This is a genomic window from Streptomyces sp. NPDC055189, assembly GCF_053606765.1.
Genome location: NZ_JBSGSG010000007.1, coordinates 57,672 through 114,201 on the forward strand (window position 1 = coordinate 57,672; position 56,530 = coordinate 114,201).

Genomic DNA, 56,530 nt, shown 5'->3' on the forward strand with positions numbered 1-56,530 from the left:
CTGAACAACCTGGTGGGCCACGCGCTCCTGTCCGGCGAGGTATTGGTGCTCTCCGACGGCACGCCCTGGCGTCCGCTGGTGCACGCCGCCGACATCGCACGGGCCTTCACGGCGGCGCTCGACGCGCCGCGCGAGGCGGTGCACGACCGGGCCTTCAACATCGGCAGCGAGACCAACAACGTCACGGTCGCCGAGATCGCCGAGCAGGTCGCCGACGCGGTGTCCGGCGCGAAGGTGCGGATCACCGGGGAGAACGGCGCCGACCCGCGCTCCTACCGGGTGGACTTCTCCCGGTTCCGCGCCGCGATTCCCGGCTTCGACTGCGAGTGGACGGTAAAGCAGGGCGCGCTCGAACTGGCCGACGCCTACCGCAAGTTCGGGCTGACCCGGGAGGACTTCGAGCAGCGCTTCACCCGTCTCGCCGTGCTGCGCGCGGCGTCCGAGGCCGGCACCGTCGACGACACCCTGCGGCGGCGCGGATGACCATACAGATCGACGCAAGCGCCGGTGAACAGATGCATGCGCTGGTGGAGCGGCTCTATCCGCTCTGCCGGAGCATCACCGGCGACGGCGTACGCGCCACCCTGGACATCGTCGGCGAGTACATCCCGCTGCAGGTGCACGAGGTGCCGACCGGGACGCAGGTGCTCGACTGGACGGTGCCGCAGGAGTGGAACATCCGGGACGCCTACGTCGCCGACAGCGCGGGCAACCGGGTCGTCGACTTCGCCGCGTCCAGCCTGCACGTGCTCGGCTACAGCGTGCCGGTGGCGCGGACCATGCCGCTTGCCGAACTCCGCGAGCATCTGCACACCCTGCCGGACGACCCGACCCGGGTGCCGTACCGCACCAGCTACTACAAACCGGAGTGGGGATTCTGCCTGGCCCAGGAGACCCTGGACGCGCTGCCGGACGGCGAGTACGAGGTGTGCGTCGACTCCACCCTTGAAGACGGCCACCTCACCTACGCCGAGCACGTGGTCCCCGGCCAGGTGCCCGACGAAGTGATCGTCTCCTGCCACGTCTGCCACCCGTCGCTGGCCAACGACAACCTGGCCGGGATCGCCGTGGCGACGTTCCTGGCCATGGCCCTCGCGGAGACGAACCCGTACTACACCTATCGGTTCGTCTACGCGCCCGGCACCGTCGGGGCGATCACCTGGCTGGCCCGCAACAAGGAGCGGATCGAACAGGTCAAGCACGGCCTCGTGCTCGCCTGCGCCGGTGACTCGGGCCAACTGACGTACAAGCAGAGCAGACGCGGCGACGCGGAGATCGACCACGTGCTGCGGCATGTGCTCAAGGTCTCCGAACGCCCGCACGGAGTAAGGGAGTTCACTCCGTACGGATACGACGAGCGGCAGTACTGCTCACCCGGGTTCAACCTCGGCGTGGGCTCGCTCAGCAGGACCCCGTACTCGGAGTACCCGGAGTATCACACCTCGGGCGACAACCCGGACTTCGTGTTCCCGGCGGCGATGGCGGACACGCTCGCGGTCTGCCGCGAGGCGTTCGCCGTCCTCGACCGCAACCGGCGCTATCTGAATCTCAGCCCCTACGGCGAACCGCAGTTGGGACGGCGCGGGTTGTACGACGCGCTCGGCGGCCGCAGTGACACCAAGGAGGCCCAGATGGCCATGCTCTGGGTGCTCAACCTCTCCGACGGCGAGCACAGTCTGCTCGACGTCGCCGAGCGGTCCGGGCTGCCGTTCGACACCGTCGCCGGCGCGGCCGACGCCCTGCACGCCGCCGGACTGATCAAAGCGTGACGCCGAAGACCACCGGGGAGGAGCCGATGACCACCGGGGAGGAGCAGACGGCCCGGCCCACCGCCAGACGGGCCATCCTCGGACGGCTGTCCTGGGGCCTCGCCGACCAGGCGGCCTCCAGTCTGTCCAACTTCGCGGTGGGGATCTACGTCGCGCGCTCCCTCGGGCTGACCGCGTTCGGCGTGTTCAGCCTGGCCTGGGTGACCTACGGAGTAGTTCTCAGCGTCTCCCGCGGCCTGGCCACCGACCCGCTCGTGGTGCGCTTCAGCGGCGTGTCCGACGCGTCGTGGCGCGGGGCGGTGGCCCGGTCGTCGGGTACCGCCCTCGGCGTCGGTGCCGTCATCGGCGCGGGGTGTCTGGTGGTCGGCCTCGCGCTCGGCGGCCAGGTGGGGCCAGCGTTCGCCGGGCTCGGCCTGATGCTGCCGGGGCTGCTGTTGCAGGACGCCTGGCGGTACTCGTTCTTCGCCGCGGGCAACGGCAAGAAGGCGTTCGTGAACGACGTCGTGTGGGGCGTCGCGCTCGTGCCGGCGATGGTGGTGGCGGCCCGCGTGGGCAGCGTGACCGCCTTCGTGCTCGCCTGGGGCGCGTCCGCCACGGTGGCCGCGGTGTACGGCTGTTTCCAGTCCGGCATCCGGCCCCGGCTCACCGGAGGCCGCGAGTGGCTGCACGACCACCGTGACCTCAGCTACCGGTACCTGATCGAGAACGTCGGCGTCAGCGGCGCGAGCCAGCTTCGGGCCTACGGGCTCGGCGCGATCGTCGGGGTCAGCGCGGTGGGCGTGATCCGGGGCGCCGAGCTGCTGCTCGGCCCGTTCCTCGCCGTACTGATGGGGCTGACGCTGGTCACCGTCGCGGAAGCGGCCCGGATGCTGCGCCAGGCCCCGGAACGGCTCGGCCGGTTCTGCCTCTTCCTCGGCGCCGGGCAGGCCGTCGGGGCGCTCTCGTGGGGCGCGGTCCTGCTGCTGATGCCGGACCGGCTCGGCGAGCTCATCCTCGGCGACGTCTGGAGCTCCTCCTCGGCGATCATCGTGCCGGTCACGCTCGGCGTAGCGGGCGCCGGTATCGGCACCGGCGCGGCGGCCGGTCTTCGCGCGCTCGCCGCGGCCCGGCGCAGCCTGCGCTGCCAGCTGTTCGCCTCCACCTGCTACGTCGGCGGCGGACTCGGCGGGGCGCTCGTGGCCGGCACGGCCGGCTCGGCCTGGGGCGTCGCCGCCGCGTCCCTCTGCAGCTCCGCCGTGTGGTGGCTGCAACTGCGGTCCGCTCTGCGCGAGCGCCGCCAGAACCCCATTCCCGAAGTGAGGACGCAATGACCGCCCATCCCCGGTTGAGCATCGGCCTGCCCGTCTACAACGGCGAGGAGTACCTTGCCGAGTCGCTCGACGCGCTGCTCGGCCAGACCTACGAGGATTTCGAGCTGGTCATCACCGACAACGCCTCGACCGACAAGACCCAGGACATCTGCCGCCAGTACGCCGCGCGGGACTCGCGCATCCGCTACATCCGGCTGCTCCGCAACATCGGCGCCGCGCCGAACCACAACTATGTGTTCACCCAGTGCCACGGCGAGCTGTTCAAGTGGGCGTCGCACGACGACCTGTACGCACGGGATCTGCTGCGGCGCTGCGTGGAGGCGCTCGACGAGCACCCCGAGGTGATCCTCGCCCACGCCGACCAGGCGGTCATCGACGGCGACGGCAAGGTGACGGTCCCCTACGAGTACACGCTGGCCACCGACTCGCCGCGCGCGCCGGAGCGCTTCCGCAGCATGCTCTTCGAGCCGGGCGGCGACGACTTCTACGGGGTGATGCGGGCCGACGTGCTGCGCCGGGTGAAGCCGCACGACAGCTACCACCACGCGGACCGCACGTTCGTCGCCGAAATCGCCCTGCACGGGCCCTTCCACCAGGTGCCGGAGCTGCTGTACTTCCGCCGCGACCACCCCACCCGCGCGGAGCGGGCGAACCCCTCCAAGCGCTCCCGGTGCGTCAACCTGGACCCGCGCCGGGCAGGCCCGCTGCACCCGACGCCCCGGCTGCTGGCCGAGTACGTCTGGGGTTTCGTCGCGGCGGTCCGGCGGGCCCCGCTGTCCGCGGCCGACCGGCGTGCCTGCTACGGCCACCTGGCGGCCTGGATGACCAGCCGGACCCGGCCGGGGGCGGGCGAGCGGGTCGAGGACCGTGCCCCGGTCGACCCGGCCCTGTTCACCGTCTCCGTCGACGACCTCGTCGCGGGCCGTGAAGGGAGGCAGGCATGACGTCCGGCAACGAAACCCCGGTGCGTGTCGGGGTGTTCGGTCTGCTCGGCTCCGGCAACGTCGGCAACAACGGATCGCTGGAGGCCGTGCTCGGGTACCTCCGCGCCGAGCACCCGAAGGCGGTCGTGGACGCGCTGTGCGGCGGACCCGAGGACGTCACGACCCGCTACCGGATTCCCGCGACGCGGCTGAACTGGAACCGCGGGGAGTACCGCACCGCGTCACGTGCGAGCGCGATCGCGACCAAGGGTGTGGGCAAACTCGTCGACGTCGTCCGCACCGCCGCCTGGGTACGCCGCCACGACGTGGTGATCGTGCCGGGCACGGGTGTCCTGGAGACCACGCTGCCGCTGCGGCCGTGGGGCTTCCCCTATTCACTGTTCCTGCTCTGCGCGACCGGCCGCCTTTTCGGCAGCCGGGTCGCGCTGGTCAGCGTCGGCGCCGGAAAGATCGGCAACCGGCCGACCCGGACCCTGGTGCGCTGGTCGGCGCGGCTTGCCGCCTACCGCTCGTACCGCGACGACCAGTCCCGCGACGCGATGCGGGCGATGAAGGTGGACACCAAGCGCGACAAGGTCTACGAAGACCTGGTGTTCGCCCTGCCGACGCCGTCGGCGCACACGCCCTCGGGGCCGCCGGGCCCGGTCTGCGTCGGCGTCATGGACTTCCACGGCAGCAACGACGAGCGCGCCCGGGCCGTCGAGATCAACCGGCGCTACCTCGACGGGACGGCCGCGTTCGTGCGCGCGCTGGTCGAGGACGGCAGGCCGGTCCGCCTCGTCACCGGCGACGAACTCGACCTGCCGGTGGCGGAGGCGATCCTCGACGCGGTGGACTCGCCGCTGGTCACGGTGGCCGAGACGGCCTCGCTGGACGACCTCATGAAGGAGATGGCGGCCGCCGACACCGTGGTGGCGACCCGCTACCACAACCTGATCTGCTCGCTGAAGGTCGGCACACCCACGCTCGCCGTCAGTTACTCGGCGAAGAGCGACGTGCTCATGGACCGCATGGGTCTCGGCGAGTACTGCCACCCGGCCCGCGAACTGGACGCCGGGCGGCTGCTCGAACAGTTCCGGGCACTGGAGCAGAGCTCGGCCGAGGTGCGCGAGACCCTCACCGAGCAGAACCTGCGCGCCGCCCGGCGTATCGAGGACCAGTTCACCGCCCTGACCGTGGCCCTGTTCCCGGCGACCGACCACACCCTGCGGGAGGCCAAGTGAAGGTGACCGAAGTCCCGGCGATCGCCGGGGCGTACCTGTTCGAGCCGACGCCGCACGCCGACGAACGCGGCTTCTTCTGCCGCACCTTCGACACCGACGTGATCCGCTCGGTCGGCCTCGACCCGCACGCCTTCATCCAGGACAGCGTGTCCCGCTCGGTCCAGGGGGTGGTGCGCGCGATGCACCTGCGCTCCGGGGCCGGCGAGGCCAAGCTCGTGCGGTGCTCGTACGGGAAGATCTTCGACGTCGTCGTGGACCTGCGCCCGGACTCGCCGACCTATCTGGGCCGGGCCTTCTTCGAGCTGTCCGGCGACACCCAGGTGACCCTGTACATCCCCGCGGGGTGCGCGCACGGGTTCCAGGCGCTGACCGAGACCGCCGACACCTCGTACAAGATCGACTGTCCGCACGATCCGGCCGAGGACGTGACGATCGCCCACGACGACCCGGAGCTCGCCATTCCGTGGCCGCTGCCGGTCACCTTGATGTCCGAGCGGGACCGGGAGGCGCCGAGCCTTGCCGAGGCCCTGAAGCAGGCCGAGGCTCTGAAGCAGAAGGAAGGGTGAAGTGGCCGTGGACACCGAAGAGTTCCAGCTCCCCAAGTCGCGACTGGCGAACGAGCGGCTGCACGCGCTGATTCCCGGCGGCGCGCACACCTACGCCAAGGGCGACGACCAGTACCCCGAGGACCTGGCCCCGGTCATCAGCCACGGCCGGGGCGCCCACGTATGGGACGTCGACGGCAACCGCTACATCGAGTACGGCTCAGGACTGCGGTCGGTCAGCCTCGGCCACGCTCACCCGCGCGTGCTTGAGGCGGTGCGGCGGGAACTGGACCGCGGCAGCAACTTCGTCCGGCCGTCCGTCGTGGAGGTCGAGGCCGCCGAACGCTTCCTGGCCACCGTGCCGACCGCCGAGATGGTGAAGTTCGCGAAGAACGGTTCCGACGCCACCACCGGCGCGGTACGCCTCGCCCGCGCCGTCACCGGGCGCCCGCGGGTGGCCATCTGCGGGGACCATCCGTTCTTCTCCGTCGACGACTGGTTCATCGGCACCACGCCGATGCCGGCCGGTATCCCGGCGGCGACCACCGACCTCACCGTCACATTTCCGTACGGGGACCTGGCCGCCACGGAGGAACTCCTCACCCGGTACCGGGACGAGGTCGCCTGCCTGATCCTCGAACCGGCCACCACCCACACCGAGCCGCCGCCCGGCTACCTCGCGGGGCTGCGCGAACTTGCCGACCGGCACGGCTGCGTACTGATCTTCGACGAGATGATCACCGGCTTCCGCTGGTCCGAGGCGGGCGCCCAGGGCCTGTACGGCGTCACCCCCGACCTCTCCACGTTCGGCAAGGCACTGGGCAACGGCTTCGCCGTCTCCGCACTCGCCGGGCGCCGCGACCTGATGGAGCGGGGCGGGCTTCGCCACCCCGGCGAGCGGGTGTTCCTGCTGTCCACCACGCACGGTGCGGAAACGCACTCCCTGGCAGCGGCGATGGCCGTGCTCACCACCTACGCCGAGGAGGGCGTCACCGCGCGCCTGCACGCCCTCGGCGAGCGGTTGGCCGCCGGTGTGCGCGAGGTCGCGGCCAGCATGGGCGTCGGGGAGCACGTCGTGGTCCGGGGCCGGGCCAGCAACCTGGTCTTCGCCACCCTCGACGAGTACGGGCAGCCGTCGCAGCAGTACCGCACGCTGTTCCTGCGCCAGCTGCTCGCGGGCGGGGTGCTCGCCCCGTCGTTCGTGGTGAGCAGCGCGCTCGACGACGCCGACATCGAGCGCACCGTGGACGTGGTGGGCCAGGCATGTGCGGTGTACCGCAAGGCACTTGACGCCGGTGACCCCACTCCCTGGCTGGCGGGCCGACCGGTGAAGCCGGTCTTCCGGCCCTTCGCGTGACGTGAGGTTTCGCGTGAGGTGAGGTCGGGCCGTGAGGTGAGGTGACGTCAGAGGCGCTTCCAGGGGCCGCTGACGGCCACCCGGTCGATCAGCCAGGCGGTCACCGGCACCACGGCCAGCGCCGTGCACCAGCCGCCGAGGATGTCGGTGGGGTAGTGCGCGCCCAGAGCGACCTGCGCCCAGCCCATGGCGGCGCCGGCAATCAGCACGGCGGCGAGCACGAGCAGCATGCCGGCCGTCCTGCCGAGGCCCAGCAGGCTGGTGGCGAGCAGCGCCGCGATGAGGGCGAGCGCCGTGAGGAAGGCGGTGTGCCCGCTCGGGTAGGACAGGTTGTCGGGGCCGTGGATGGTGCGTCCCACCAGGGACTTGAGCAGGGTCGCCGTCACCACCGTCAGACCGGCGCCGACAACGACGAGCACTGCCGTACGAGGTCGCCGGAGCAGCAGGCAGCCCGCCACCGCGGCCACGACAAGGATCGCCGCTCCGGCGGGCTCCGCGAGGAAGTCCGTGGCCAGGGCGACGTACCGCCACGGCCGCCCCACGCTGTCGTCCGTGGGCTGGATGAACCACCTGTCGACTGTGCCGGACTGGGTGTGGCCCGCGTACATCACCCCGAGCACGACGACCGCCGACGCGGCGAGGAGGGCGATCAGCCCGAGCCACACGCGCAGCGGCGCAGGCAGTACCGCGGCGGGCGACCGGCCGGTGGCACGCTCACCGTCTCCGGGCGACCGGCGGGATCCGGCCGTGACCGGTAAATGGTGTTCCGGATCTTGATCCCCTGCGGCAGGGCCAGGGCGCGGACCTTCGTCCGACCGGTGAGCAACCATGAATCAGCGGCCTCCTGCTTCCCCTGCCCAAGACCCGAACACCCAGTCGGACCTTCACCCTAACCAACAACCGGTCCCGGCACATTGGAGTCGGACAGGCAGCGCCGAAGCCTGCCGCATTTCGTCATCGACGGGCCGTGAGCCCGATCAGCGCGGCGAGGCCCGCGAGTACGGCCACGCTGGTGAGGGCGATGGGCAGGGTGAACCAGTCGGCCATGAAGCCGATGGCGGGCGGCCCCAGGAGCATGCCGCCGTAGCCGAGGGTGGAGGCGGTGGCGACACCGTTGGGCCCGGCCATCGCTCCCGCTCGCTCGACGGCCACGGGGAAGATGTTGGCGAGCCCGAGCCCGGTGACGGCGAAGCCGACGAGGGCGAGCCAGACGGTGGGGGCGAGTGCGCCGAGGAGCATGCCTGCGGCGGCCGTGGTGCCGCCGGCGACGAGTATCGGGGTCTGGCCGAGGCGTTCGAGGAGGGTGGTGCCGCTGAGCCGCCCGATGGTCATGGCGAGGGCGAAGCAGGAGTAGCCGGCGGCGGCGATGCCGGGGTGGGCGGCGAGGTCCTGTTCGAGGTGGAGGGCGCCCCAGTCGGCGAGTGCGCCTTCGCCGAAGGCGGTGCAGAGGGCGATGAGGCCGAAGACGATGACCATGCGGCGGGTGCGGCCGTCGAGCCGCTCGGGGGTGCCGTCCGTGTCGGGGCGGTCGGCCGGGGGCGCGGGCGCTTCGAGGCGCAGGAGTGCGCGTCCGGCGACGGCGGTGACGAGCAGGCCGATCACGGTGAGGCCGAGGAGGTGGCGGGTGGGGGAGAGGGACCCGGCGATCAGTCCGCCGAGCCCGGCGCCTGCCATGCCGCCCAGGCTGAAGGCGGCGTGGAAACTGGGCATGATCGGACGCCGCAGGGCGGCCACGAGGTCGACGGCGGCGCTGTTCATCGCGACATTGATGCCCCCGTAACCGGCCCCGAAGATCAGGAGCACTGCGCCAAGGGCTGTCGCCGAGTGGGTCAGCGGAGGCAGCGCCACGCTCAGCGAGAGCAGCACACCGCACACGACCGTCACCGGATGGCTGCCGAAGCGGCGGCAGAGGCGTCCGGTGAGCGTCATCGTGATCACGGCACCGGCGGACACCCCGAGCAGCGCGAGCCCGAGGTCGCTCGCCGACGCACCGGTCTGTTCCTTGATGGCGGGGATACGGACGACCCATCCGGCGAAGATGAAGCCGTCGAGCGCGAAGAAGACGGTGAGTGCGACACGGAGCCGGACAAGGCCCGGGGGAGTGGCCCGCGACGCTGCGGACGTGGTTTTGTTTAGTAGCGGCACAAAGTCAGGGTAGAGGTGCGCACCCGTGGCGTACAAGACAGTTCGTGTGAGGCGGCGGTCACCGGTGGTCGGAGGGTTCTCGTGAGGCGACAGCGGCAGGTTCCCGTGGGGTGTCGGGGGAAGGGAAACGGAAGAGCGGTGCACGAGCAGATGACGACTGAACGGCGAGACGGCGTACGGATCATGGGAGACTCGCCCTCATGAACGGCAAGGCTGCCTCCCGTACCGAGGGGGATCTGTCCACGCGTACGCGCCTGGAGCGCGGGCGCGGCGTGCTCGGACCCGCCCTTGAGCTCGTGCACACCGGGCGCGCCCCGACCCGTGCCGTACTCACCGCCGAACTCGGCGTCACCCGTGCCACGGCGGGCGCCGTCGCCGCCGAGCTAGAGGCGCTCGGCCTGATCAGGATCGACGCGAAGCCGAGCGCGCCCGCGGGGTCCCAGGGCCGCCCCTCGCACGGTCTTTCCATCGCGGACGACGGTCCTGTCGCCCTCGCCGCCCAGGTGCACTCCGACGGATTCCGGGCCGCGCTCGTCGGGCTCGGCGGCCGGATCGTCGCCACCGCCCCCGGCTGCGAGACCATCGACGCCGACCCGGCGCAGGTGCTCGGCTCGGTGATCGACGCCGGTGCGCGGTTGCTGGAGGAGACCGGCAGGCGGTGTGTGGGCGCGGGGCTCGCGGTGCCGTCCGCCGTCGCCGAACCGGAGGGCACCGCCCTCAATCCGCTGCACCTGGCCTGGCCCGCGGGCTCGCAGGTACGCCAGATCTTCGCCGACTGCGTACGGGACGCAGGCATCGATGGACCGGCGTTCGCCGCCAATGACGTCAACCTCGCCGCTCTGGCCGAGCACCGGCACGGAGCCGGGCGCGGCGCCCGCGATCTGCTGTGCGTGGCGACCGGGCACCGGGGGGTCGGCGGTGCGCTCGTCCTCGACGGGCGGCTGCACACGGGCAGTTCGGGCCTCGCGCTCGAGGTCGGCCACCTCACCGTCAATCCTGAGGGCCGTCCCTGCTACTGCGGAAGCCGCGGCTGTCTGGACGTCGAGACGGACCCGCTGGCCTTCCTCACGGCGGCGGGCCGCGAGCCCGGCCCGGAGGGGCTGCTGCAGCAGGCCCGCGAACTGCTCCGGGACGCGGGCGGCGACCCCGCGGTCCGTTCGGCCGCCGAGGAGCTGATCGACCGCCTCGGTCTCGGGCTCGCGGGGCTGGTGAACATCCTCAACCCCGACCGCATCATCCTGGGCGGCCTGCACCGCGCGCTTCTGGAGGCCGACCCCGAGCGGCTGCGGGCCGTCGTCGCCGACCGGAGCCTGTGGGGGCGCAGCGGGGGCGTACCGATCCTGGCCTGCACGCTGGACCACAACAGCCTGGTGGGGGCCGCCGAGCTGGCCTGGCAGCCGGTGCTCGACGACCCCCTCGGGGCGCTGGGCTAGACGCGGGCGGTCTCCTTCACGGCCGGACTCGGTGCCTCAACTGCCCCTGTATCGCGGGTTGCTCGCTCGTTGCGCAGCCGCTTCAGGTCGGGCAGCAGTGTGAGCAGGCCGAGTCCGGCGAGCGCGGCGCCGATCCAGAGCGGCGCCCGCAGGCCGAAGGCGTCGATGGCCGGTCCGCCGACGGACGTCGCGATGATGATGCCGAGGGTGATGAACGAGGAGTGGACGGTGTTCACCAGCGGCCGGGCGTTGCCCGTGCGCTGGACGCGGGTCACGAGGGCCGGGTTCATGGTGACGCCGACCAGGCCGATGCCCATCATCAACGCCACTGCGGGGAAGGGGAGTTGGGCGAACACGGCGAAGCCCGCGAGGAACGCCAGATTGAGCAGCAGGCCGATGAGCAGCACCGGCACGGTGTGCTTGTCGGCGAGCCGGCCGACGATCGTGTTGCCGATGACGGTGGCCGCTCCGTACGCGATGAGCAGCAGGGGCACGGTGCCCGTGGAGAAGCCGGTCACCTCGGTGAGGATCGGGTTGAGGTAGCTGAAGGCGGAGAACGTCGCGCCGATGATGAACGTGCTGGTGGTGAGGGTCAGCCAGAGCCGTGGGCTCCGGAAGGCGCCGAGCTCCTGGCGGAGGTTGCCGCCGTCGTCGTCGGCGCTCTCGATGCGCGGCACGCCGATGAGGGTGGCGAGCGCGGCCATGACGGTCAGACCGGTGATGGCCCAGAACGCGGCGCGCCAGCCCAGGTGTTCACCGATGACGGTGGAGAGCGGCAGACCGAGGAGCGTACCCAGCATCAGCCCGTTGAGCGCCACCGCGATGGCCCTGCCCCGCACTTCGGGGCGGGTCAGCCGTGCGCACAGGGAGATGGAGACGCCGAAGAAGGCCTGCGACGCGATGCCCGTGATGACGCGGGCCACCAGCATGGTGCGGTAGTCCGGAGCGAGCGCGGCGAGGACATTGCCCGCAAGGAAGATGCCGAACAGGACGAGCAGGGCTGTCTTCTGACGCATTTTCAGGAGTGCGATGGTGAGAAAGGGGCCGCCGAAGGCCATCGCCGCGGCGAAGGCGGTGATCAGGTAGCCGATCTCCGGAATCGTGGCGTCGAGTCCGTCGGCCATCTGCGGCATCAGACCGGCGACCACGAACTCGCTGGTCACCATGGCGAAGATGCCGAGGGCCAGGAGGTAGACGGCGCGGGGCATGGGGGCTCCTGTCGGGGTTGGGTTGACGGTCAGGTGGCTGCGCACGGCGCACGCGTACGTTATAGACCGATCGGTACAATACGAGGGCGCGCGGAAGTGGAGCGGGGGCCAAGGGGCGGTCGGGGAGGCCGGGTTGAGAGTCCCGGCCGGCGAAGTGGCCGAGTCGGGAGGTCGGGCCGGTGGAGTAGCCGAGTCGGGAGGCCGGGCTGGCGAAGTGGCCGAGTCGGCGGCGGTTCAGTGGTCCAGTGAGTCCATGGCGGTCTCGGCGATGACTGTCAGGGTGGCGCGATCGGCACCGCCCTGTGCCGAGATCCGCATGCCGCCGATGACGGCGTTCAGGAAGCGGGCCAGGTCGCCCGCGTCCCGCTTGGTGCCGATCTCGCCACTGCTCTGACCTGCGCGGATGACGGCGCCGATGGCGTCGAGCCGCACCGAGAGGTCCCGTGCGAGCAGTTCGGCGGAATCGGGGTCGCGCCCGGCGAGCTCCACGGTCGTGTTGACGGTCAGACAGCCGATGCTGTGCCCGTCCTCGCGGCACTCGAACTCGGTGTCGACGATGCGCGCGAAGAGGGACCGAAGCCGCTCCATCGGGGAGCGCCCGGCATCCTCCAGAATCTCGACCTGTACGGCTGTCATGGAGTCGATGTAGCGGGCCAGGGCTCGCTGGAACAGCTCGTGCTTGCTGCTGAAGGTGTTGTAGATGCTGCTGCGGCCCAGGCCGGTGGCTTCGCACAGATCCTGGGTCGAGGTGGCCTCGTAGCCATTCACCCAGAAGGCGTGCATCGCCGCGTCCAGGGCCCGTTCCTCGTCGAAGGTTCTCGGTCGGGCCATGTCAGGACGGTACAGGTTTTGGAACGGACAGTGCAATACGTGAGATGGGAGTTACCGCTAGGCGGGAGTTACCTGTAGACGAGCTCTACTGGTAACGTCGATCACAAGGGAGAGACGAGATGCCGGAGCGCATTGATGCCAACGGGAGGTACGACATGACGCGGCCTTGGCAGTTGGGGGAGAAGTTCGAGACGCCGGACGGCCATGTGAGGTGGGCGTCGTTCGGGGAGGGGGACCCAGTGGTCCTCCTGCACGGCTCGCCCTTCTCGTCGTACATCTGGCGCGAGATCGCCCCCGCCCTGGCCCGTACCCGCAAGGTCTACGTCTGGGATCTGCTCGGCTTCGGGCAGTCGGAGCAGCGGGAGGGGCAGGATGTCGGCCTGGCGGCACAGGGAAGGATCTTCGCCCGCCTGCTCGCGCACTGGGGTCCGGACGGCATGGACCACCCCAGCGTCGTCGCGCACGATGTCGGCGGCGCGGTGGCGCTGCGGGCGCTGCTCCTGGAGGGAGCGGAGTACAGGGACCTCACGCTGGTCGACGCGGTCGGCGGCGGCGCGTGGGGGACGGGCTACTTCAAGCTGATCCGCGAGAACGCGCACGTATTCGAGCAACTCCCCGCCTACGCCCACGAAGCGCTGGTGGCCAGCCACCTCCGCCACGCCACGCACACCGGCTACGGGCCGGGCGTCCTGGACGCGTACATCGACCCCTGGCGCGGCACCGAAGGGCAGGCGGCGTTCTACCGCCAGTACCGCCAGTTCGCACAGTCACAAACTGACGAACTCGAACCTCTCCTAGGCGAGGTGACCGTGCCGACCCGCATCATCTGGGCCCGCGAAGACCGCCTGCTCCCACCGGAGTTCGCCGATTTCCTCCGCACCCGTATCCCCCACGCCGACCTGACCTGGGTGGACAACGCGGGCCACACCATCCAGGAGGACGCACCGGCGCGGCTGCTCTCGCACTTGGCGGCGGACTTCGGGGCCGCGCCGGTCCAAGCGCCCCTCCCTAAGCCCACTCCCTAAGCCCCTCCCTAAGTCCACCCCGCCGCGAACGCCCGCCCCGGATTCTCGATGAGGATCCGCTCCACCACGTCCTTGCCCACGGCGAGTTCGAGCCGTGGCCGCACCCTGCGCAGCAAGTGCGGCAGTCCCGGGCCGCCGTTCACCGCGCGGGCGCCTGCCGTCGTTGTGTCGCCGCCCAGGAGCAGTTGACCGGCGAAGCCGGCCTCGGTCAGGGAACGCACCGCTTCCGGCATGCGCCAGTCCGTGGCGTGGTGGGCGCGTGAAGGGCCGTCGAAGGCCAGGTATGCGCCGGCTTCGGCGGCCTGGTGATGAATGGCGAGGTCGGGGGAGCGGTTCAGGTGTCCGAGGACCAGGCGGCCGGGCGGGACGTGCAACTCTCCGCACAGCAGGTCGATTACGTCCAGTGCGCCTGTGCCCAGTTCCAGGTGGACCGCGATGGCCGCACCCGTCGCGTGGTGGGCTTCGGCTGCGGCCCGCATCGTCCAGCGGGCGTGCGCGTCCAGGCCGTGGAAGCCGCCCGCGGCTTTGATGAGACCTGCCCGTACGCCGGTGTCGGCGATGCCCTCCGTCAACTCCCTCACGAAGAGGTCCGCGAGTCCCTCGGCACGGAGGCGGGCCAGCAACTCCGGTGTGTAATTCGCTGCTTGATGGAGCCCCGTGGCGGCGACGATGCGTACGCCTGACGTTCGGGAGAGCTCGGGCAGGTCTCCCGCCCTGCGGCCCATCCCGTGCGGCGTCCACTGGATCACGCTCTCGCCGCCGGCCGTCCGGAATGCCGCCAGCTCCTGTGCCGCGGACGTGGCTGAATCCAGCTCCTGTCCGGGGAGTTGAGGGCTCGTCAGGAACAGGTGTTCGTGGGCGTCGCAGGTGCCGAGTTCCGATGGCTCCGTGTCTCCGAGGACTGTGCGGACTGTGCGGGCCGTGCGGGCTGTGTTGACCGTGCGGGTAGTGATCGGCGTTTGGGGTGTGGTCGGGGTTCGGGGTGTGTTCTGTGCGCTCACCATTGCCGGCCCCGGGGGAGCAGTTCCCGCTCCGGAGCGGATACGTGCAGCACCTGGAACACGTCCCCCGGACCCTTGGGGGCGTCGTGGTCCCAGACGGAGAAGTGCAGCGCCTCCCAGGTGCGGGGATCGATGGCCGTCGCCGCGTAGATCGCGCCATCCCGCTGTGCCAGCCTGCTTGCCTCATGCGCCAGTTCTGCTGCCAGGCCGCCCAGATGCGTGGGGGCCGGGATGCGTGTACGGCGTCGTATCGCGGACTTCGCGGGAGCTCCCGTCCCCGACGCTGCCCACGCTGCCCCCTCCGCGAACGCCAGGCCCGTCCAGTGCTGCACCTCCGGCCGTCCGAAGTCGTCGACGATGCCCTGGAAGCCGGGACCCCAGAGGAAGGAGTTCATGCCCTCGGGGGTGTTCCAGAGGTAGAACGGCGCGTACTGGTTCACGGGGGAGTCGTCCACGCCGCGCTCCCGGACCAGGTACGCCTTGGCGCCGAGGCCGGGGTAGTCGTCGAGTAGGTGACCCTTGGCCGCCACGCGGTCGCGGATGATGCCCATGTCGTAGTCGGCCGGCAGCGTGATCTCGTACTGCATCGCGTGCATGATGGTTCGCTCCTCGCGCTCAAGCCGCCGGGTGTTCGTCGGTCGCCGGATGCTGGTCGGTCGCCGCGTACTCGTCCGTCGCCGGGTACTCGTCCGCGCCCACGTGTGCGTCCCAGTGGGTGGTCGTACCGTCGTCCGCCGCCTCGACGATCGCCAGATGCGTCATGAAGGTGCGGGGCGCGGCGCCGTGCCAGTGCCATTCGTCCGGCTCGATCCATACGGTGTCGCCCGCGCGGATCGTCTCCGGCGTACCGCCCTTGCGCTGCACCAGACCCTCGCCCGCCACGACATGCAGGACCTGCCCGTGCGGGTGGCGGTGCCATGCGGTGTGCGCTCCGGGCGCGAAGCGGACGTTGAACATGCGCAGCCGGGAGGGGGCCGGCGGCGCGGCGATCTCCTCCAGCCACACCGTGCCCGTGAAGTTCTTTGCGGGGCCCGGCTGGCTCTCGGGGCGATTGCGGGTGATGTGCACGGCTCTTCAAGTCCTTTACGCAGAAGGGGTGGTGGCGGCGAAGAGCAGGGCGAGCAAGCCTTGTACGCCGGTGTCGAAAGCCGCGGGCGACCCCGACGCACGGGCCAGTACATAGCCGCCCTGGACCGTCGCGACGACCGTCGCCGCGATCGACCGAGCGTCTAGCGCGGACGCGAACTCGCCGCGCTCCTGGCCCTCTTCGACGATTCCGGCGATCCGGCCCCGCAGCCAGTCGAGCGTCTCGGTCACGGGCGCGCGCAGCTCGTCGCTCGCGACGACGTCTGGGTCCATCGTCAGCCGCCCGACCGGGCAGCCCCGCAGCACGTCGCGCTCGCGCAGCAGATACGCCTCGATGCGTTCGTACGCCGTTCCTGTGCCGCCGAGGACTCCCTCGGCGGTGGCGCGCATTTCGTCGGCCGTGCGCCGGATCGCGGCGAGCGCGAGGTCCGGTTTCCCGGCGAAGTGGTGGTACATGCTGCCCTGGCCCGCGCCCGCGTGCTGCTGGATCGCCTTGGGGCTCGTGCCGACGTAGCCGCGCTCCCACAGGAGTTCGCGGGTGGATTCGATCAGGCGCTCCGGGGTGCTCATGACCGTACTGTACATACTAGTAGGTACAGGGGTTCAGGTGTACCGGTAAGTCCAGACGTACTGGTAGGTACAGACGCTCGGCAGGTACAGACGTACTGGTAGGTACAGGCGTCCGGCCAGTGGGTTGCCCCCGTGGGAGCAGCCCGGCAGGCCCCGGCGTACTCCCGCAGTGGTACGCGCACTGCCGCTGGCCGTACGACGACTCGGACCCCCTCGGAGCGCGAGTCTCAAATCACCGCGCAACACACCGCAGAGATCGCTCCCGAGGAGATGGACACCATGAACACCCTGGCTCACTTCGACGGCGGGCCCGGCCCGTGGATCCTGTTCTTCCCGCTCATCTGGGCAGCCGTAGTCATCGGCGGCATCACCCTCCTGCGCCGCACCGTGTGGCGAGGCCGCCGGGCGCCGTGGCAGCGGGGCGGCGTCGACCACCACGTGCGCATCGACGAGAAGTCGCCCATCGCCGTGCTCGGCCGTCGCTTCGCCGCCGGCGAGATCGACGAGGACGAGTACTGGCGGCGGCTGTCCGTCCTGAACGAGGAGTTCGGGCGCACCTCCAAGGGCGGTGCGGCATGACCACCGCGACCGGACACCGCGGCACCACCACCCTCGACGCCGCCCGCGTCACCGACGCCGTCAAGGTCTACGGCAGCGGCGACACCGCCGTACGGGCCCTGGACGGGGTGAGCGTCGGCTTTCCCGCCGGACGCTTCACCGCGATCATGGGCCCGTCGGGCTCGGGCAAGTCCACCTTGATGCACTGCGCCGCGGGCCTCGACACCCTCACCTCGGGAGCCGCGCACATCGGCGGCACCGAGTTGGGCGCGCTCGACGACCGCCGCCTCACGCTGCTGCGCCGTGACCGCATCGGCTTCGTCTTCCAGGCCTTCAACCTGGTGCCGACGCTGACCGTGGCCGAGAACATCACGCTCCCGATGGACCTCGCCGGAAAGCGCGGCGACGCCGCGTCGGCGGAGTGGACCGACGCCCTCATCGACGTGGTGGGGCTGCGCGACCGACTCCACCACCGGCCCGCCGAACTCTCCGGCGGACAGCAGCAACGCGTCGCCGTGGCAAGGGCGTTCGCGGGCCGCCCCGACGTCGTCTTCGCCGACGAACCGACCGGCAACCTCGACTCGCGCTCCGGCGAGGAAGTCCTGCGTCTGCTGGGCCGTGCGGTGCGGCAGATGGACCGTACCGTCGTCATGGTCACCCACGACCCGGTCGCCGCCGCCCACGCGGACGAGGTCGTCTTCCTGGCCGATGGCCGCCTCGTGGACACGATGGCGGACCCGACCGCCGACAGGGTTCTCGACCGGCTCAAGGCCTTCGACACGAAGACCCCCGCCGCATCCGGTGCCGGCACCTCCGGTACCGCCGCATCCGGTGCCGCCATCCCCGACGGCAAGGGAGGGCCGTCATGAGTTCCCTGAGCACATCCGCGCGCATCAGCCTCTCCTCGCTGCGCGGCCACAAGCGGCGCTTCGCCGGTACGTTCCTCGCCGTCATGCTCGGTGTCGCCTTCCTTGCGGGCACGCTCGTCATGGGTGACACCCTGCGCGGCAGCTTCGACACGATGTTCGGCAATGCGACGCGCGGCACCGACGCCGTCGTCCGCAGCGCCGACACCATCACCACCCCCGACGACAACCAGGGCACCCGGCAGCCCGTCAAGACCTCGCTCGTCGAGAAGATCGAGCAGACCGACGGGGTGGCCGCCGCCGCGCCCGCCATCCAGGGCGCCGGTCAACTCCTCGGCAAGGACAGGGAACCCATCGGCGGCGAAGGCCCGCCCACCCTGGCCGGCAACTGGATCGATGATCGCGCGCTGAACGCCTACCGACTGGCCGAAGGGCGCGCCCCCGCCAAGTCCGGTGAAGTCGTCGTCAACCGGGGAGCGGCCGAAGCCGGCGACCTGAAGATCGGCGACACGACCACCCTGCGCACCCCCGACCCCGTCAAGGTGACGATCGTGGGCCTTGCGACCTTCGGCGGCGAGGACGGCATGGCGCAGACCACCTTCACCGGCATGACACTGGCCGACGCGGAGAAGTACCTCACGCCCAAGCCCGGCGAGGCCGCGTCCATCCAGGTGCGGGCCGGTCCCGGCACGAGCGAGCAGGAACTCGTCGACGCACTGAGTCCCGTGCTGCCCGCGGGAGTTGAGGCGGTCACCGGCGAGGCGTCGGCCGCGGAGAACACCGAGAACCTCTCCGGGCAGTTCCTCACGCTCTTCACCAGCTTCCTGCTCGTCTTCTCCGGTATCGCCCTGCTCGTCGCGACGTTCAGCATCCACAACACCTTCGCGATCGTCGTCGCCCAGCGCACCCGCGAGAACGCCCTCCTGCGCGCCCTCGGAGCCTCGCGCCGGCAGGTCACCGCGGCCACCCTCATCGAGGCGAGCGTGGTGGCCGTGGTGGCGTCCGCCGCCGGTCTCGCGGGCGGCATCGGGATCGCGGCCGGACTCCAGGCGCTCTTCCCGGCCATCGGTTTCCCCTTCCCCGAGGGCGACTTGGTGATCAGCCCCCTGTCGATGCTGCTGCCGCTCGCCGTCGGCATCGTGGTCTGCCTTGGCTCGGCCGTGCTGCCCGCCGTCCGCGCCGGGCGTACCGCGCCGCTCGCCGCACTGCGCGAGACCGCGGTCGACCACTCCGGGGCATCGCGGGAACGTGCCGTGTCGGGCACGGTCCTCGCGCTCGCCGCCGTGGGCCTCTCACTGACCGGGGTCCTGGTCAGCCCGTCCGTGTGGCTGGCCGGCGCCGGGGCGGTTCTCGCGCTCGCCGCGTTCGTCGTGCTCGGGCCCGTCGCGTCCTCGCGGGCGGTACGCATACTCGGCGGGCCCCTGGACCGGCTGCGCGGCGTCACGGGCGGGCTCGCCCGGCGCAACGCCCTGCGCAGTCCCAAGCGCACCGCCGCCACCGCGAGCGCCCTGATGATCGGCGTCGCCGTCGTCTCGCTCTTCACCGTCTTCGGCGCCTCGCTGAAGGCGACCATGGACCAGACGGTGAACCGCTCCTTCGCCGGCGACCTCGCCATCAGCACCCCCGGCTTCGGCGCGGGCGGCAGCGGCCTCAGCCCCAAGCTGGCCCCCGCGCTCGCCGAGCAGCCCGAGGTCGCGACCGCGGTCGGCCTCGGCAAGGGGGCGGCGGAGGTCGAGGGGGAGGGGCGCGCACTGACCGTCACCGACCCGGCCCCGTTCGCCAAGTCCTTCGACCTCGGCAAGGTCGAAGGCTCGCTGAAGGGCCTGGGCACCGACGGCATCGCGATCACCCGCGAGGAGGCCGGCAAGCAGGACCTCAAGGTCGGCTCCAAGGCCGAACTCGCCTTCGCCGACGGGCAGAAAGACACCTTCACCGTCCGCGCGGTGTACGGCAGGTCGGAGCTCGCGGGGGACTACGTCATCACCCGTGAGGCCTGGGCGTCGCACCGCATGCAGGACGCCGACAGCCTCATCTCCGTCACCTTCAAGGACGGGGTGAGCGCGGACGACGGCAAGGCGGCGGTCTCCGGGATCGCGCAGAAGTACGGCAATCCGGATGTGCAGACCCGCAGCGAGTATGCGCAGTCCGCGGCGGGCGGCATCGACATGATGCTGACCCTCGTCTACGCGCTGCTGGCGCTCGCGGTCCTGATCGCGCTGCTCGGCATCGCCAACACGCTGACCCTCGCGATCCACGAACGGACCCGCGAGCTGGGCCTGCTGCGTGCCGTCGGCCAGACCAGGGCTCAGATGCGGGCCATGGTCCGCTGGGAGTCGGTGCTTGTCGCCGCCTTCGGCACGGCCGGTGGCCTCGCGCTCGGCGGCTTCCTCGGCTGGGTCCTCGTCAAGGCCTCGGACGGCGCGACGAGCAGTGCCTTCGCGTTCGCGGTGCCGCCCGTGCAACTGGCGGTGGTCGTCCTGGTGGGCCTGGCGGCGGGAGCCCTCGCGGGTCTGCGTCCGGCACGACGGGCCGCACGCCTGGACGTGCTGCGTGCCATCGCCACCGAGTGACGTAGGACGCAGCGACGTAGGGCGCAGTGACGTTCGGCTCCCGGTCGACGGAGTCCGACACCGCTCGCTGCACGGAGCCCGACACTGCCCGCCGCGCGGAGCCCGGTACAGCCCTCCGCGCGGAGCCTGTCACCGCCCGGTCAGCCGACAACGGCCGACCGGGCGGGAGCATGTCCGGGCGCGTGCCCGTCGGCGAGCGACTGCGGTCCGGCGCCCAGGCCCGCGAAGGGGCCGGACGTGGCCGCGCCGTACGCCGGGTACGTGGACGGCAGTGCGACGGCAGGCGCAGGGGCCGGAAGGGTGAACCAGACGACTTTGCCCGTGTCACCGTGGGGGCGCACCCCCCAGCTCTCGCTGACCGCGGCGACCATGGCGAGCCCGCGTCCGCACGTCTCGAACGGCTCCGCGTCGCGCACCTCGGGCAGCCGCGGGTCGTGATCGTGCACGGAGACCGTGAGGCGGTCGAGCAGCAGCTCGATCTCCACGGTGCACACCTTGTCCGGCTGTGCATGCCGGTGCACGTTGGTCAGGAGCTCGGTCACGCCGAGCGCGGCCTGGTCTATCAATGGATCGAGATGCCAGTAGCGCAACTGCGCCGATACGATTCTGCGGACCTGGCCGATCCGCGACGGCAGAGCCTGCAGCTCTACCGTGCAATACCTGCTTGGCTGGCTGATCACGGTTGCGACTCCCCGAATTGCGTCCGGAAGAAGGCGACGATCGGATTCAGCAGCGGCCGCGGGGTCTGCCGGCTGCTGTTGGTGCCGGCGGGCTGGTTCGCAGCGTCATCGCCGATGAACCCAGAGTGATGTGACACCAGAGTGACTCAGGGGGCGCGGGCATGCAACTCGCACCGCACCCCGGGAGCTCACGGGTCCCTCAGACGCGTGCCCTGTGGCCTCCGGCCCGGCGAACCGCGTCGATGAACTTGCCTACCGTGGGCGGTCCGGACTTGCCGGGTGCCGGCTCGTGCTCGGCGAGGGTGAGCCGGTAGCGCGTGCCGTTCAGTTCGGCGAGGGCGCGGTCGTCGGCGGCGAACCACGGCTTTCCGGCCCGCACCGTCTGGACCGGCGCGCTGTCGATTTCCCGGCCGTAACTCGTCAGCAGCTCGAACCTGCCGTCCGTGATGCGGATTTGACCGGCCCGGGTGAGAGAGCGCAACCGTCGTCCGATCCGCACGCCCGTGGCCGTGAAATCCGGCTCCGCCATGACGTTCCGCCCCCTTGAGCGATTCGGTTGGTCGTTCCGTACGAGACCGCCGTCCCGTGCGGTGCAGTCTGCACGCACAGGGCGTCGAGCACCAGTGCGTATGAAGACGTGGTCACAAATGGACGCCGTCAACTTCACAGTGTGCCGTGCCGCTTGGTCAGTCCGCTGGGCCAGGTGTTCCTTTGAGGGTCTCAAAGGTGTGTTTATGCAGGTGAGGAGCGTGCGCAAGGTGCCTATGATCGAAGTGTCCGGCCCGCTGCGAGCGCGGCCAGGTTGACGCCCAAGGAGCCGCGCGGTGAGCACCACACAGCAGGATCAAGCCGATGAGCCGATGGCCACGCTCGACGTGGACCGCAGCGATTCGGAGTACCGGGCCTGGCTCAATGAAGCCGTACGCAAGGTCCAGGCCGACGCCAACCGCTCGGCCGACACACATCTGCTGCGTTTCCCCCTGCCGGAGCAGTGGGGCATCGACCTGTACCTCAAGGACGAGTCGACCCACCCGACCGGCAGCCTCAAGCACCGGCTCGCCCGCTCGCTGTTCCTCTACGGCCTCTGCAACGGCTGGATCCGGCCGGGGCGCCCGGTCATCGAGGCCTCCAGCGGCTCGACGGCCGTCTCCGAGGCGTACTTCGCGAAGCTGATCGGGGTGCCCTTCATCGCGGTGATGCCCCGCACGACCAGCGCCGAGAAGTGCCGACTGATCGAATTCCACGGCGGTCAGTGTCACTTCGTGGACGACTCGCGCATGATGTACGCCGAGTCCGCCGCCCTCGCCGTCGACACCGGCGGGCACTACATGGACCAGTTCACCTACGCGGAACGGGCCACGGACTGGCGCGGCAACAACAACATCGCCGAATCGATCTACCAGCAGATGCGTCTCGAGCGCTATCCGGAACCCGCGTGGATCGTCGCCACGGCGGGCACGGGCGGCACGTCGGCGACCATCGCCCGCTACGTCCACTACATGCAGTACGACACCCGGCTGTGCGTCGCCGACCCCGAGAACTCGTGCTTCTTCGACGGCTGGACCAACCACGACCCGGACGCCACCAGCGACTGCGGCTCCCGCATCGAGGGCATCGGCAGGCCCCGGATGGAGCCGAGCTTCGTGCCCGGCGCGATCGACCGCATGATGAAGGTGCCGGACGCGGCGAGCGTCGCCGCCGTGCGGGCCCTGGAGCAGGCGATCGGCCGCAAGGCGGGCGGCTCGACCGGAACCGGACTGTGGAGCTCCTTGAAGATCGTCGCCGAGATGGTGGCGGCGGGCCGCACCGGCAGCGTCGTCACCCTCATCTGCGACCCGGGCGACCGCTATCTGGACAAGTACTACTCGGACGCGTGGCTGGCCGAACAGGGTCTGGACATCGCGCCGTACGCGGCTGCCATCAAGTCGCTCCTCGCGACCGGCACTTGGACCTAGCAGCCCCCGACGGCCCTGCGGGGATCAGGCGTTGGCCGCGGCGAGGCGCCGGTCGAGGGCCGTGACGGCGTCGCGGAAGGCCCGGCCCATCCCGGCCCTGCCGAGCGTGAGGGCGAAGCGGAAGGGTGCGGCGCCGTCCGCGGCGAACGTCCACTGCACGCGGGTGCCGGTCCCGGCCGGGGTGAGCCGCCACTCCTCAAGGAGGGCGCGCAGGCCCGGCGCGTTCGACTCGTCGACGCGGTAGGCGTATCGCTCGGCCGGCTCGGCCGCCACGATCGTCTCCCAGAAGCGTGTGCCGCCCTTGAGCCGGACCTCGCGGCCCTTGGCGCCGTCCGCCCCGTCGGTGGGCCGGCACAGCGTGACCGCCGTGAACCATTCGGGCCAGCCGGCCGTGTCGTCGGCGAGGGCGCGGTACACCGTTTCCGGGGGCGCGCTCACCTCGCGGGCGAAGACCAGACGCAACGGAGCGGTCTCGACGAACTCGAGCCCCACGGGCCTCAGTCGGCGTGCCATCGAACTCAGCCCCCAAGCGGAATCGGGTGGTTGACCAGCCACGGTCAACCATAGCTGGCGGGCCGTCAGATGTCTGCGGTGCCCCCGGCGTTATCCACCTGTTCTGAGACATGTCCCCGGCTGTCCGGACCCGGCTCCGCGGGCTCGTCCGTGACCACCAGGCGCCGCAGATGCTCGGAGATCTCCGTCCGCGCCTCCGTCGGCAGCCCGGCATCCGTCACGAGCGTGTCGACCTGTTCCAGGGTGGCGAACGAACTGAGGCCCACCGTGCCCCACTTGGTGTGGTCGGCGACCACGATGACCCGCCGCGCCGACTGCACCAGACGCCGGTTGGTCTCCGCCTCCGCGAGGTTCGGCGTGGACAGGCCGGCCTCCGCCGATATGCCGTGCACACCCAGGAAGAGCACGTCGAAGTGCAGCGCGCCGATGGCCTGGTCGGCGACCGGGCCGACCAGCGAGTCCGAGGGAGTGCGCACCCCGCCGGTGAGGACCACGGTGGCCGCGCCCTGGCGCCGGCCGGACGAGCGCTGCGCGGAGTGGAAGACGTCCGCGACCCGCACCGAGTTCGTCACCACCGTCAGGTCCGGCACGTCGAGCAGATGATGGGCCAGCGCATACGTCGTCGTGCCGCCGGAGAGCGCGATCGCCGTGCCCGGCGCCACCAGGGAGGCCGCGGTGCGCGCGATGTCCTCCTTGGCGTTCAGCTCCAGGCCCGACTTCGCCTCGAACCCCGGCTCGTGCGTGCTCGCCTCGACCACGGGGACGGCGCCGCCGTGCACCTTCTCCAGGACACCCTGGCGGGCGAGGGCGTCGAGATCACGGCGGACCGTCATGTCCGAGACGCCCAGTTTGCGGGTCAGTTCATTGACGCGGACCCCGCCCCGGCGGCGTACCTCGTCGAGGATCAAGGCACGGCGCTGCTCCGCGAGGAGGTTCTGATTCTCGCTCACGTCCGTCCCGGCCCTTCTGCCTCGTCACACCCGTCGCGCCCGTCAAATGCGCTGCCTCATCCTCGCACGCGCCACTGACGGGCGGCCCACCGCCCGACGCCGTGCGTTCACCCGGAACGGGGAGATTACGTGACGAGAAGTGTGGGCGGGGCCGTGAGCGGAGATCCTACTTGCCTGACCACGCGCACATTCGGGGGAAGCGGAACGGTGGCAGCAGACAGAAGAGAAGAGACGGCTCTCGAACTCCTCGTGCACGGAGTGGGGGGCACCACACCACAGCAGATGCTGGACGATCCCAGGACCGTCCGGATCTCCGGTGACGACACGGCGGCCGTTTTCCGCCGCGCGGAGGACGCCGACGCCGAGAAGCGCCCGGACGACTACCGGGGCAAGCCGGTCCCCGAGGCGTACGTCTGGTGCAATCTGACCTCCGGGAACGGCTCGCGGGCCCTGTGGCTCCTGCTGCTTCCGTTCATGGTGGTCAACCTCGCGCACTGGATGCGGCCCACGTCGCGGCGCATGAAGAAGACCGTCCGCACGTACGGCCTCCTGGTGCGCCTCATCGGGCTCACCCTCACCGTCCTGCTCGTCGCCGCCGCCTGCGAGGTCGCCATCGACCTGACGGCCTGGCAGTGCGCGGGCACCCCCGAGTGCGCCGCCGAGCGCTCCTGGCTCGGTTTCCTCGCGCCCGACGCCGCGGGGCACGGCGGCTGGTGGAGCCAGCCGGGCCGCCGCCTCGCGCTCGCCGCCCTCGTGCCCGCCGCGCTCACCGGACTGCTCTGGTATCTGTCGCAGCGCACCTGGAGCGCGTACGAGTCCCAGACACCGCTGCCCCACCAGGCCGACCCCGAGGAGGACGCCGGCCGAACCGGCGCGCTCGGCAGGCCCGGTTTCTGGTACGGACGCCGTCTGGTGGCCCGCCTGCGGGCCGCGCACACGGCGGCGGGATTCCTCACGGTGGCCGCCGCGGTCGGTACCTCGGCCGCGCGCCAGGACCGCCGCCCCGGCGGATCCGCGCTGCTCGACGTCCTGGGCTGGATCCTCGACGCGACGCTCCTGCTCGGCGGGGGCATCGTCGTCCTGGTCGTCTGGCGCAGGGGCCGCAGCGAGAACAAGCTCGACCGGCACCTCGACGAGAAGCTGATCCGCAGGCTGCCCCTGGGCGCGCTCACGCTGCTCGCCCTGACCCTCCTGTACGCCGGGTGGTCACGCCCCGACTGGACCTCCGAGGGCAGGCTGCCGGGCAACGCCACCTTCGGCGGCATCGCCCTGGTCCAAGGGCTCCTGGTGATCGCCCTCGCGGTGGTCGCCCGCGCGCTCTACCGCACGGCACCCGACCCCCGCACCGCGCTGCGGGGCTTCGCGGGCCCGGCCGTCGCCATGCTGTCCTGCGCGCTCGGCGGCGTGATGTCGGGAGGCGGTGCCCAGCGCGTCGCCGATTGGCTCGACGGTTCGGGAGAGCCCGGCTCCGGGGGCACCATCGACGGCCCGCCCGTGCTGCTTACCTGGCAGGCCTCCGTGATCCCGCCCCTCCTCGTGGTCGTCGCGGCACTCTGCGGCTGGCTCGGCGTCCGCACCTGGCGCCGCGCCCGCGCCGACCGCGCGACCATCCCGCGCGAGTACCCCGGCGAGCCCGAGGACGCGGCACGCAGCCGCCGCATCGCGGGCACGCGCGCGCGTGCCGCCCTCACCGACCGGGCGCCGCTCCTGGTGGGCATCACCTCGGCGGTGACGCTGCTGCTCGGAGCGGGTGCGCTCGTCGGCGCCTGGGTGAGCGAGGAGGTGCCCAGCAAGGCCGCGCAGGGGCTGCCCATCTTCTTCGAAGGAGCGGCCGAGACCTCGCAGGCGCTGGGCTCCTGGCTGATCGGCTTCGGCTTCATACTGTTCGTCACCTGGGGCCGCCGCGCCTACCGCGACCCCTCCGCACGGCGCACCATCGGCATCCTGTGGGACGTCGGCACGTTCTGGCCCCGCGCCGCCCACCCCTTCGCACCCCCTTGCTACGCCGAGCGTGCCGTCCCCGACCTCACCTGGCGCATGCACACCTGGACCCGCGCGACGCGTGCCACGGGCGGCAGGCTCGTCATCTCCGGGCACTCGCAGGGCAGTGTCCTGGCGGCCGCCGCGGCCTGGCAACTGTGGCCGTCCGTGCGCAAGAGGGTCGCCCTCCTGACGTACGGCTCCCCCCTGGAGCGCCTCTACGGACGCTGGTTCCCGGCCCACTTCGGCCCGGCCGCCCTGAGCTCGCTGCACCGCGAGGTCGACTGCTGGCGCAACCTGCACCGCACCACCGATCCGATCGGCGGCCCGGTCAGGGTGGTCCCCGAGGGCGACGGACCGCAGGTCGACCGCGAGGCCCTCAAGGACCCTTTGGTGTACGGCCGCACGGAGGAACACCCGCTGCCCGCACCGATCCTGGGCCACTCCGACTACCAGGCGGACCCGGCCTTCGCCGAGGAGCGCGCCCGGCTGCTCGCCCGGCTCAAGCCCGCCGTCCCCGCCCCGCGCCCGCGCGCCACCGAACCCGCCGAACCTGCTGAACCCGCCGGACCCGCGGATCCCGCACGGCCCGCCGAGCTCGCCGCGACGGTCACGGCAGCTCCGGCAGATCCTCCGGATACAGCAGGGTGAGGTCGTCCGTGCTCGGCTCCTCGAACTGGGCGACCCGCCCGGCGTGCCGCTCCACCATCGCCTCGAACGTCTGGCGCGCGGTGCGGCCGTTGCCGAACGCGGGGCCCTTGGGAAGCACCGTGAAGTACTTCAGGAGGGCCTCGCCCGTCCCCGTGTCGAGGCGGTACTCGTGCTCCTCGGCCTGCTGCTCGACGATCCGCAGCAGCTCCTCGGGGGCGTAGTCGCCGAAGGTGATGGTCCGTGAGAAGCGGGACGCCACACCGGGGTTGACGGAGAGGAAGCGCTTCATCTCCGCGGTGTAGCCGGCGACGATCACCACCACCGCCTCCCGGTGGTCCTCCATCAGCTTCACCAGCGTGTCGATGGCCTCCCGGCCGAAGTCACGCCCGGAGTCCTCGGGCGAGAGGGCGTACGCCTCGTCGATGAACAGCACACCGCCGCGCGCCCGGTCGAACGCCTCCTGGGTACGGATCGCCGTCGACCCGATGTGCTCGCCCACCAGGTCGACCCGCGAGACCTCGACGAGATGGCCGCTCTGCAGGACGCCGAGCGAGGCCAGGATCTCGCCGTAGAGCCGGGCCACGGTCGTCTTGCCGGTGCCGGGGGAGCCGGTGAACACCAGATGCCGGCGCACGGAGGCGGCCTTGAGCCCCGCGAGCTGCCTGCGCCGCCCGACCTCGATCATGTCGGTGAGGGCGCGCACCTCGCGCTTGACGCTGTCCAGGCCGACCAGCGTGTCGAGTTCACCCAGCACGTCCTTCGACGAGCGGGACGGCGGCTCGGGGGCGGTGCTGCTCGCCGCCGGGTCCGTGGGGCGCTGTCCGGGGACCGCGCCGAGCAGGCCCACGGTCTGCGTGGCCGTCTGGGGGGCGGGCTCCGGGGCCGCGGCCGCCCCGGTCCGTACCCCGCCGCTCTCGTCGCTGGTGCAGTCCTCGACGAGCGGCCCGTCCTCGGCGAACTCGAAGCCGCCGCGCGCGCACCGCTCGGTGCGGCACTTCTTCAGGGTCGTACGGCAGCCGTCGATGACGTGGAAGCCGTACCCGCCGCTGTCGGTCACCCGGCAGCCGTGCAAACTGCCGCGGCCGCCCGCCGAGACGTAGAAGCCGGCCTCCGCGGGCGAAGTGACCGTGCAGCGCTCGAGGGTGGGGTCGGCGCCCTTGGTGACGATGACGCCCGTCTGTACGCCGTCGACCGTGCAGTTGGCCAGGGTGCCGCCGCTGCCGTGGTCGCGGAACCACGCGCCGGTGGCGGCGTCACGGATGCGGCAGTCGTCCAGCTGCGCCGTCGCGCCGTCGCTCACGGACACCGCCGTGTTGCGCACCTGGGAGAGGTCGCTGTCCACGACGTCGGCGCGCGAGCCGCGGTCAAGGACGAACAGCGCGTCCGGTACGTCGTGCACCCGGCAGGACTCCAGGACGGCCGTCGCGCCGTCGCTGACCCACACCGCGGGGTAGTCGCCCGTGCTGTCGTGGATCTCGCACTGGTTGGCGTCCACGCGCGTGCCCGGGTCCCACACCGAAAGGCCGTTGCGCCCGAACTGGCGCACCGTGGAACGCGTCAGGGTGAGGACCGAGCGGGAACGCAGATCGATCGCGTTCTCCGGGATGTCATGGATCCGGCAGTCGGCGAGCGTGAGCACGGCGTCCGTGTCGAGCGTGACGCCGTCCGACGTCGTGCGGTGCACGTCGCAGTCCGTCAGGTGCGCGGCGGCCCGCCCGGTGATCTGCACGCCCGAGCCCTTGACCTCGTACACCTCGCAGCCGAGCGCCTCGAGCCCCGAGTGCTCGCCGGTCACCGAGAGCCCCGCGCCCGACGCGTGATGCACCCGGCAGCGCTCGAGGCGGGGGTGCGCGCCGCCGCGCACGGCGACGCCCGACTGCCCCGCCGAGACGACCTCGCACTCCTCGAAGACACCGCCCCCGCCGTCGAGCACGGCGATGCCGATGCCGCCGGGATTGTCGACCGTGCAGCGCCGCACGGTCGGGCGCGCTCCGCCGCGCACCTCGATGCCGGTCGCGGAGCGGGTCACCACGCGTATGTCGACCAGTTCGGGAGCGCCGTCCTCGACGAGCAGCGCGGGCGCCGCCGAGTCCTGCCCCTCGACGTGCAGGTCCTGCACCACGGCGGACGACCGCACGGTGAGCGGCACTCCGTCCGAGGGCGCGATGCGCACGGAGCCGGGGGAGCCCTCGGGGCCGCGCAGCGTCACCGCCCGCTGGACGACGAGGTTCTCGCGGTATGTGCCGGGGGTGATCGTGAGCACGTCCCCGTCGCTCGCGGCCTCCAAGGCGGCAGCGAGCGATGCGTACTCACCCGTGCGGCGCCGCCACCGCGAGGTGCCGGTGTGCGTCACCTGGACCGTGCCCTGTGCCATGGAGTTGCTCTGCCCCCACCTTGTCGTACGCGGGACCTCACGACCTCGCGCAAGGCGCCGAAGAGTTCGGCCGGTCCACCGTAGCGCGCGCGGGGAGGGCGAGTTGACCCGATCGCCAGGCTCTCACCTGGTCATCGCCGGTCTCTCACCGCCGCCGGAAACCGGTGGCGGCGGTTCAGGAGCCGGTGCCGGTGCGTCCCCAGTCCGGTCCTGCCTTGTCCCAGGCCTGGTCCCAGCGGTCGTAACGCCGCAGGACGATCCGCCATACGACGAGCCGCCTGCCGCCCTCGACGAGTCCGGCGACCGCTGCCGCGACGCCGAATCCGGCGAGCGCCGCATGCGTGCTCGCGGTCGCGTCGTCCAGCGGGCGCCCGACCACCTGGCCGTGCTTGTCCGTCCAGAGCTTGAAGCGGTCGCCCGGGTCGGGGGACCGGAGGTCGGCGAGGACCGTGCCGGAGTGCGCCGTGCCGTCCGGAGCCGTCCATTCGGCGAGCACGCGGCTGTGCCTGTCACGCGCGGACGACGTCTCGGGATCGGGGTCCACCGGGGGTCTGGACACCTTCTTGATCACCGTGCCCGCGACTTCGTGGCGCACCTCGTGCTGCTCGCGCACGGACTGCTGCAGGGCGTCCTTCGAGAGGCTGCCGACCGCGAATCCGGCCAGCGGCGCCGCGAGGACGATGAGCAGCAAGGCCGCGCAGGCCACCCAGGCCTCGACGAGGTCGGTCTTCCGGCGCAGCGGATTGTGCCGCCAGCGCCAGAGTCCGACAAGTGCTCGCACAGTCCTGCACCCCCTTCCGCGTCCGTCATAACCGCGACCGGCACGGCCCACGCGTCGGCGGGGAGAAGAGAGAGGGAAATCACCCTTCTCCTCTCCGCCAACGTCCGGACCGGGCCTTCGAGTTCCCCGCTCCGGGGTCCTCAGCCGAGAACGGTGAACGGGTCACCGATCCGGATCGATCCAGTCGTCTCCGGCACCAGATTCTGGCCGAACACCAGCTGATCGCCGAAGCGGCGGTGGTGGGCGAGCGTCCGCAGCGGCTCCTTGCCGCGCTCGGCGGTGCGCTGGTCGGTGGTGGTCACCACACAGCGGCCGCACATCTTCGCCACCCGGAAGATGACCTCGCCGATCGCGACGCGCGACCAGTCGTCCTCGGCCCAGGGAGCGGTCCCGTCCACGACGACATTGGGCCGGAAACGGTTCATGGGCAGCGGGCCCTCGTCGGAGTGGTCGCCCTGTGCGATGAGCGAGTTCAGGGCGTCGAGGGAGGACAGGGTGGTCAGCAGCAGGGGATATCCGTCGGCGAAGGAGACGGTCTCGCCGTCCTTGGCGTACGCGGGATCGATGGGGCGCCGGGTCGCGGGTTCGTCGAGGTGGACGAGCCGGACGTCCGTGTCCAGATAGGCGCTGAACCACGCGTGCGCCGCCTCGTCGGCGGGCTCCGCCTCGACGAGGTCCTTCCAGATGTCCACCGTGACGGTCTTGCCCGCGGGCGGTACGTCGACCGTCAGCGGTTGCCTGCCGGGCGCGGACATGCGTATGCCGCCGCCGGGCAGCAGCTCGGCGGCGGCCAACGCGAGGCTCGGATGCGGCCGTTGCGTGACGATCTGTCCGTTGCCGTCCACCAGCACCCACCGCCGGTCACCCGCGAGCCCCCAGGGCTCGACGACGGCCTCACGCGGAGCGTGTCCCCCGACCGCCTTGAGCGGGTAGTAGTGGATCGAGTGCAGTGCTGGATTCGGCATGCGGACATCCTGCCAGCAGCCGCTGACAGCGATGTCTGCGGACGGATCAGTAGCCGCGGTAGGGGCGGTTGTACGGATCCTCGTACGTCGCCGGGGCGGGGCGGGGTGCCGCGGGGCGCATGGCCTCGTAGCCCGTTCCGGCCGGGGGGCGCTGCTGTTGCTGGGGGCCCGGGTAGCCGCGCGGTGCCGAGGGCTGCTGCGGGATGTACGGCGCGGGCGCCTGTTGCATCTGCTGCATCGGCGCGGGCTGCTGGGCGTAGCCGTACGCGGGGTTGTGGTGCGACGGCGCGGCCGGCAACGCGGGCAGGGCGGCCGGGAGCGCGGGCAGATGACTGCCAGTGTCGTACGCGGAGGGGACCCGGATCGGGGCGATCTGAGGAGTACCCCGCTCGGCGACAAGGGAGTCGTAGATCGGAGTGTCCGGGAAGGACGGCGCGGAGTAGTAACCGCCGCCATAGGTGGAGCGGGGGGAGGTCATGACACATAAGTTAAGCCCTTGATGTGCTGGTTGGGGAGACCGATAAGAGGGTTGTTTTACGCGTCGGTAGTGACTCCGCATACTCAATTTGCGTGAACTCGGTAAAAATCGGTCGCAAGGCGGCGTACGGATCGTGTAAAAGCCGAGCTCCGTACGGGTTACCGGCGGTTGACGAACGGTTGACGGGAGGGTCGGCCTGCGGGGTGTCGGCGGTGGGCGTGGGCCTCGCGGGGGTCCGGGTAATAGGTTGGTCATGAACGGGACGGCGGCCCGGCCGGACGTGGCGACTTGCGATGGGGGCGGACATGACAATGCCTAAGGGATCGAATGTTCCCGTGCCGGCACCTGCCGTGCGGATCGAACTGGGGTGGACTTCGGGAAACGGCGTGCCGGACGCGGACGCGTCGGCGCTGTTGCTGGCGGCTTCCGGGAAGGTCCGCTCGGACGCCGACTTCATCTTCTACAACCAGGCGGTCCACTCCTCCGGCGCGGTGCGCCACGAGGGCAAGAAGACCGAGGGCGGCCGGGTGACCGACGCGCTCCTGGTGGACCTCGCGCGCGTGGAGCCCGCCGTCGAGACCGTGGTGCTCGCCGCCTCGACGGACGGCGGCACGTTCGGACAGGTTCCCGGTCTCTTCATCCGGGTCGTCGACGCGGCGAACGGCGCCGAGATCGCGCGCTACGACAGCGAGGACGCGACCGTGGAGACGGCGTTCGTCCTCGGTGAGCTCTACCGCCGCCAGGGCGCGTGGAAGTTCCGCGCCGTCGGACAGGGGTACGGCAGCGGCCTCGAGGGTCTGGCCACGGACTACGGAATCTCGGTGGACGAGCCGCAGCAGGCCGCGCCGCCCGCCCCGGCCGCGGTGCAGCCCCCCGCGGCTCCCGCGACGCCGGCTCCCGCCGCCCCCGTCCAGGCCCCGCCGCCCCCGGCCCAGGCGCCTGCCGCCGCGCCGCTGAGCCTGTCCAAAGTCACGCTCACCAAGGACGCGCCGTCCGTCTCGCTGACCAAGCAGGGCGGCACATCCGGGGCGATGCGCGTGAACCTCAACTGGGAGGTGCGCAAGCAGTTCAAGGGCTGGGCCAGCAAGCTCGGCCGGGCCGTGGCGATGCACGCGGACCTCGACCTGGACCTGTGCGCCCTCTACGAACTGGCCGACGGCCGCAAGGGCGTCGTCCAGGCGCTCGGCAACGCCTTCGGTTCCCTCGACCAGCCCCCGTACCTGCTGCTCGACGGCGACGACCGCACCGGCGCCGTGGCCAGCGGCGAGAACCTCACGGTCAACCTCGACCACATAAAGGACTTCAAGCGCATCGTCATCTTCGTGACGATCTACGAAGGCGCGCGCAGCTTCGCCGACCTGAACGCCACCGTGACCCTGCAGCCGCAGCACGGCGCGTCCATCGACTTCTCGCTCGACGAGTGCACGGTGCCCTCCACGGTGTGCGCGCTCGCGCTGCTCACGAACAACAACGGCGACCTCTTCGTGCAGCGCGAGGCCCGCTACCTGGTCCCGGAGCGCGGCGTGAGCCCGCAGCGCACCATCGACTACGCGTACGGCTGGGGCATGAACTGGACGCCCGGCAGGAAGTGATTCAGCGCTGCTCGGGAGCGGGATCGGGGCGGCTGTACGTCCGCCCCTTCCACGCCGCCCCGCGCCCCCGGTAGTGCTGCACCGCCGAATCCACCGTCATGAGGAGATAGAGGAACGCGGTGAACGGCAGCAGGGGAGCGAGCCAGAGCGTCTGCCGGTAGTAGCGCAGCATCGGGATGTACGTCGCCGTCATCACGAGCCACGCGAGCCCGCCGAGCACGGCCGGCCACGCGCCGGCGCCGGCCAGACCGGCGGCCAGCGCGAAGGGCGGCACGAGATAGATCAGGGCGAGCCCCAGGACCGTACCGATCAGGACCAGGGGATGGTGCCGCAGTTGGGCATAGGCGCTGCGCGAGACCATGCGCCATAGGTCGCCGAGCCCGGGGTAGGGGCGCACGCTGTCGACGCGCTCCGCGAGCCCCAGCCAGATGCGGCCGCCCGAGCGCTTCACGGCCCTGGCGAGCGACACGTCGTCGATCACCGCGTGCCGGATCGAGTCGGGGATCCCCGCGCGTTCGGCGGCCTCCGCGCTCACCAGGACACAGCCCCCGGCGGCGGCCGCCGTGCGGGAGCCCTTCGCGGCGATCCAGCGGAACGGATAGAGCTGCGCGAAGAAGTAGACGAACGCCGGGACGACGAGCCGCTCCCACACGCTCGCGACGCGCAGCCGCGCCATCTGGGAGACCAGGTCGAATCCGGCCGTCTCCGCCGCCGCGACCAACTCCCGCAGGCTGTCCGGCTCATGGGCGATGTCCGCGTCGGTGAGCAGCAGATAGCGGGGCGCACGCGCGCGTGCCAGGCCGATGCCGTGCCGCACCGCCCACAGCTTGCCGGTCCAGCCCGGCGGCGGCTCACCCGGTGAACCGACGGTCAGCGGAAGGCCGCCGTACCGGCCGGCGAGGGAGCGGGCCAGCGTGCCGGTGCCGTCCGAACTCCCGTCGTCGACAAGGAAGATCTCGGCCTGCCCCGGATAGTCCTGGGCGAGCAGCGAGGGAAGGCTCAGGGGCAGCACGGCGGCCTCGTCGCGGGCGGGGACGACGACGCAGACCGCGGGCCAGGTGTCCGGTTCGCGGCGCGCGGGCAGACGCAGATCCGTGCGCCAGAAGAAGCCCTGCCCCAGCAGCAGCCACAGCCAGGCGGCAAGCGATCCGGTGGCGATCCACACAACGGCGCTCATCCGACGCAGTCTGCCCCACGCCAAAGGGCGCAGGAGGCCGATCGACTATGGTGACCGGGTGAAGATCGCGCTCATCGACTCCGGTATCGGCCTGCTCCCCGCCGCGGCGGCGGTACGTCGTCTGCGGCCGGACGCTGACCTCGTCCTCTCGTCGGACCCCGACGGACTGCCCTGGGGACCGCGCTCCGCCGAAGACATCATCCAGCGCTCGCTCGCCATCGCCGAGGCGGCGGCCGCGCACCGGCCCGAAGCGCTGATCGTGGCCTGCAACACCTCCTCCGTGCACGCCCTGCCCGCCCTGCGTGCCCGGTTCGAGCCCGAGCTGCCGGTCATCGGGACCGTGCCGGCGATCAAGCCGGCCGTGGCGGGCGGCGGCCCCATCGCGATCTGGGCCACACCCGCCACCACCGGAAGCCCCTACCAGCGCGGGCTCATCGAGGAGTTCGCCGGCGGCGTCGAAGTCGCCGAGGTGCCCTGCCCCGGCCTCGCCGACGCCGTGCAGTACGCCGACGAGGCGGCCATCGACCGGGCGGTCGCCGCCGCGGCGGCCCTCACCCCGCGTGATGTAACGGCCGTCGTCCTGGGCTGCACCCATTACGAGCTGGTCGGCGAGCGCATCCGCGCGGCGCTCCAGCAGCCCGGGATGCCGCCCTTGGTGCTGTTCGGCTCCGCGGACGCGGTCGCCGCCCAGGCCCTGCGCAGGACCGGCGAGGTCCCCGGCACCGGCACGGAAGGCGGCCTGACGGTGATCCTCAGCGGGCGCGCCGCCGAGCTGCCGGTCGCCGCCCACACGTACGCCGAAGGCAGGCTGCTCGCGGCGGTCAGCCCCGCGCACTGAGCCCCGCCCCCGCCCGGAGGCCTGAAATCCACCGGTGGACGCCGCGCCGCGACAGTAACGCTCCGCGACGCGATGCCTTCCCTCCGGAACGTGAGTAGTCTCGGACGCATGACGGACCACACCCACGGCGAGCGGGGCAGCACAGCCGACGCCCCGCCGGAAGTCTGGACCGGTAGCGCGACCAACCGCGTGCAGTGGCTGCTGGCCCTGGCCGGCGCCCTCTGCCTGGCACTGGGCATCGAGCTGGCCGTCGACAACATGTGGACGTCCGGGATCGCCGCACTGGCCATGTCCGTCGTCGGGTGCATCGCCGCCGGACTGCTCATCTTGTTCGGCACCCTCGCCTTCGTCCATGTCGCCGTGAAGGTCGACAAGGACTGCCTGGAAGTGCGCTGCGGCCACATGGGCGTGCCGCGTCGCCGCATCCTGCTCTCCCACGTGGTGGGCGCCGACTTCGCGCAGGTCGTCTGCCCCCGGCAGTGGGGCGGATGGGGTTACCGCTCGCGGCCCGAGCTGGGTACCGCCGTCGTGGTCAGGCGCGGTGAGGGCCTGGTGCTCAGCCTGGGCGACGGCCGCAAGTTCACGGTCACCGTCGACGACGCGGAAGCGGCCGTGCGGATCATCCGGGACCGGCTCTCCCCGGCGAAGAGGCCGGCGGCCTGAGCTGCCCGGGTTCGTCGCCGAAGGGGCGCGCCGTGGCGATGCCCGCGAGATAGCCGGCGCCCGTCGTCACCGCCGTGACACTCAGCGCGTTGCCGACCGAGGCGACGGCGGCGAGCGCCGTCAGGGCAGCGCCCGCCGACAGGACGATCTGGGTGGAGCGCGGCGAGCGGTACAGCGCGTACAGGAGCCAGCAGAACACCGCCGCGAGCAGGAGCACGCCCGCCAGACCCTGCTCGGCGGCCTGCTGCAACGGCGCCGAATGGGGTCTGCCGTCGGTGAGGAAATGTTCGGCCACCGTGGGACTGGAGTCGGCGAACCGGCCGGGGCCCACGCCGAGCGCCGGTTCCTGGCCCGCGAGCGCCAGCGCGTCGTGCCACAGCTCGACCCGGTACCCGTCGAGCTGGCCCTCCAGGGAGGCGCTCAGCCCTTCGGGCAGTACGTCGTCGGCGATCGCCCAGGTCAGGCCGGTGACCACCGCTGTCGCCAGGGCAAGGCCGACCAGGCCGAGCACCCTGCCGCGCATCAGGGCGGTCGCCAGAGAGCAGAGCAGGATGCCGATGCAGGCGATGACACCGGCCATCGAGCCGAGCAGCCCCGCGGCCACCACGATCCCCCCGGCGAGCAGCCGCATCGCGAGCCGCGTCGAGGGCCTGCGAGCCGCCCACGCCGCACTGCAGGCCGCCCCCGACGCCAGGATCAGGAGGGCCGCTGCCGCGCCCGTGTGACCGAGCGGCGCCGCGCTGACGGGTCCCGGCGAAAGATACGGGGCCGCCGCCGCGAGGCCGACCCCGGCCACCGCGCCGGCGCAGGGCGCGGCGACCGGCAGGAGCGCGCCGCAGATCCGCCCGCCCGCGTACCCCGCGGCCACGGCGAGCACCGCGAGGAGCACGCCCTCGGGCTGTCCGCCGTGCACCCCGGCGCTGATCAAGGTCCAGGCCGCGCACACGCCGAGCAGCGCGATGCCCGTCGCGTCGGACGCGCTGCGCCGTTCGTATGCCCCCTGTGGCCCGGCTGTCGCGGCCATCCCCGTTGTCCCCACCCCGTTGCCCCCCGCCGTGTGACGGGCCCCGAACACTGTGGCTTGATCCGGCCGCAGGTCAGGGACTCGGGCACACCGTAGCCGCTGGGACCGCCAGATGTGGATATCTTGCGCAGGAACGATCCGGCAAACCCGTGCACACGACCGTCCTGTCGGTGTCCACGTGACGCGCCGTACACTCCCCGAGTGACCGCCACCACCACCTCCGCAGCCGAGTCGGAGCAGCTCGGGGCGCAGCCCGCGCCCGTCTCGCGCAAGGCCCGTTTCCTGCGGGCGCTCGTCCCGGCCGCCGCGGCGGCACTCTCCGGAGTGCTGCTGTACGTCAGCTTTCCGCCACGCACCCTGTGGTGGCTGGCGCTGCCGGCCTTCGCGGTGCTCGCCTGGTGCCTGCACGGCCGTAGCTGGAAGGCGGGCCTCGGGCTCGGCTATCTCTTCGGCCTCGGCTTCCTGCTGCCGCTGCTGGTGTGGACCGGTGTGGAGGTCGGCCCCGGGCCCTGGCTGGCGCTCGCCGCCATCGAGGCGCTGTTCGTCGCCCTCGTCGCCGCGGGCATCGCCGCCGTCTCGCGGCTGCCCGGATATCCGCTCTGGGCGGCGGCCCTCTGGATCGCCGGTGAGGCGGCACGCGCACGTGTGCCGTTCAGCGGATTCCCCTGGGGGAAGATCGCCTTCGGCCAGGCGGACGGCGTCTTCCTGCCCCTTGCCGCGCTCGGCGGCACCCCGGTGCTCGGCTTCGCGGTGGTCCTGTGCGGCTTCGGCCTGTACGAGATCGTCCGCCAGGCCCTCGACGTACGCTCCACCCGCGTCCTGCGCCGCGGCGCCGCGGCAGCGGCCCTGCTCAGCGTCATCCTCCCGGTCGCCGGTGCCTTCGCGGCGCGTCCGCTGGTCAGCGACGACGCCGAGGACGGCACCGCGACCGTCGCCGCCATCCAGGGCAACGTCCCGCAGGCGGGCCTGGAGTTCAACGCCCAGCGCCGCGCCGTGCTCGACCACCACGTGCGCGAGACCGAGCGGCTCGCGGACCGGGTGAAGGCGGGCAAGGCGAAGCAGCCCGACTTCGTCCTGTGGCCGGAGAACTCCTCCGACATCGACCCCTTCACCAACCCCGACGCCCACGCGGCGATCGAGCGCGCGGTCAAGGCGATCGGCGCCCCCATCTCGGTGGGCGGAGTCGTCGAGAGCAAGGACGGCAAGCTCTTCAACGAGCAGATCCTGTGGGACCCGAAGAAGGGCCCCACGGACACCTACGACAAGCGGCAGATCCAGCCCTTCGGCGAGTACATCCCGCTGCGTTCCGTCGTCGGCTTCTTCAGCAGCGACGTCGGCATGGTGCGCCAGGACTTCAGCCGCGGCGCGTTGCCAGGCGTCTTCACCATGGCGGGCACGAAGGTGGGCCTCGCCACCTGCTACGAAGCCGCCTTCGACTGGGCCGTGCGGGACACCGTCACGCACGGCGCGCAGCTCATCTCGGTGCCGAGCAACAACGCGACGTTCGACCGCAGCGAGATGACCTACCAGCAGCTGGCCATGTCACGGATCCGCGCCGTCGAGCACAGCCGCACTGTCACCGTCCCGGTGACCAGCGGCGTCAGCGCGATCATCATGCCGGACGGCCGCGTCTCCCAGAAGACCAAGTGGTTCACCGCCGACTCGCTGGTCGAAGAGGTGCCGCTGCGCTCGTCGCAGACCCCGGCCACCCGTCTTGGCACCCTGCCCGAGGGCATCCTCGTGCTGATCGCCGCCGGTGGTCTCGGCTGGGCGGTGACGGGCGCCGTGCGCGCCGGGCGCGCCCGTGAGGCCCGTTAGGGTCGACCGTATGGCTACACCTGACTTCATCCACACGATCCGGGCCGACGCGGGCCACCAGCTGTTGTGGCTCCCCGGGGTCACCGCCATCGTCTTCGACGACGAGGGCAAGGTGCTCCTCGGGCGGCGCTCCGACAACGGCAAGTGGTCGGTCATCGGCGGCATGCCGGACCCGGGGGAGCAGCCCGCCGCGTGCGCCGTGCGCGAGGTGTTCGAGGAGACCGCGGTGCACTGCGTGCCCGAGCGCGTGGTGCTCGTCGAGGCCCTCGACCCGGTGACGTACCCCAACGGCGACACCTGCCAGTTCATGGACATCACCCTGCGCTGCCGTGCGGTCGGCGGCGAGGCGCGGGTCAACGACGACGAGTCGCTCGAAGTGGGCTGGTTCGCCCTGGACCAGCTGCCCGACCTGCACGAGTTCAGTCTCTTCCGGATCAAGCAGGCCGCGGCGGAGGAGCAGCCGACGTGGTTCGACCGGACGTGACCTCCGGCGCGGCCCGCGGCGCCCGGCTCAGGTCGCCTTGATCATGTCCGCGCACTTCTCGCCGATCATCATCGTGGTGATGCACGGGTTGACCGCGGGCAGGAACGGCATGACCGACGCGTCGGCTACGCGCAGCCCGGCGACGCCCTTGACCCGCAGCTGAGGGTCGAGCGGCGAGTCCGCGTCGTCGCTCGCGCCCATCCGTACGGTGCCCGCCGGGTGGTAGACGGTGTTGTGGGTCTGGCGGATGTAGGCGAAGAGCTCGTCGTCGGTCGTGGCGTCAGGGCCCGGAGCCAGTTCGGCGCCGGCCCAGCCCGCCATCGGGGCCTGCGCCGCGATCTCGCGGGCGAGCCGCAGCCCGTAGGTCATCACGCGGACGTCGTGCTCGTCGGTGAAGTAGCGCGGGTCGACCTTCGGCTTGTCCCGGAAGTCGCGGGTGCGCAGCCGGACCGTGCCCATGGAGCGGGCGCGGGTGACGTTCGGGGTGAGGCAGAAGGCGTTGTCGGTGGTCGGGTAGCCGCGACGGTAGGTGTTCATGTCGAAGGGCACCGAGCCGTAGTGGAACATCAGGTCCGGGCGGTCGAGGCCCGGCTCGGTGTCCGCGAAGATGCCGATCTCCCACCACTGGGTGGAGGAGGTGACCATCGGCTGCTTCGCCTCCCACATGATCACGCCCTCGGGGTGGTCCTGGAGGTGGGAGCCGACGCCGGGGGAGTCCGCCCGCACCTGAACGCCGCACTCCCGCAGATGCCCGGCGGGACCGATCCCCGACAGCATCAGGAGTTTCGGCGAGTCGATGGCCCCGCAGGAGACGATCACCTCGCGGCGCGCCGAGACCGTGCCGCTGTGCACGGTGTCGGGCTCCAGGTACTCGACGCCCGTACAGCGCTTGCCCTCGTCGAACAGCAGCCGCTTGGCCTGCAGTCCCGTACGGATCTCCAGGTTGGGCCGCTTGCCGATGATCGGGTGCAGATACGACACCGATGCGGACGAACGGGTGCCGTCGGGGCGGGAGTTGATCTGGAACCAGTGGGCGCCGCGCTTCACCGTCGTGCCGGTGTTGAACGGCGTGGTGGGGATGCCCGCCGCCGCACACGCCTCCAACAGGGCCGATCCGCACGGGTCGTTCGGCGGGACGCTCATGATGTTCACCGGGCCCGAGCGGCCGTGGTGGTCGCCGGGCGCGTCGTTGGTCTCCAGGCGCTGGTAGAGAGGGAAGCAGTCCGCGGCGCTCCAGCCCGTACAGCCCAGGGAGCCCCACTCGTCGAGGTCCTCGGCGGGGGCCCAGAAGGCGATGCACGAGTTGTGCGACGAGCAGCCGCCGAGCACCTTGGCGCGGGCGTGCCGCATGAAGTCGTTGCCGTTCTCCTGCGGCTCCACCGGGTAGTCCCAGTCGTAACCCGATTCGAGCAGGGCCATCCACTTGGTCAGTTGCAGGATGTTGTCGTCGCCCACGTCCGAAGGCCCTGCCTCGAGCACGCAGACGGTGACGTCCGGGTCCTCGGTCAGCCGCGCGGCGACGACGGCGCCTGCCGTGCCGCCGCCGACCACCACATAGTCGAACTCGGCCTCGGTGCTCTCTGCGGACATGGTGACTCCAGATCAGGGGGGTTCAGGGGGCGGCAGGGGGAGTGGTGGGGTCCTCGGGCTGCTCGAAGCGGTGCTCGGCGAGCACGCCCGCCTTGTGCCGCTGCACGAACCAGTAGTAGGCGAAGCCGCCGCACGCGACGATGCCGATGAAGAGGAACGCGCCCCAGCGCAGGTACCAGTGCTGCGGCCCGTCCGCGTTGTAGACCTCGGCGCGCGGCCAGGCCAGGTTGAGGGACATGGCCGCGCCCCAGAGCACGGCGAGGATGTTGATGGGCAGACCGAACTTGCCGAGCGAGAACTTGCCCTCCGCGGGCTCCCACTGGCCGCGCAGCCGCCTGATCAGCATCGGCAGGGTGACGAGGAGATAGGCCAGGTAGATCATGATGATCGCGATGCTCGTGATCACCGAGAAGATCTGCGGCTGGTTGATGTTGATGACCAGGATGGCGACGCCGACGAGCCCGATGATGATCGCGGGCAGTACGGGAGTCTGGAAGCGCGGGCTGACCTTGGCAAGGAGCGAGGACGCGGGCAGGCAGCCGTCGCGGGCCATGGCGAACGCGAGCCGGATGCCCGCGGCCTGCACCGCGAGTTCGCAGACGGTGATGGCGATGACCACGCACCACAGGACGATCTCGCCGATCGTGGAGCCGAGGGTGCTCAGGACCACGTACTGCAGGCCGTCGACGGACAGTTCCTTCGCGTGCAGATCCGGCACGGCCAGGAGTGCGAACAGCAGGATCAGCCCGCCGATGAGGAAGGAGAAGATGAGCGCCCGCAGGATCGCCCGCGGGGCGTTGCGGCTCGGGTCGAGGGACTCCTCGCCCAGCGAGGACGCGGTGTCGAAGCCGTACATCACGTACGCCGATGCCAGCGAGGCCGTCAGGAAGGCACCGAGGTAGCCGAGGTCCTGGCCCTTGCCCAGGCCGCCGGTCTCCGTGATGGCGCTGGGGCCGCGGGTGATGTGGGCGGCGAGCAGCACGATCAGGACGACGGCGGCGATCAGTTCGATCAGTACGCCGGCGGAGTTGATCCGGGCCATCAGCTTGACGCCGAAGGCGTTGACCAGCGTGGTGAACAGGATGAGGACCGAGCCGAGAAGGACGGCGTTCTTCGCCGCGTCGGTCGTCCCGCTGCCGTCCCCGATGAACTGGAAGAAGTCGGAGATCTGCGGCAGCGTGATCTGGTACGCGAGGGCGACCGCGGCCAGGGACACCATGGTGGCCGTCAGCATCATCCAGCCGCCGAGCCAGCCGATGTGCTTGCCGCCCAGCTGCTTGCCCCAGTTGTAGACGGACCCCGCGACCGGGAAGCGGGCGGCCAGCTCGCAGAAGCAGAGGGCCACCATCAGCTGGCCCAGGAAGACCATCGGCCACGACCACCAGTAGGCGGGGCCGCCGAAGCTGACGCCGAAGTAGAAGAGCTGGAAGGTGCCGGTCAGGATCGAGATGTAGCTGATCCCGGCCGCGAAGGTGTGGAAGTTGCCCAGGGTGCGCTTGAGTTCGGGACGGTAACCGAGCTCGCCGAGCGCGGCGTCGTCGTCCCGGTGCTGGTTTTGGGCGGCGTCGGCGGCCTCGGCGTCCTTGCCCGGATCCGTACTCATTCGAACCACCTCTGCGGTGTCGCTGCCAGGTTGCGCCAGATGTGCTTGGCCTCCTGGTACTCGGCAAGACCTGCCGGGCCCAGTTCGCGGCCGAATCCGGACTGCTTCATTCCACCCCACTCGGCCTGCGGAACATAGGGGTGGAAGTCATTGATCCAGACGGTTCCGGCGCGCATCCGGGCCGCCACGCGCTGGCCCTTGCCGGTGTCCTCGGTCCAGACGGCGCCGGCGAGACCGTAGACGGTGTCGTTGGCGAGGCCGATCGCCTCGTCCTCGGTGCGGAACCGCTCGACGGTGAGCACCGGGCCGAACGACTCGTCGGTGACCACGGACATGCCGGGGGTGCACTCGTCGAGCACGGTCGGCGGGTAGTAGTAGCCGTCCTTCAGCGCCGGGTCGTCGGGGCGCGCTCCGCCGCAGCGGAGCACCGCGCCCTCGGCGATGCCCGCCGCCACGTACGCCTCGACCTTGTCGCGGTGCCCGGCCGAGATCAGCGGACCCGTGCGGGCGTCGTCGTCGAAGGGACCGCCGAGCCGGATCCGCCGCGCCCGCTCGACCAGTTCGTCGACGAACCTGTCGTGCAGTTCGTCCTCGACCAGGAGCCGCGCCCCGGCCGAACAGACCTGGCCCGAGTGCAGGAAGATCGCCATCAGGGCGTAGTCGACCGCCGTGTCGAAGTCGGCGTCGGCGAAGACGATGTTCGGGTTCTTGCCGCCCAGTTCCAGGGCGACCTTCTTCACGGTGGGCGCCGCGGCGGCCATGATGCGCCGTCCGGTGACGAGCCCGCCGGTGAACGACACCAGGTCGACCCGCGGGTCCTCGCTGAGGGGCGCGCCCGCGGTGGGCCCCGCGCCGAGGATCAGGTTGGCGGCCCCCGCGGGCAGCCCGGCCTCGGTGAGCAGCCGCATCAGGATGATGCAGGTGTGCGGGGTCAGCTCGCTGGGCTTGAGGACGAAGGTGTTGCCCGCGCCGAGCGCGGGGGCGACCTTCCAGGCGGTCTGCAGGAGCGGATAGTTCCACGGAGTGATCAGCGCGCACACCCCGACCGGCTCGTGCACCACCCGGCTGTCCACCTCCGGGCTGCCCGCGTCGACGACGCGGTCGGTGCCGCCGGCGGCCGTCAGGTTGCCGAAGTAGCGGAAGCAGTTCGCGATGTCGTCCATGTCGTACTCGCTCTCCACGAGCCGTTTCCCGGTGTCCAGGGATTCGGCGCGGGCGAGTGCGTCCTTGTCGCGTTCGAGCAGGTCGGCGACGCGCAGCAGCAGACGGCCGCGTTCGGCCGCCGGGGTGCCGGGCCACGGGCCGCGGTCGAAGGCCTCACGGGCCGCGGAGATCGCCGCGGCCGCGTCCTTCGGTCCGGCCTCGTCGACGGTCGCGACCAGGGTGTTGTCCGCGGGGCAGCGGATCTCCCGGGTCTGCCCGTCCACGGCAGTGGTCCATTTTCCGCCGATGAACAGCTCCGGCATGACGGCTCCTCGGGGGGATGGAAAGCGCGGGTGCTCCAGAATGGACGGTAAGGAGCACGGGCCCCGCCCGCACCGCGAGAGCCGCTATTCGGCGCAGCCCGCGGAGATCGTCCGCTCACCGCTCCGTTAGCCTGAGGGCACGATGAACCGGCTGATCACGTCATGGGGCGCGTACGACCTCACACGATTCCCCGAGGACCCCCGCGACCCGCTGCGTGCCTGGTCCGCCGCCGACGCCTACCTCCTGCGGCACCTCGCGGGGGAGACGGGCGAGACGGGGGAGAGCGGCGGGACGGCCGCGACGGAGCAGGGGGCCGAGCCCGTCGACCTCTCCGGGGCCGTGGCCGTCGTCGGCGACCGCTGGGGCGCGCTGACCACCGCCCTCGCCGGGTACGCGCCGACGCTGATCACCGACTCGTTCCTGGCCGGGGAGGCGACGCGGGCCAACGTGGCACGCGCCGGGTTCGCGCCGGACGCGGTGCGCATCTCGACGACCGGCGACGCACCGCCGAGCCGGATCGACGTACTCCTGGTCCGGGTGCCCAAGAGCCTCGCCCTCCTGGAGGACCAGCTGCACCGGCTCGCCCCCGCCCTGCACGCGGGCACGGTCGTCGTCGGCACCGGAATGGTCACCGAGATCCACACCTCGACGCTCGACCTGTTCGAGCGGATCATCGGCCCTACGCGGACGTCGCTCGCCCGGCAGAAGGCGCGGCTCATCTTCAGCACCCCGGACCCGGAGCGCGCCACCGGTGCCACCGGCGCCAGCCCCTGGCCGCGCCGCTATGTCCTCGACGCGGACTCCGGCGCGGGCACGGGACTGACCGCCGTCAATCACGCGGGCGTGTTCTGCGCCGACCGCCTCGACATCGGCACCCGCTTCTTCCTGCGCCATCTGCCGACCGGCAGGGGCGCCGAGCACATCGTCGACCTGGGCTGCGGCAACGGCGTGCTCGGCACGGCCGCCGCCGTCGCCGACCCGCAGGCCAGGGTCACCTTCATCGACGAGTCGTACCCCGCCGTCGCATCGGCCGAAGCCACCTTCCGCGCCAACGCGCTCGATTCCTCGCGGGCGGAGTTCGTCGCGGGCGACGCGCTGGCGGCCGTTCCCGCCGGATCGGTGGACCTCGTCCTGAACAACCCGCCCTTCCACAGCCACCAGGCGACCTCCGGTGCGACCGCCTGGCGGATGTTCAGCGGGGCGCGCGCCGCGCTGCGGCCGGGCGGTGAGCTGTGGGTCGTCGGCAACCGCCACCTCCAGTACCACGTGAAGCTGCGCAAGCTCTTCGGCAACTCCCAAGTCGTGGCGAGCGACCCGAAGTTCGTGGTCCTGCGGGCGGTCAAGCGCGACCGCTGACGCCGTCTCAGGCGTCGAAGGCGGTCGCCCGCGTCACCTTCTCCCATGCGGCGATCTCCGCGCGGACCGTGTCGAGGTGGCCGATGACCGCGTCCACGGAGTCGTCGCCCAGCGGAAGACGCAGCGGAGTGTCGTCTGCGTCGAGCGCGGTGATGATCGCGGCAGCCGCCTTCGCCGGGTCGCCGGGCTGCGCTCCGTCGCCGCCCCCTACCATCGCGCGGGTGGCGCCCGCCGTCTCCGCGTAGTCCGGGATCTCGGTCGGACTGGCGCTGGTGTTGCCGAACAGGTTGGTGCGGAACGCGCCGGGCTCCACCACGAGGACCTTGATGCCGAGCGGCCCCACCTCCCGGGCCAGCGCCTCCGACATCCCTTCAAGGGCGAACTTCGTTCCGCTGTACGCCGAGAACCCGGCGAAGGACATCTGCCCGCCCATGCTGCTCATCTGCACGATCGCCCCCGAGCGCCGTGCCCGCATGTGCGGAAGGACGGCGCGGGTCAGCGCGGCAGGGCCGAAGACGTGCACGTCGAACAGGGCGCGCAGCTCGGCGTCCGAGTCCTCCTCCAGGGCGCCGACGTGGCTGCGGCCGGCGTTGTTCACCAGTACGTCGATGCGGCCGTGCCGGTCTATGACGTCGTTCACGGCGGCTTCTATGCCGACCGTGTCTGTCACGTCGAGGGTCAGCGCCTCGACCTGGTCGGGGTGGGCGGCCACCAGGTCGTCCAGGGACGAGGCGTTGCGTGCGGTGGCCACGACCACGCCGCCCTCGGCGACGGCCGCCTCGGTGAACGCCCGTCCGAAGCCGCTGTTCGCGCCGGTCACGAGCCAAACCTTCGTCATGACGAACTCCCTTGTGATGATGGCCGGTTCATCGTTTCCCGGCTGCGTGGATCATCCTGCGGCAGAAGTCGGTGGCCCGTCCAAGACTTGACGTGATAGCTGATGGTTATGGACCTTCACGGCAGGGACGTACACGGCAGGGACGTACACAGCAGAGACGTACACACCAGGGATCTCCGCTACTTCGTCGCGGTGGCGCAGGAGCTGCACTTCACGCGGGCCGCCGAGCGGATCTTCGTCTCACAGCCCGCGCTGAGCAAGCAGATACGGGCCCTGGAGCGGCAGTTGGGGGCGGACCTCTTCGTGCGGGACCAGCGGGGCGTGCGGCTCACCTCCGCGGGTGCGGCTCTGCTGCCGCACGCACAACAGGTGCTCGAACGCTGGCACTTGGGCAACGAGGCAGTGGAGCGCGCGAAGACACAGGAGCGGGCCACGCTGTCCGTGGGCATGAGCACGCGGCCGGCCCGCGGAGGTCTCCTGCCGGCGGTGCGGTCCCGCTTCGGGGAGGCCCATCCGGCAGCCGTGATCCGGCTGCGGCAGGTGGCCTGGGACGACGCGAGCGCCGGCCTCGCCGACGGCACGACGGACGTGGCCTTCATCTGGCTGCCGCTGCCCGGCATGGAGCGCTACGAGTGGGTGGTGGTCGCCGAGGAGCCGCGTCATGTCGCCCTGCCCGATACGCACCGCCTCGCCGCCCTGGAGGAGGTCGACTTCGCGGATCTCGCCGACGAGCCCTTCCTCGCGCTGCCCGGGAGCGCGGGCGCGCTGCGGGACTACTGGCTCGCCCTCGACGCCCGCGCGGGCCGCCCGCCCCGCATCGGCGCGGAGATCGCCAGTACCGACGAGACGTACGAGGCGCTGGTGGACGGCCGTGGCGTCTGTCTGGTGGCCGCGGGCAACGCACCCCTGATCACCCTCGGCGGTGTCGTCACGCGCCCGGTCCGCGGCATCACGCCGAGCCGGTTCGCGCTGGCCTGGCGCGCGGGCGAGGACCGCCGACCGCTGGTGGGCGCGTACATCAAGGCGTGCGGGGAGGCGCTCGGGCGGGTGCGGTAGGCACGGCGGCAGGCCTCCGCGGGCGCATCTCGTCGCAACCGTTGACCTTGCCTCAACACCCCCTTAGCGTTTCGGCGTTCGGAGTATCAGATGCTGTTCGAGATTACGAACAACAGGGAGCCGCGTGAACCACCGCGAAGTACCCAGCCGCAGAAACGTACTGAGAGGAACCCTGGCGGTCGGCGCCCTCGCCGCCGCGCCGGTCCTGGCCGAGGCACCCGCCCACGCGGCGCCCCGGGCCACCGCCTACCGCAACCCGCTCGTCGAGCAGCGCGCCGACCCCCACATCACCCGCCACACCGACGGCCACTACTACTTCACGGCGACCTCCCCCGAGTACGACCGCATCATCCTGCGCCGCTCCCGCACCCTGCGGGGCCTGTCGCGGGCGGACGAGTCCGTCATCTGGCGGCGCCACACGAGCGGCGACATGGGCTCGCACATCTGGGCGCCGGAACTCCACCACATCAACGGCAAGTGGTACATCTACTTCGCCGCGGCCCCCGCCGACGACGTGTGGAAGATCCGCATCTGGGTCCTGGAGAACACCAACGCCAGCCCGCTCAAGGGGAGTTGGACCGAGAAGGGGCAGCTCACCACCGCCTGGGACACTTTCTCCCTCGACGCCACCACCTTCACTCACCGTGGCAGCCGCTACCTGGCCTGGGCGCAGTACGAACCGGGCATGGACAACAACACCGGCGTCTTCCTCTCACGGATGGCGAACCCCTGGGCCCTGACAGGACCTCAAATACGCTTGACCACACCCGAGTACGACTGGGAGTGCGTCGGATTCAAGGTGAACGAGGGGCCGTCCGTCATCCAGCGCAACGGCCGTGTCTTCCTCTCCTACTCCGCGTCGGCGACCGACTTCAACTACTGCATGGGGCTGCTCACCGCGGACACCCGCAGCGACCTCATGGACCCCGCCTCCTGGTCCAAGTCGCCGACCCCCGTATTCACCAGCAACGACACGACCAAGCAGTACGGTCCTGGCCACAACTGCTTCACCGTCGCCGAGGACGGCCGCACCGACGTCCTCGTCTACCACGCCCGCCAGTACAAGGACATCGTCGGCGATCCCCTCAATGACCCCAATCGCCACACCCGCATCCAGAAGTTCGGCTGGAGGGCGGATGGCACACCGGACTTCGGCGTCCCGGTCGCCGACGGCCCGGCGTCCTGAACGCGCCGGCCGCGGCTCACCGGAGGAAGGGACGCACGAAAGACCTCACGAAGGCGTTGCGGAACTTCCCGTGCGGATCCAGGAGTTGAGTGAGCGCGGCGAAATCGGCCGCGTGCGGATAGCGGGAGCCCAGTTCGGAGGGGTCGGCGCCGAACACCTTGCCCCAGTGCGGCCGGGGCGAGAACGACGCAAGGCGCTCCTCCATCCGCGCGACCACCGGGAGCACCGCCGACGCGTCCGGCACCCACGTGAAGTGGAACGCCACGGTGTCCCGGCCGTGAGCGGGGCTCAGCCACTGGGTGTCGGCGGCGACGGTACGCACCTCGCAGACCTGGAGGACGGGGGCGACCTCGTCCCTGAGCGCGTCCAGGGCATGCAGTGCCGCGAGGGCGTGCTCGCGCGGCAGCAGATACTCCGACTGGAGCTCGTCCCCGCTGCTCGGCGTGAACTCGGCCCGGAAGTGGGGGAGTCGTTCGTGCCACGCCCCCGGTACGCCGAGCTGCTCGGTGCAGTTGAGGGCGGGCATGCCCGGCACCGGATGCCGGGGTTCGCTCACGGGTGCCGCCCAGGGGAAGCCGACGGCGGCGTCACCGCGGTGCTTGAGCCACACCTGGTTGAAGCGCGGCCCGCGCCAGTCCGTGAACAGACTCACGCTGTAGGCCGCCGACGTCACCGCGTCGAAGTCGAGGTCGGCCAGCGGGAGTTCGCCGAACACGTGCTGGCTCACCGTGTAGAGCGGCTCCAGGTCCAGGGTGAGGGCGAGGACCACGCCGAGCGCGCCCAGCGAGACCACCGCGCCGTCGAAACCGTCGTCGCCACGGCTCAGTACGCGCGTCTGTCCGTCGGCGGTCATCAGCTCCACCGAGCGCACGACCTCAGCGAGGGACTGGTTCGCGTTGCCCGAGCCGTGCGTACCGGTGGCGACCGAACCGGCCACCGAGATGTGCGGCAGCGAGGCCATGTTGGGCAGGGCGAGCCCGTACGAGGCGACCCGGCGGGCGAGCTCGGCGTACCGCACGCCGCCCGACACACGTACCGTGCGCGCCGCGGTGTCCACGTCGACGGACGGCTCAAGGGCGGCGAGCGACACCAGGGCGGTGTCCGCCGCGCCGCCGTCCACGTCGGCGATCCGGTTGAAGGAGTGGCCGCTGCCGAGCACCCGCACCTGGCGGCTGCCGGTGACGAGGGAGCGCAGGGCGCCATGCGAGGCGGGACGGTGCAGCTCACGGGCGGAGAAGGTGATGTTCCCGGCCCAGTTGGTCACGGCAGTCGCGGCGGCGTCCTGGCCCGCGGTCACGGCGTCGGTCATGTTCGGGTTCCTCCCTCAGGGTCGCGAGGACACAACCCCCGCGGCCTCGTCCTCGTACGTCAGGCCGATCCGCGGATCACGAGCTCCGTCGGCAGAATCACCGCGGCCGGGTCCTCGCCGCCTATCTGGGCGAGAAGGACCCGCACCATCTCGGCGCTGATGCGGTCCCAGGGCTGGCGGACCGTCGTCAGCTCCGGGCGGGCGGTCAGCGCGGCGGGCGAGTCGTCGAAACCGCCGACCGCGATGTCCTCGGGGACGCGGCGGTCCGCGCGGTCGAGGACGGTCAGAACACCCTGCGCCATGAGGTCCGACGCCACGAACACGGCGTCCAGGTCGGGCGCCCGGGCGAGGAGCCGCGCCGCTGCGGCCTCACCGCCCGCCCGGCTGTAGTCGCCGGACGCGATGAGCCGCTCGTCGACCGCGATGCCCTCCTCGCCCAGGACCTCCCGGTAGCCCGCGAGGCGTTCGACGCCGCCGGGGGTGTCGAGCGGCCCGGTCACGGTGCCGATGCGGCGCCGCCCGAGGGAGAGCAGATGGCGCACCATGTCGCGGGCGCCGTCCCGGTCGTCCGCGGCGACATAACTCATCTTGGAGGCCTGGCCGATCGGCTTCCCGCAGGCCACCAGAGGCACCCCGGCCTCCCGCAGCTCGTCCGCGACGGGGTCGCCGGAGTGGCTGGAGACCAGGAGCACGCCGTCGACGTGTCCCGCGGTGATGTAGCGCATGATGCGGCGCCGCTCGTCCGGGGTGCCGGCCAGCATCAGGAGCAGCGGGATGTCGTGGGCGGCCAGCGCCTGCGTACAGCCGCGCAGCAGGACGTTGAAGTTGGGGTCCTCGAAGAAGCGCTCCTGCGGTTCGGTGAGCAGGAAGCCCACCGAGTCGGAGCGGCCGGTGATCAGCGAGCGGGCGTGCCGGTTGACCACGTAGCCGGTCTTGCGGATGGCCGCGTTGACGGCTTCCTCGGCGGAAGGGCTGACGTAGTGCCCGCCGTTGAGGACGCGGGAGACCGTGCCGCGCGAGACACCGGCCTCGCGGGCCACGTCGTGGATCGTCGGCGGCCTGCGCCTGCCCCCCGTTGCGTTCATGGTCACGACTTTACGGCTCCGGACAGCAGGTCGAGGCTCCAGAAGCGCTGGATGACCAGGAAGAGGGCGATGAGCGGTACGACGGCGAGCAGTGCGCCGGTGATCACGAGGGTGTAGAGCGCGGGGGTGTTGGAGCCCTGTTCCAGGAGCGTGAACAGGCCCAGCGTGATGGGGAACTTCTCGTCGTCGCTGAGCATGATGTAGGGGAGCAGGAAGTTGTTCCACACCGCCACGAACTGGAACAGGAACACCGTCACCAGGCCGGGCACCATCATCGGAAGCGCGATCCGCGTGAAGATCCGCCACTCGCTCGCACCGTCCATCCGCCCCGCCTCCACGACATCGCCGGGCACGGCGGCGGAGGCGTAGATCCGGGCGAGGTAAACGCCGTAGGGGGAGAGGACGAGCGGCAGCAGGACCGAGGCGTACGAATCGGTGAGGTCGGCTTTCGCGAGCAGTAGGTACTGCGGTACGGCCAGGATCACCGGCGGCATCAGGACGCCCGCCATGAGGATGTTGAAGACGGTCTCCCGGCCGCGGAAGCGGTAGACCGCGAGGGCGTAGCCGCTGACCGCGGAGACGGCCGTGGACAGGAGCGCGCCGAGACCGGCGTAGAGGGCGGAGTTGCCCATCCAGCGCCAGTAGATGCCGTCGCGGTAGGCGGACAGGTCCGTGATGTTGTCGGCGAAGCCGGTGCCGGGCCAGAACGTGAAGGTGGAGAAGAGTTCGCGGCCCGACTTGGTGGAGGCGATCACCACCCAGAGCACGGGCAGCAGGCAGTACAGGGCGCCGAGCACGAGTACGGCGGTCGGCAGGACGGCGATCCGGCGGGGCGGGGGCGGGCCCTGTGCGGTGCCGGGGGTGGTGCCCGCGGCGGGCGCGGCCTTGCGGACGGCGAGCGAGGTCGGCGAACTCATCGGGTCGCCTCCTTCTTGGTGCGGGAGTTCGCGGCGCGCAGGAACCCGAAGGACAGGACGAGCGTGGCGACGGCGATGAGCACGGCGGTGGCGGCGGCCGAGTTGATGTCACCCTTGCCGAAGGCGTCCTGGTACACCTTCATCAGCGGACTCCAGGTGGTGGAGACGGAGTTGGTGAGCGGCTTGAGGGTGGTGGGCTCGCTGAACACCTGGAGCGTCGCGATGATCGAGAAGAAGAAGGTGAGCACCAGCGAGGGCGCCACCATCGGGATCTTGATGCGCAGTGCGATCTGCAGCTGTGAGCAGCCGTCCAGCTTCGCCGCCTCGTGGACCTCGGCCGGGATGGCCCGCAGCGAGGTGTAGATGACGATCATGTTGAAGCCGGTGCCGCCCCAGACCGCGATGTTGGAGAGCGCGAGGTAGAGCGGGCCGCCGTCGAGCAGATCGGGCTGTGGCATGCCGAGCTTGTCGAGGACGTAGTAGAAGGGGCTGACGTCCTGGAGGTAGAGGAACCCCCACAGGAGTGCGGCGATGACCCCGGGCACGGCGTACGGCAGGAAGATCGCCAGGCGCGTGAACGGGGTGAGGCGTACCCGCTCGGTGTCCAGGAGCAGCGCGAAGAGCAGGGCGAGGCCGAGCATCACCGGGATGACGATGGCGCCGTAACCGAGGACGCGCAGCGCTCCGTGCAGGAGTTCGGAGTCGGTGAGGGCGTCGGTGTAGTTGCCGATGCCGGCCCACACCTCGCGCCGGGCGTCCTTGCCCAGGCCCAGGCCCTCCACCTCGACCTTGTGCAGGCTGAGCCAGATCGCGTAGCCGATGGGCAGGGCGAAGAAGAGCGCGAAGAGCAGGGTGGCGGGGAGCAGGAAGGCGTACGGGGCGCTCTTGAGCCCGTAACTGCCCCGGGGAGAGGTCTTGCGGCGCGGGCGTGCGGATGTCACGGCGCGACTCCGAAGCCCTGCTTCTTCAGGTCGGCGACGGTGGTGTCCTGCATGGTCTTCAGGGCGTCGCCGAAGTCGGACTTGTTCTTGGCGGCGGAGCCGAAGGCGTCCTTGAACGTGGTGTAGGCGACGTTCACGTTCGGGCCCCAGGCGCCGGGCGCGGCGGTCTTGGCGATCTCGGCGGCCTGCGGGTAGAAGTCCTTCTGTCCGGCGAAGTAGGCCGGGGGTTCGGCGAAGGCGCCGCTGGTCTGGGCGGCGGTGGCGGCGGGGTAGATGCCGCCCTCCTTCGCGAGTGCGTCCAGGGCCTTCGGGTCGGTGTTGAGCCAGGCGGCGAACTTGGCGGCGGCGCCCTTGTGGTCGCTGTCGGTGGTGACGGCGGTCGAAGAGCCGCCCCAGCTGCCGGTGGTGTTGTCGCCCTTGGACCACTGAGGCAGCGGCGCCATGGCCCACTTGCCCTTGGTGTCGGGGGCGGCCGTGGTGAGGGTGCCGGGCGCCCACACGGCGCTCACCCAGGCGATCTGCTTGCCGGTGTTCAGGGCCTTGTTCCAGGCGGGGGTGTACATCGGCTGGTTGTCGATGGCGCCCTCCTCGACCAGGCCGCCCCAGAAGTCGGCCACCTTGCGCGTGGCGGCGTCGTCGATGCCGACCTTCCACTTCTCGCCCTCGGTGGTCCACCACTTGGCGCCGGCCTGCTGGGCGAGGCCCGCGAAGAGCCCGGAGTCGTTCGCGGAGAACGTGGTGAGGTCCTTGCCGGCGTCCTTCTTCTTCAGTGCGCGGGCGGTCTCGGCGAACTCCTCCCACGTGGTGGGGACCTTGAGGTCGTACTTCTTGAAGAGATCGGCGCGGTAGTAGAACATCATCGGCCCCGAGTCCTGCGGCACCGCGTACACCGCGTCCGAGCCGAGCGTCGTCTGCTGCCACACGCCTTCGGGGAACTCGCCCTTGGCCTTGCCCACTTCACCGGATATGTCGGCGAGCGCGTCGTTGCTGACCAGGGTCGGCAGCGCCTGGTACTCGGCCTGGACCAGGTCGGGGGCCTTCTTGGCCTTGTGGGCGGTGAGGATCTTGGTGACGAGGGTGTCGCCGGAGGCCTGCTTCTTGACGGTGACCTTGATCTGTTCCTTCTTGCCGGGGCCCTTGTTCCACAGATCGACGACCTTGTCCATGCCGGGCGTCCAGGCCCAGTACGTCAGTGCGGCGGGGCCCGACTCCGCCTGGCTGTCGTCGTCCGACGAGCCGCAGGCGGTGAGGGCGGCCGCGCCGAGGGCGAGGGTGAGCGAAGTGGCGTAGAAGCGGCGGTGCTTCGTGAACGGCATGGATGGTCTCCCCTGACCGGGTGGCTGTGCCGGCTGCGTCGAGCGGCCTGCCACGCATCTGTGAGCGTTCACAGTAGAGAAACATCCAGGACACTTGTCAATGGTTGTTGCTGTGCGGTTATGTTGAGATCAGAACCGCGAAAGTGTGTGTGCACGTTCCCAATTGATGTTTCAGACTGCTGCTTCCAACCGTGCTTTCAACCGTGCTTCCAACTGATCGATGACTCGGGAGAGACCCATGCCGGAGAACACCCCCACGGGCCTGACAGGGCTCGCCTTCGGTGGGGACTACAACCCCGAGCAGTGGCCGGAATCCGTCTGGCGCGAGGACGTGGCGCTGATGCGCGAGGCCGGCGTCACGATGGTGAGCGTCGGGATCTTCTCCTGGGCGCTGCTCGAACCGTCGCCGGGCGTCCACGACTTCGGCTGGCTCGACCGGATCCTGGACCTCCTGCACGAGAACGGCATCCGCGTCGACCTCGGCACCCCGACGGTCGCGCCGCCCGCCTGGTTCTACCGCGCGCACCCCGATGCCCTGCCCGTCACCGCCGAGGGCGTGCGCTACGAGTTCGGCTCACGCGGTGCCATCTGCCACAGCAACGCCGCCTACCGCGAGGCCTCCTCCGACATCACCGAGCAGCTCGCCCACCGGTACGCCGGGCATCCGGCCCTTGCGATGTGGCACGTCCACAACGAGTTCGGGGTGCCGGTCTCCGCCTGCTACTGCCAGTCGTGCGCCGCCCACTTCCGGCGCTGGCTCCAGACGGCGTACGACAGCGTCGAAGCGGTCAACGAGGCGTGGGGCACGGCCTTCTGGGGCCAGCGCTACGGCTCCTTCGAGGAGATCGAGCCGCCGCGCGCCACGCCCACGGTCGGCAACCCCGCCCAGGCCCTGGACTACCGCCGGTTCGCCGACGCGACCCTGCGCGAGAACTTCGTGCGCGAGCGCGACATCCTGCACCGCCTCGCCCCCGGCACCCCCGTCACCACCAACTTCATGACCGCGCTCAGCCAGTGCGACTCCCTGGACTACTGGGCCTGGGGCCGCGAGGTCGACCTCGTCACCAACGACCACTACCTGATCACCGACGGCCGCCGCACCCACGTCAACCTCGCCATGGCCGCCGACCTCACCCGCTCCGTCGCGGGCGGCGAACCCTGGCTGCTCCTGGAGCACTCCACGTCCGGCGTGAACTGGCAGCCCCGCAACCCGGCGAAGGCGCCGGGACAGATGGCGCGCAACTCCCTCGCCCATGTCGCGCGCGGCTCCGAGGGTGCCATGTTCTTCCAGTGGCGGCAGTCGCGGCGCGGCGCGGAGAAGTTCCACTCGGCGATGCTGCCGCACGCCGGGACGGACTCGCGGGTGTGGCGCGAGGTCGTCGAACTCGGTTCATCAGTAGGCGAGTTGGAGTCACTGAAGGGCACGCGGACCGTCGCCGACGTGGCCGTGCTGTGGGACTGGCACTCCTGGTGGGCGCAGACCCTGCAGTGGCGCCCCAGCGAGGACCACGACGCACGGGAGCGCGCCGACACGTTCTACGAGGCGCTCTACGACCGGCACCTCACCGTCGACTTCGCCCACCCCGAGGCCGACCTGTCGCCCTACCCCCTGGTCGTCGTGCCCGCTCTGTACCTGGCGACGGAGGCGGCCGCGTTCAACCTCAAGAACTACGTGGCGCAGGGCGGCACGCTCCTCGTCTCCTACTTCTCCGGCATCGTCGACGAGCACGACGCCGTGCACCCCGGCCCCTGCCCCGGCGCCCTGCGCGACGTGCTCGGCCTGACCGTCGAGGAGTTCTCACCGCTGCTCGACGGCCAGTCGGTGCGCATCACGGGCCCCGACGACGCCGCACTCACCGGCGACGTATGGACGGAGTTCGTCGTGCCCCGCGGCGCCGAGACCGTGTGGACGTACGCGGAGGGCCTGGCCGCCGGGCGTCCCGCCGTCACCCGGCACCGGCTCGGCGAGGGCACCGCCTGGTACGTCTCCACGCGGCTGACCGCCCGCGATCTCGACACCCTGCTCGCCGCCGCCTGCGCCGACGCGGGTGTCACCGAGCGGCCCGAACTCCCGCGTGACGTCGAGGTGGTGACCCGGCGGGGCGACACCGGCACCTACGTCTTCGCCATCAACCACTCCGAGTCCGACGCCAAGGTGCCGCTCGACGCGCACGGCACCGAACTCCTCACCGGCGAGCGCGCCGCGGGCCGCCTCGCGGTGCCCGCGGGCGCGGTCCGGGTCGTGCGCCTCGACGGCTGACCGGCCCCCAGACGCCGGGCGGGTCCGTGGGGGACCCCACCCGGTCCGGTGGCGGGGCGCCCATAGCGTGGGGCCCGGCGGGGCCGGGGGCCCGGGGGGGGGGGGGGGGGGGGGGGGGGGGGGGGGGCCGCCGCGGCGCCGGCCGCCGCCCCCCCCCCACCACCCCCCCCCTCATCTCCCCCCACTCCACGTACCGCGAAGTCGAAGGGACATCGACGATGCACGGAAACGGAACACCCGGT

At 71.2% G+C, this 56,530-nt stretch carries 51 protein-coding genes (2 of these 51 only partly in view); 24 read left to right on the top strand and 27 right to left on the bottom strand.

Annotated elements, in window-relative coordinates:
• The 7 genes in view from ACWFR3_RS07540 to ACWFR3_RS07570 are tightly spaced (at most 26 nt apart) and all read left to right on the top strand, a layout consistent with a single transcriptional unit that may run on beyond the window.
• Positions 1–483: the final stretch of an NAD-dependent epimerase/dehydratase family protein gene (locus tag ACWFR3_RS07540; protein ID WP_453733621.1), read on the top strand. It extends 543 nt beyond the left edge of the window; the window shows 483 of its 1,026 coding nt (coding positions 544–1,026); the start codon falls outside the window, past its left edge; it ends in the stop codon at positions 481–483.
• Positions 480–1,769, top strand: a complete 1,290-nt coding sequence (locus tag ACWFR3_RS07545; RefSeq protein ID WP_453733622.1) for a DUF4910 domain-containing protein — start codon at positions 480–482, stop codon at positions 1,767–1,769. Before ACWFR3_RS07540 ends, ACWFR3_RS07545 begins: the two co-directional genes overlap by 4 nt.
• Before the next feature lie 26 nt (positions 1,770–1,795).
• Complete coding sequence (locus tag ACWFR3_RS07550; protein ID WP_453733725.1) at positions 1,796–3,079, top strand: hypothetical protein; 1,284 nt, start codon at positions 1,796–1,798, stop codon at positions 3,077–3,079.
• Positions 3,076–4,023: a glycosyltransferase family 2 protein gene (locus ACWFR3_RS07555; protein WP_453733623.1), complete on the top strand. Its 948-nt coding sequence runs from the start codon at positions 3,076–3,078 to the stop codon at positions 4,021–4,023. The genes ACWFR3_RS07550 and ACWFR3_RS07555 overlap by 4 nt, the downstream gene beginning before the upstream one ends.
• On the top strand, positions 4,020–5,246 hold the full coding sequence (locus ACWFR3_RS07560) for a polysaccharide pyruvyl transferase family protein (protein ID WP_453733624.1): 1,227 nt from the start codon (positions 4,020–4,022) through the stop codon (positions 5,244–5,246). Before ACWFR3_RS07555 ends, ACWFR3_RS07560 begins: the two co-directional genes overlap by 4 nt.
• A complete protein-coding gene (locus ACWFR3_RS07565) occupies positions 5,243–5,812 on the top strand; it encodes a dTDP-4-dehydrorhamnose 3,5-epimerase family protein (protein WP_453733625.1) in 570 nt (189 codons plus the stop codon). The genes ACWFR3_RS07560 and ACWFR3_RS07565 overlap by 4 nt, the downstream gene beginning before the upstream one ends.
• A gap of 7 nt (positions 5,813–5,819) precedes the next feature.
• Positions 5,820–7,148 carry a glutamate-1-semialdehyde 2,1-aminomutase gene (locus tag ACWFR3_RS07570; RefSeq protein ID WP_453733726.1) on the top strand — a complete coding sequence of 443 codons (1,329 nt, stop codon included), beginning with the start codon at positions 5,820–5,822 and terminating at the stop codon, positions 7,146–7,148.
• Positions 7,149–7,195: 47 nt separating this feature from the next.
• Here the strand turns inward: ACWFR3_RS07570 and ACWFR3_RS07575 are convergent, their stop codons facing one another.
• Positions 7,196–7,813 (bottom strand): phosphatase PAP2 family protein, encoded by a 618-nt coding sequence (locus tag ACWFR3_RS07575; protein ID WP_453733626.1) that lies wholly within the window; start codon positions 7,811–7,813, stop codon positions 7,196–7,198.
• Between the two features lie 289 nt (positions 7,814–8,102).
• Positions 8,103–9,293: an MFS transporter gene (locus ACWFR3_RS07580; RefSeq protein ID WP_453733627.1), complete on the bottom strand. Its 1,191-nt coding sequence runs from the start codon at positions 9,291–9,293 to the stop codon at positions 8,103–8,105.
• Positions 9,294–9,493: 200 nt separating this feature from the next.
• Between ACWFR3_RS07580 and ACWFR3_RS07585 the strand changes: the two genes are divergently transcribed.
• Positions 9,494–10,726 carry an ROK family protein gene (locus tag ACWFR3_RS07585; RefSeq protein WP_453733628.1) on the top strand — a complete coding sequence of 411 codons (1,233 nt, stop codon included), beginning with the start codon at positions 9,494–9,496 and terminating at the stop codon, positions 10,724–10,726.
• Here the strand turns inward: ACWFR3_RS07585 and ACWFR3_RS07590 are convergent.
• Both ACWFR3_RS07590 and ACWFR3_RS07595 read right to left on the bottom strand, forming a co-directional pair.
• Positions 10,723–11,934, bottom strand: coding sequence for an MFS transporter (locus ACWFR3_RS07590; protein ID WP_453733629.1), 1,212 nt, complete (start codon positions 11,932–11,934; stop codon positions 10,723–10,725). The genes ACWFR3_RS07585 and ACWFR3_RS07590 overlap by 4 nt on opposite strands.
• Before the next feature lie 234 nt (positions 11,935–12,168).
• Positions 12,169–12,765, bottom strand: coding sequence for a TetR/AcrR family transcriptional regulator (locus ACWFR3_RS07595; protein ID WP_453733630.1), 597 nt, complete (start codon positions 12,763–12,765; stop codon positions 12,169–12,171).
• 155 nt (positions 12,766–12,920) lie between these two features.
• Here ACWFR3_RS07595 and ACWFR3_RS07600 point away from each other — a divergent pair, with 155 nt between their 5' ends.
• On the top strand, positions 12,921–13,790 hold the full coding sequence (locus ACWFR3_RS07600; RefSeq protein ID WP_453733631.1) for an alpha/beta fold hydrolase: 870 nt from the start codon (positions 12,921–12,923) through the stop codon (positions 13,788–13,790).
• 8 nt (positions 13,791–13,798) lie between these two features.
• Here the strand turns inward: ACWFR3_RS07600 and ACWFR3_RS07605 are convergent, their stop codons facing one another.
• From ACWFR3_RS07605 to ACWFR3_RS07620, 4 genes are read right to left on the bottom strand one after another with little or no spacing between them, the layout of a single operon-like run.
• Positions 13,799–14,743 (bottom strand): phosphotriesterase family protein, encoded by a 945-nt coding sequence (locus ACWFR3_RS07605; protein ID WP_453733727.1) that lies wholly within the window; start codon positions 14,741–14,743, stop codon positions 13,799–13,801.
• Between the two features lie 44 nt (positions 14,744–14,787).
• Positions 14,788–15,387 carry a DUF4865 family protein gene (locus ACWFR3_RS07610; RefSeq protein ID WP_453733632.1) on the bottom strand — a complete coding sequence of 200 codons (600 nt, stop codon included), beginning with the start codon at positions 15,385–15,387 and terminating at the stop codon, positions 14,788–14,790.
• 19 nt (positions 15,388–15,406) lie between these two features.
• On the bottom strand, positions 15,407–15,859 hold the full coding sequence (locus ACWFR3_RS07615; RefSeq protein WP_453733633.1) for a (R)-mandelonitrile lyase: 453 nt from the start codon (positions 15,857–15,859) through the stop codon (positions 15,407–15,409).
• A gap of 15 nt (positions 15,860–15,874) precedes the next feature.
• On the bottom strand, positions 15,875–16,447 hold the full coding sequence (locus ACWFR3_RS07620) for a TetR/AcrR family transcriptional regulator (protein WP_453733634.1): 573 nt from the start codon (positions 16,445–16,447) through the stop codon (positions 15,875–15,877).
• Between the two features lie 279 nt (positions 16,448–16,726).
• On the opposite strand from ACWFR3_RS07620, the gene ACWFR3_RS07625 reads away from it, so the two are divergent.
• The 3 genes from ACWFR3_RS07625 to ACWFR3_RS07635 are packed head-to-tail and all read left to right on the top strand — an operon-like array spanning position 16,727 to position 20,441.
• Entirely contained in the window at positions 16,727–17,026 is a 300-nt protein-coding gene (locus ACWFR3_RS07625) for an SHOCT domain-containing protein (RefSeq protein ID WP_453733635.1), read from the top strand.
• Entirely contained in the window at positions 17,023–17,874 is an 852-nt protein-coding gene (locus tag ACWFR3_RS07630; protein WP_453733636.1) for an ABC transporter ATP-binding protein, read from the top strand. Before ACWFR3_RS07625 ends, ACWFR3_RS07630 begins: the two co-directional genes overlap by 4 nt.
• Positions 17,871–20,441, top strand: a complete 2,571-nt coding sequence (locus ACWFR3_RS07635; RefSeq protein WP_453733637.1) for an ABC transporter permease — start codon at positions 17,871–17,873, stop codon at positions 20,439–20,441. Before ACWFR3_RS07630 ends, ACWFR3_RS07635 begins: the two co-directional genes overlap by 4 nt.
• Before the next feature lie 140 nt (positions 20,442–20,581).
• On the opposite strand, the gene ACWFR3_RS07640 is transcribed toward ACWFR3_RS07635, so the two are convergent.
• Both ACWFR3_RS07640 and ACWFR3_RS07645 read right to left on the bottom strand, forming a co-directional pair.
• Positions 20,582–21,121: an ATP-binding protein gene (locus ACWFR3_RS07640; protein WP_453733638.1), complete on the bottom strand. Its 540-nt coding sequence runs from the start codon at positions 21,119–21,121 to the stop codon at positions 20,582–20,584.
• A 199-nt stretch (positions 21,122–21,320) separates the two neighbouring features.
• Complete coding sequence (locus ACWFR3_RS07645) at positions 21,321–21,650, bottom strand: hypothetical protein (RefSeq protein ID WP_453733639.1); 330 nt, start codon at positions 21,648–21,650, stop codon at positions 21,321–21,323.
• Positions 21,651–21,981: 331 nt separating this feature from the next.
• Here ACWFR3_RS07645 and ACWFR3_RS07650 point away from each other — a divergent pair, with 331 nt between their 5' ends.
• Entirely contained in the window at positions 21,982–23,076 is a 1,095-nt protein-coding gene (locus ACWFR3_RS07650; protein ID WP_453733728.1) for a PLP-dependent cysteine synthase family protein, read from the top strand.
• A gap of 24 nt (positions 23,077–23,100) precedes the next feature.
• Here the strand turns inward: ACWFR3_RS07650 and ACWFR3_RS07655 are convergent, their stop codons facing one another.
• Both ACWFR3_RS07655 and ACWFR3_RS07660 read right to left on the bottom strand, forming a co-directional pair.
• Complete coding sequence (locus ACWFR3_RS07655) at positions 23,101–23,589, bottom strand: SRPBCC family protein (protein WP_453733640.1); 489 nt, start codon at positions 23,587–23,589, stop codon at positions 23,101–23,103.
• A gap of 65 nt (positions 23,590–23,654) precedes the next feature.
• Positions 23,655–24,539, bottom strand: a complete 885-nt coding sequence (locus ACWFR3_RS07660; protein ID WP_453733641.1) for a DeoR/GlpR family DNA-binding transcription regulator — start codon at positions 24,537–24,539, stop codon at positions 23,655–23,657.
• Between the two features lie 282 nt (positions 24,540–24,821).
• Here ACWFR3_RS07660 and ACWFR3_RS07665 point away from each other — a divergent pair, with 282 nt between their 5' ends.
• A complete protein-coding gene (locus tag ACWFR3_RS07665; protein ID WP_453733729.1) occupies positions 24,822–27,170 on the top strand; it encodes a hypothetical protein in 2,349 nt (782 codons plus the stop codon).
• On the opposite strand, the gene ACWFR3_RS07670 is transcribed toward ACWFR3_RS07665, so the two are convergent.
• The 4 genes from ACWFR3_RS07670 to ACWFR3_RS07685 all read right to left on the bottom strand — a co-directional run bounded on the left by ACWFR3_RS07670 (position 27,130) and on the right by ACWFR3_RS07685 (position 31,768).
• A complete protein-coding gene (locus ACWFR3_RS07670) occupies positions 27,130–29,544 on the bottom strand; it encodes a right-handed parallel beta-helix repeat-containing protein (RefSeq protein WP_453733642.1) in 2,415 nt (804 codons plus the stop codon). The two genes, ACWFR3_RS07665 and ACWFR3_RS07670, sit on opposite strands and share 41 nt — an antisense overlap.
• A 175-nt stretch (positions 29,545–29,719) precedes the next feature.
• Positions 29,720–30,325: an Rv1733c family protein gene (locus ACWFR3_RS07675; RefSeq protein WP_453733643.1), complete on the bottom strand. Its 606-nt coding sequence runs from the start codon at positions 30,323–30,325 to the stop codon at positions 29,720–29,722.
• Between the two features lie 140 nt (positions 30,326–30,465).
• A complete protein-coding gene (locus ACWFR3_RS07680; RefSeq protein ID WP_453733644.1) occupies positions 30,466–31,290 on the bottom strand; it encodes an MOSC domain-containing protein in 825 nt (274 codons plus the stop codon).
• Positions 31,291–31,336: 46 nt separating this feature from the next.
• The gene (locus ACWFR3_RS07685; RefSeq protein WP_397711977.1) at positions 31,337–31,768 is read right to left on the bottom strand and encodes a DUF6643 family protein; all 432 of its coding nucleotides are present in this window, start codon (positions 31,766–31,768) and stop codon (positions 31,337–31,339) included.
• 311 nt (positions 31,769–32,079) lie between these two features.
• On the opposite strand from ACWFR3_RS07685, the gene ACWFR3_RS07690 reads away from it, so the two are divergent.
• The gene (locus ACWFR3_RS07690; RefSeq protein WP_453733730.1) at positions 32,080–33,360 is read left to right on the top strand and encodes a TerD family protein; all 1,281 of its coding nucleotides are present in this window, start codon (positions 32,080–32,082) and stop codon (positions 33,358–33,360) included.
• A gap of 1 nt (position 33,361) precedes the next feature.
• Here the strand turns inward: ACWFR3_RS07690 and ACWFR3_RS07695 are convergent, their stop codons facing one another.
• Positions 33,362–34,537: a glycosyltransferase gene (locus tag ACWFR3_RS07695; RefSeq protein WP_453733645.1), complete on the bottom strand. Its 1,176-nt coding sequence runs from the start codon at positions 34,535–34,537 to the stop codon at positions 33,362–33,364.
• Positions 34,538–34,595: 58 nt separating this feature from the next.
• Between ACWFR3_RS07695 and ACWFR3_RS07700 the strand changes: the two genes are divergently transcribed.
• Positions 34,596–35,375, top strand: coding sequence for a glutamate racemase (locus ACWFR3_RS07700; RefSeq protein ID WP_453733646.1), 780 nt, complete (start codon positions 34,596–34,598; stop codon positions 35,373–35,375).
• Positions 35,376–35,483: 108 nt separating this feature from the next.
• Positions 35,484–36,038, top strand: coding sequence for a hypothetical protein (locus tag ACWFR3_RS07705; protein ID WP_453733647.1), 555 nt, complete (start codon positions 35,484–35,486; stop codon positions 36,036–36,038).
• Here the strand turns inward: ACWFR3_RS07705 and ACWFR3_RS07710 are convergent.
• On the bottom strand, positions 35,995–37,062 hold the full coding sequence (locus ACWFR3_RS07710; protein WP_453733648.1) for an O-antigen ligase family protein: 1,068 nt from the start codon (positions 37,060–37,062) through the stop codon (positions 35,995–35,997). The genes ACWFR3_RS07705 and ACWFR3_RS07710 overlap by 44 nt on opposite strands.
• Before the next feature lie 201 nt (positions 37,063–37,263).
• Between ACWFR3_RS07710 and lnt the strand changes: the two genes are divergently transcribed.
• A complete protein-coding gene (gene lnt, locus ACWFR3_RS07715) occupies positions 37,264–38,880 on the top strand; it encodes an apolipoprotein N-acyltransferase (RefSeq protein WP_453733649.1) in 1,617 nt (538 codons plus the stop codon).
• A 10-nt stretch (positions 38,881–38,890) separates the two neighbouring features.
• On the top strand, positions 38,891–39,364 hold the full coding sequence (locus ACWFR3_RS07720) for an NUDIX hydrolase (protein ID WP_453733650.1): 474 nt from the start codon (positions 38,891–38,893) through the stop codon (positions 39,362–39,364).
• Positions 39,365–39,391: 27 nt separating this feature from the next.
• Here the strand turns inward: ACWFR3_RS07720 and ACWFR3_RS07725 are convergent, their stop codons facing one another.
• From ACWFR3_RS07725 to ACWFR3_RS07735, 3 genes are read right to left on the bottom strand one after another with little or no spacing between them, the layout of a single operon-like run.
• Positions 39,392–40,954, bottom strand: coding sequence for a GMC family oxidoreductase (locus ACWFR3_RS07725; RefSeq protein ID WP_453733651.1), 1,563 nt, complete (start codon positions 40,952–40,954; stop codon positions 39,392–39,394).
• Positions 40,955–40,976: 22 nt separating this feature from the next.
• A complete protein-coding gene (locus ACWFR3_RS07730) occupies positions 40,977–42,557 on the bottom strand; it encodes an APC family permease (protein ID WP_453733652.1) in 1,581 nt (526 codons plus the stop codon).
• Positions 42,554–44,023, bottom strand: a complete 1,470-nt coding sequence (locus ACWFR3_RS07735; protein WP_453733653.1) for an aldehyde dehydrogenase family protein — start codon at positions 44,021–44,023, stop codon at positions 42,554–42,556. Before ACWFR3_RS07735 ends, ACWFR3_RS07730 begins: the two co-directional genes overlap by 4 nt.
• A gap of 142 nt (positions 44,024–44,165) precedes the next feature.
• Between ACWFR3_RS07735 and ACWFR3_RS07740 the strand changes: the two genes are divergently transcribed.
• Positions 44,166–45,380 (top strand): methyltransferase, encoded by a 1,215-nt coding sequence (locus tag ACWFR3_RS07740; protein ID WP_453733654.1) that lies wholly within the window; start codon positions 44,166–44,168, stop codon positions 45,378–45,380.
• A gap of 7 nt (positions 45,381–45,387) precedes the next feature.
• On the opposite strand, the gene ACWFR3_RS07745 is transcribed toward ACWFR3_RS07740, so the two are convergent.
• Positions 45,388–46,218, bottom strand: coding sequence for an oxidoreductase (locus tag ACWFR3_RS07745; protein ID WP_453733655.1), 831 nt, complete (start codon positions 46,216–46,218; stop codon positions 45,388–45,390).
• Between the two features lie 108 nt (positions 46,219–46,326).
• Here ACWFR3_RS07745 and ACWFR3_RS07750 point away from each other — a divergent pair, with 108 nt between their 5' ends.
• The gene (locus tag ACWFR3_RS07750; protein WP_453733656.1) at positions 46,327–47,274 is read left to right on the top strand and encodes a LysR family transcriptional regulator; all 948 of its coding nucleotides are present in this window, start codon (positions 46,327–46,329) and stop codon (positions 47,272–47,274) included.
• A gap of 124 nt (positions 47,275–47,398) precedes the next feature.
• A complete protein-coding gene (locus ACWFR3_RS07755) occupies positions 47,399–48,460 on the top strand; it encodes a glycoside hydrolase family 43 protein (protein ID WP_453733657.1) in 1,062 nt (353 codons plus the stop codon).
• A gap of 16 nt (positions 48,461–48,476) precedes the next feature.
• Here the strand turns inward: ACWFR3_RS07755 and ACWFR3_RS07760 are convergent, their stop codons facing one another.
• Genes ACWFR3_RS07760 through ACWFR3_RS07780 form a run of 5 tightly spaced genes read right to left on the bottom strand, consistent with a single transcriptional unit; the run spans position 48,477 to position 54,028 of the window.
• Positions 48,477–49,769 (bottom strand): D-arabinono-1,4-lactone oxidase, encoded by a 1,293-nt coding sequence (locus ACWFR3_RS07760; protein WP_453733658.1) that lies wholly within the window; start codon positions 49,767–49,769, stop codon positions 48,477–48,479.
• Between the two features lie 59 nt (positions 49,770–49,828).
• Positions 49,829–50,860 carry a LacI family DNA-binding transcriptional regulator gene (locus ACWFR3_RS07765; RefSeq protein ID WP_453733659.1) on the bottom strand — a complete coding sequence of 344 codons (1,032 nt, stop codon included), beginning with the start codon at positions 50,858–50,860 and terminating at the stop codon, positions 49,829–49,831.
• Complete coding sequence (locus tag ACWFR3_RS07770; protein ID WP_453733660.1) at positions 50,857–51,771, bottom strand: carbohydrate ABC transporter permease; 915 nt, start codon at positions 51,769–51,771, stop codon at positions 50,857–50,859. The genes ACWFR3_RS07765 and ACWFR3_RS07770 overlap by 4 nt, the downstream gene beginning before the upstream one ends.
• Positions 51,768–52,712, bottom strand: a complete 945-nt coding sequence (locus ACWFR3_RS07775; RefSeq protein ID WP_453733661.1) for a carbohydrate ABC transporter permease — start codon at positions 52,710–52,712, stop codon at positions 51,768–51,770. Before ACWFR3_RS07775 ends, ACWFR3_RS07770 begins: the two co-directional genes overlap by 4 nt.
• The gene (locus tag ACWFR3_RS07780; RefSeq protein ID WP_453733662.1) at positions 52,709–54,028 is read right to left on the bottom strand and encodes an extracellular solute-binding protein; all 1,320 of its coding nucleotides are present in this window, start codon (positions 54,026–54,028) and stop codon (positions 52,709–52,711) included. Before ACWFR3_RS07780 ends, ACWFR3_RS07775 begins: the two co-directional genes overlap by 4 nt.
• A 238-nt stretch (positions 54,029–54,266) precedes the next feature.
• Here ACWFR3_RS07780 and ACWFR3_RS07785 point away from each other — a divergent pair, with 238 nt between their 5' ends.
• Both ACWFR3_RS07785 and ACWFR3_RS07790 read left to right on the top strand, forming a co-directional pair.
• Complete coding sequence (locus ACWFR3_RS07785) at positions 54,267–56,288, top strand: beta-galactosidase (RefSeq protein ID WP_453733663.1); 2,022 nt, start codon at positions 54,267–54,269, stop codon at positions 56,286–56,288.
• 218 nt (positions 56,289–56,506) lie between these two features.
• On the top strand, positions 56,507–56,530 hold the 5' portion of the coding sequence (locus ACWFR3_RS07790; RefSeq protein ID WP_453733664.1) for a glycosyl hydrolase 53 family protein. It continues 1,587 nt past the right edge of the window; only the first 24 of its 1,611 coding nucleotides appear in the window; it begins with the start codon at positions 56,507–56,509; its stop codon lies beyond the right edge, outside the window.

Coding starts and splice junctions, on each gene's coding strand:
- ACWFR3_RS07560 (WP_453733624.1), top strand. CDS start 4,020: ATGACGTCCGGCAACGAAACCCCGGTGCGTGTCGGGGTGTTCGGTCTG.
- ACWFR3_RS07545 (WP_453733622.1), top strand. CDS start 480: ATGACCATACAGATCGACGCAAGCGCCGGTGAACAGATGCATGCGCTG.
- ACWFR3_RS07770 (WP_453733660.1), bottom strand. CDS start 51,771: ATGAGTTCGCCGACCTCGCTCGCCGTCCGCAAGGCCGCGCCCGCCGCG.
- ACWFR3_RS07630 (WP_453733636.1), top strand. CDS start 17,023: ATGACCACCGCGACCGGACACCGCGGCACCACCACCCTCGACGCCGCC.
- ACWFR3_RS07725 (WP_453733651.1), bottom strand. CDS start 40,954: ATGTCCGCAGAGAGCACCGAGGCCGAGTTCGACTATGTGGTGGTCGGC.
- ACWFR3_RS07685 (WP_397711977.1), bottom strand. CDS start 31,768: ATGACCTCCCCCCGCTCCACCTATGGCGGCGGTTACTACTCCGCGCCG.
- ACWFR3_RS07730 (WP_453733652.1), bottom strand. CDS start 42,557: ATGAGTACGGATCCGGGCAAGGACGCCGAGGCCGCCGACGCCGCCCAA.
- ACWFR3_RS07745 (WP_453733655.1), bottom strand. CDS start 46,218: ATGACGAAGGTTTGGCTCGTGACCGGCGCGAACAGCGGCTTCGGACGG.
- ACWFR3_RS07750 (WP_453733656.1), top strand. CDS start 46,327: ATGGACCTTCACGGCAGGGACGTACACGGCAGGGACGTACACAGCAGA.
- ACWFR3_RS07585 (WP_453733628.1), top strand. CDS start 9,494: ATGAACGGCAAGGCTGCCTCCCGTACCGAGGGGGATCTGTCCACGCGT.
- ACWFR3_RS07705 (WP_453733647.1), top strand. CDS start 35,484: ATGACGGACCACACCCACGGCGAGCGGGGCAGCACAGCCGACGCCCCG.
- ACWFR3_RS07645 (WP_453733639.1), bottom strand. CDS start 21,650: ATGGCGGAGCCGGATTTCACGGCCACGGGCGTGCGGATCGGACGACGG.
- ACWFR3_RS07680 (WP_453733644.1), bottom strand. CDS start 31,290: ATGCCGAATCCAGCACTGCACTCGATCCACTACTACCCGCTCAAGGCG.
- ACWFR3_RS07635 (WP_453733637.1), top strand. CDS start 17,871: ATGAGTTCCCTGAGCACATCCGCGCGCATCAGCCTCTCCTCGCTGCGC.
- ACWFR3_RS07665 (WP_453733729.1), top strand. CDS start 24,822: ATGCTGGACGATCCCAGGACCGTCCGGATCTCCGGTGACGACACGGCG.
- ACWFR3_RS07760 (WP_453733658.1), bottom strand. CDS start 49,769: ATGACCGACGCCGTGACCGCGGGCCAGGACGCCGCCGCGACTGCCGTG.
- ACWFR3_RS07620 (WP_453733634.1), bottom strand. CDS start 16,447: ATGAGCACCCCGGAGCGCCTGATCGAATCCACCCGCGAACTCCTGTGG.
- ACWFR3_RS07650 (WP_453733728.1), top strand. CDS start 21,982: ATGGCCACGCTCGACGTGGACCGCAGCGATTCGGAGTACCGGGCCTGG.
- ACWFR3_RS07590 (WP_453733629.1), bottom strand. CDS start 11,934: ATGCCCCGCGCCGTCTACCTCCTGGCCCTCGGCATCTTCGCCATGGTG.
- ACWFR3_RS07670 (WP_453733642.1), bottom strand. CDS start 29,544: ATGGCACAGGGCACGGTCCAGGTGACGCACACCGGCACCTCGCGGTGG.
- ACWFR3_RS07690 (WP_453733730.1), top strand. CDS start 32,080: ATGCCTAAGGGATCGAATGTTCCCGTGCCGGCACCTGCCGTGCGGATC.
- ACWFR3_RS07735 (WP_453733653.1), bottom strand. CDS start 44,023: ATGCCGGAGCTGTTCATCGGCGGAAAATGGACCACTGCCGTGGACGGG.
- ACWFR3_RS07780 (WP_453733662.1), bottom strand. CDS start 54,028: ATGCCGTTCACGAAGCACCGCCGCTTCTACGCCACTTCGCTCACCCTC.
- ACWFR3_RS07555 (WP_453733623.1), top strand. CDS start 3,076: ATGACCGCCCATCCCCGGTTGAGCATCGGCCTGCCCGTCTACAACGGC.
- ACWFR3_RS07610 (WP_453733632.1), bottom strand. CDS start 15,387: ATGCACGCGATGCAGTACGAGATCACGCTGCCGGCCGACTACGACATG.
- ACWFR3_RS07710 (WP_453733648.1), bottom strand. CDS start 37,062: ATGGCCGCGACAGCCGGGCCACAGGGGGCATACGAACGGCGCAGCGCG.
- ACWFR3_RS07695 (WP_453733645.1), bottom strand. CDS start 34,537: ATGAGCGCCGTTGTGTGGATCGCCACCGGATCGCTTGCCGCCTGGCTG.
- ACWFR3_RS07655 (WP_453733640.1), bottom strand. CDS start 23,589: ATGGCACGCCGACTGAGGCCCGTGGGGCTCGAGTTCGTCGAGACCGCT.
- ACWFR3_RS07600 (WP_453733631.1), top strand. CDS start 12,921: ATGACGCGGCCTTGGCAGTTGGGGGAGAAGTTCGAGACGCCGGACGGC.
- ACWFR3_RS07740 (WP_453733654.1), top strand. CDS start 44,166: ATGAACCGGCTGATCACGTCATGGGGCGCGTACGACCTCACACGATTC.
- ACWFR3_RS07595 (WP_453733630.1), bottom strand. CDS start 12,765: ATGGCCCGACCGAGAACCTTCGACGAGGAACGGGCCCTGGACGCGGCG.
- ACWFR3_RS07550 (WP_453733725.1), top strand. CDS start 1,796: ATGACCACCGGGGAGGAGCAGACGGCCCGGCCCACCGCCAGACGGGCC.
- ACWFR3_RS07785 (WP_453733663.1), top strand. CDS start 54,267: ATGCCGGAGAACACCCCCACGGGCCTGACAGGGCTCGCCTTCGGTGGG.
- ACWFR3_RS07720 (WP_453733650.1), top strand. CDS start 38,891: ATGGCTACACCTGACTTCATCCACACGATCCGGGCCGACGCGGGCCAC.
- ACWFR3_RS07625 (WP_453733635.1), top strand. CDS start 16,727: ATGAACACCCTGGCTCACTTCGACGGCGGGCCCGGCCCGTGGATCCTG.